This window comes from Saliphagus sp. GCM10025334 (assembly GCF_042663485.1).
Classification (GTDB): domain Archaea; phylum Halobacteriota; class Halobacteria; order Halobacteriales; family Natrialbaceae; genus Natronosalvus.
The window spans coordinates 1,020,103-1,076,018 of record NZ_JBHTAF010000001.1; the positions used below are offsets into that span (position 1 = coordinate 1,020,103).

Below are 55,916 nucleotides of genomic sequence, written 5' to 3' on the forward strand. Positions count from 1 at the left end.
GCTAATGACAGTTTTTCAGGGCCGTTTGGTGAGGAATCTTACGAACCATCAACCTGGTGTAGAAAAGTTTTAATCTCTTTGGAAGAACTGGCTACATCAGGAAGGGAGGCCACTGTTTTGGCACATCCAGCATGCATGTTGCTCGCCGATTCGTTCACTATCTTCGAACAATTATGTGAACATCTAAGATTAGATGGACATGAATCATCCTTCCTGTCCGACATTGAACCAACAATCTGAAAATGAATTTTAATGTTATTTATTATGTGCCGACAATTCCTGATGTATGGAGCACAGACAGATACCAGCACGCTTTGGCATTAATCGAACGAGCTGACAACTCATTACTTATTGGAAACAATCCACCACCATCTGTATTACAGACTAAAGCATCAAAAACAGTAATCCTTGATTCAAGCGGCGTACTCGCGAAAGCCAGTCAAGCGGCCGATATTGTTCGCAAAGAGATTAGGCCAGATGGGATATACGTGACTTCATATCATTACGAAGCAGCGCTGAGTGGCTTGTTAGCGCATTATAGAGGTATAACCTGGGTTCCAGATGTTTACGAGACACCAGCCCAATACCGACTAAACAATCCAAGATCCTATCATCAAGTTACTTCTCGGGGGCTCGAGGCAATGCTAAATAGAGCAGAGCGTACTATTCATTCGTTCCATCCGAAAACGCCATATCAATATGGATCAGATCGGCATTTTCTCACGAATGGTGCCCCTGTGTCGCAAATTGATCCATCGTACTTGATCAGTGACAGCCTATCAATAGTTTGGGTCGGAAGTCCTCGAATAGACCGCGGTGGCGAAATTCTGGTTAAGGCAGTTTCTCAACTTAATAGTGAATTCGAAGTAGAGGTCTATGGTAAAATAGATCAGCGGCTCATATCATTGGCAAAACAATATGGGGTTCAAAAGCAAATTCATCAGCACGGTTGGGTAACTCATAACGAGGCGCTTCAAGCGATCAATAGAGCAGATGTCGGCTTCGCAGTCTTGCCGCCCAGAACTGACTGGCTGTACGCCCCAGCAATCAAAATCGGTGAATATCTTGCGTGTGGAACAATTCCACTTGTTTCTGACTTTCCAGGCAGCCGATACATTGCTGGAAATGCCGGAGTATACGTAGAGCCATCAGGTGACTCTGTCGCAAAAGCCTTAATTGAACTTGATAAGTTATCGACTGATGAACGTCTCGACCGAATGCGACGGGCTCGCCACCGTGGAGAAACCATTTCGTGGGAATCAATCCGATCCTCGTTCGCTAATCACATCGGTCTTAACGGCACCAATAGTTAGATAGTCCGAGAAGCAGAAAATCAGAAAAGGTATTTTCGATTAGTATTTATAGTATTAGGATTTAAGATTCCAATATCACAAATAAATACCAAAAGGATATTAGATCATAATTTTCTTATTTAAAATAACACTCTTTACTAGGTGAAATTCGAATCGAATAGCATAACCGGCAACAATCTGAAGGTAGGGATATAGATTTCGATGGGGTCTGATACCGATCAAGCAGTCCGAAATATTTTTAAAGGGGCAGGGTTAGTCTACTCCGGTCTTGTTTTGGAGATGTTGTTTGCATTTGTAGCACAAGTACTAGCTGCGAGATACCTTTCAGTCGGCGGCTTTGGGGGCATTACCACAGGCACCGCGATACTCAATATCGGTGCAATTTTTGGTAGCGTCGGACTAGGGAGAGGACTCACTAGATATCTTCCCCGCCAGAATGACGTGGATAGACGCTCATCTGCCCAGGTAGCGCTTTTTATAACTGCTCCAGTATCGATTATATTGGGACTTCTGGTGGCATTCAACGCGGAAGTGATCGCGACCCAGATATTCGGTGATCCAACGGTAATAGTGAGTGTGCAAATTTTTGGTGCGACGATCCCGTTTGCGGCATTGTTGACGGTCGGAATTGGTGGAATTCGAGGGCAACAACGTGCCCGAGAGCATGTCTACATCGAAAACATCCTTCGTCCGACACTCCGATTCGGATTGATCATCGCTGCCGTCCTATATGGACTCGGACAAGCAGCCTTTGCAAGCGCATATGCGATTCCGTATGCCATCGGTGCAGTGGTTGCACTCTACTATTTCCTCACTGCAGTCCCCGGTAGCTTGTCGACGTTTATCATTAATCGCGGTCAAGCAGAAGAACTCCTCAGGTTTTCGCTTCCATTTACGATTACAAGCGCTACGTCGTTCATCTACCGGAGTTCAGATATATTCCTCGTGTTATATTTTCTTAACAGTACCGCTGTCGGGATTTACGGGGTTGCGTATGCCGCTGCCCAACTTGTGTCGATTGTATCGACAGCATTTAATTACCTCGGAGAACCGGTAGCCAGTAAAGTCGAATCAAATAGTGGACTAACAGATATGTTCAGAGTCCATCAATCTATTCTTAGATGGTCACTGATTGCGAGCGTCCCTATTATTGTCCCCTTTGTTTTCTTCCCAGTAGAGTTTATTAGTACCGTCTACCGGGCAGAGTATGCATCGGGGGCATCCACATTATTGATATTAACAATAGGATTTGGGATACATAATGTCCTTAGTACGAAAGCGAACATCCTGAGTGCGCTCGGAAAATCGACCGAACTCGCGGTAAATAATACGTTAGCGGCAGTTACCAATATCGGGCTCAACATTCTATTGATCCCGTCATGGGGTATCGTCGGCGCTGCTGTGGCGACAGTTGTTGCCTATCTCCTTCGTGATCTAATGATGATCCTCGAAGTTTGGTATCATACCGGCCAAACCGGGTTCTCAAGAGCAACGATCACACCGGGTTTGATTGCGCTCCCATTATTTGGGATTGCAGCACTCATCTCGCCAATAATTCCAAAAACAGTGCCCTGGATTATCGCCTTTACGGCGCTTTTCAGCGTCAGTTATCTGGTTGCAGTGGTGGTTGGTAGTGGACTGACAGCAGAAGACGTGATGCTCATTCGCTCTTTGCAAGAACAGTACGGCCTCGAATCCCAACGATTAGATGCGGTGTTGGATCAATACTCTCGAGATTAATAGCGAATTTGGCACCGATACCTCTATCAATATATCTACTGAATTCTAGCCAATGAGTATTCGCATCCCGTTGAGACAGCATTTGAGGGACACTAGACAAGAACTGTCTAACTTTTATTCGAGTCCGGCATGGTGGTGGAACCAGACCAAAAAATCAGTATTATTCCCGATCCATCGTGTCGCAACACGAACGGGCCAGTACACTCGCGTCGTAGAGGAAGACTGGGATATCTTACTTATTTTAGACGGATGTCGTGAAGATCTCTTTCGAGAAGTGGCCGATATTGAACAGTTCGACGAATACAGAGCAATAAATAGCGGGGCAAGCGCGACAAAGGAGTGGGTTGTTAGGCAATTCTATAAAGGAGCCTTTACTGACACGATATATCTCACTGGTAACGCCGTCGTTTCGGAATATATTCAGGCCGCGTTCTACCAATTCGAAGATGTCTGGCGAGATGCATACGATGACGAACGACGACTTATTCCACCGGAGCCTTTAGCTGAGCGAGCACGTATCGTCCGAAAAGAGTATCCTCGGAAACGGCTCATCGTGCATTTCAGCCAACCCCATTATCCATTTATCAACTATCCCGAATTGCAATATCACAGTAAGGCAGATGGACCGAGCAATGTATGGCACGCACTTCGACGCGGCTACGTTAACGAACAAACTGTCTGGAACGCCTATGCCGACAATTTGAGAACTGTTTTAAATGTTGCCGAAGCGCTTGCAGAGGACCTCGGCGGTCGCGTTGTTATGACTTCAGATCACGGTAATCTCTTTGGGGAACGCATTTTCCCGTTTCCTCTTCGGGAATGGGGACATCCACCTGGACTCGCTCATCCAAACCTCCGAACTGTTCCGTGGGCGGTTCTTAGTGGGGAGTCAACGTCTACGATTGATAACCGAGATATAACTGAGCAGCTTGAAGCATTGGGATATCTGTAGCATTAATAATTAATTCAAATGTTTTTTATTATTAGTGAATCTACATGAGATCATTGGCGAGAGGAGTCATCTACAATTATAACATTCCATGAAAGCATATACTCAGTGAAGTACGTTCGCGGGCAAATCGTTACGCTGTATCATAAATGGAAGTTGCGATTATAGTGCATTGACGCCTGCAGTATCTTCACATCTCATCGGAGGATATAGAGCGGACGACTGTCATCTTCTGGAGTTCCAATTCGTTCGAACTCACTTAGACATGAATATTCGATCAGAAACTCAGCGAATTCGTCCTCTGCCAACTGCTTGTAGGCGCTCTCCATTTGCGGCGACCCTCTTGCGTGAGACTGGAAAACTAGCTCATCCATTTTTAGGTTTGCGAGTAAGTCCAACAGTTCATTGTATGTGTCCTCTGTTTTCAGAAAATGATGGAAAATATTCAGTGCAAGAACGACGGTAAAGTCCCTGCCCACTTCGTAATCGAAAATTGATTCTTCTGCCACTTCAAATTCATATCCGTTGGCATTCCTGATATTCCGTAGGAAGTATGCTCGTGTTGGGATATGCTCAACCGCAATGCAGTCGAATCCTAAGTCTTCAAATCGGTGAGCAAAATACCCGCCGACGTTTGCGCCGATATCGAGCATTGTCCCATCATCTGATTTTAAATTATTCTGGATCATCTCAAAGCGCGCTCCCGAGTCGTGTGAATGGGGGATATCATGAAGATCAGGATGAAGAAGCTCATTGTAGCTTTTCCCATTCATCTCCCTTTTTAGGTACTCAAGCAGTTCGTTTCGGAATCGAACCCATTGGTTGTGCCGGACCAGAATTCGAACGGGTACACTATCCAGTGAAAGAATTTTGGCGATAGATAGACGATGTCGTCCGTTGTTGAATAGAAGTCGGCCGTCGTGACCGACGTTTACCGTTATCTCGTCATACTGTCTCTGACTTTCCGAGACATTCATATCAAGAGGATGAGTGTGGTTGTTTGCTATAAGATTTTGCTGGGATTTAAAACCCTCATCTCGAATCCGGTTGAAGAGATCGTCAATTTGTTTACATCGTGCAATCCACTCCTCTCTTGTTTCACAGCCCCTGTTTGGGTTTCCTGATTCAATTTCCTTGACCACTCGCTGAAACCACGGAGTCTCTTCCCAGTCGTATCCATCTACATACCGTTGCTCAAATGATTGGTACACATCAGTTTGCTTGAATGGTCGGCGGTACGTATCCCAGTCCCCTCCAACGACTTTGCCATCATCGCTCCACGGATCAAACGGATTCCCTTTCGGAAAGCCCATGTGCTCAATACGGGCTGGATCAACCTCAACAATCTTGAGAGGGTCGATAGATTCATCGAGAGAATTGAACCGTGCCGCTGTCTTGAATTTATAAAGTCGTATCTGTCGATAGACCTTCCGAATATCAGACTCTGCCCTCGGCGAGAGCCTCATAATTGGCTTGACGATTAGCTTAATCGGAGCTAGGAGGTCGGCCATAGTGGCTATTGGCCCCGTCACGTTCAAAAAAGTTTTCGAGTTTTTTAAAAAAGCCGTCCAAATGGTAAACCAACCAGCAATTCATCTCGTTCTGGATGGCTATCCGGCCAGAGCATAGATACGGACCATTAGAAAAACATCGATAAATTACATCGCCGTTTTCGCGACCTGAGTTTGGATTTATTAAACTAAAGACATTCCAATCGAGCCCCTGAACAATAAATTCGATAGATAATCAACTCGAGGAACAGCCCAATGTAGATGACACTCGCACCTTTGACCACGTCTCGAATTGCTTGGTCACTATCGCTCATCTGGTCACCTGATCACCTGTCGAAGAGAGCGTTCATATCGATCGTACAACTCGTCCCAGGAGAACCCTTTCTCGACGACCGTTCGACCGTTCTCACCGAGGCGCTCACGCTCGCGTTTGGCCGTCGCGAGGCGATCAATCGCCGTCGCCAGTTGATCCGGTCGGTGGGGATCACAGAGCAACCCTGTCTCGTCATCCTGAACGATTTCCGGGATCCCGCCAACTCGAGTGGCCACGACCGGCGTTGCCGTCGCCTGTGCCTCGAGTATTACTCGCGGAAGCCCCTCAGTATGGGAAGGAAGAACGAACGCGTCGAACTCGTGATACAGCGAAGGGATCTGCTCGTATGGCACCGACCCGAGAAACGTGGCCGTTTCTCCGAAAATCTGCTCGAGGTGTGTTCGTTCCGGGCCGTCGCCGGCAACGATCAGTTCGCAGTCGGTATCGGTCAACTCGAGGGCGGCGGCGAGATCAGCGAGGCCTTTGTACGGCTGGAGCCCACCGACGTAACCTAAACGGAAGCCGCTTTCGGATTCGCCAATCCGACGTTCGAATCGGCTGGAAAGCGGTACTGGCACTGGTTCAGGGTTGAATCTGTCCACGTCGACTGCGTTACGTACATTGAAGATACGGCCTCCGTTGACACCGTACGATTGGAGTTGGGAACCGATGTAGTCACAGACCACGAAGTATCCATCGTGAGGCGCACGAAGCCGCATTTTGAAAGACGCTAAATCCATCCGCCCGAAGAGGCTCTCCACCGGCGGATCGAGGCTTGAGCCGACGTGGACGACGTGAGGCACGCCGAGACTCCGTGCCGTGAGCAGTCCCGGAAGGTACGTTTTTCGAGTCTTCGAGATGACGATGTCGATGGCATGCCTCCGTCCGATTCGAATCGCTCGAATGAGCGTTCTGAGAGGCCCTTCGACGAATCGGGACCGGGGATCGACCGAAACCTGAAACGAACGTTCCGGTTCGGAGTTCCAGTCGAGAAGATAAACGTCGTGTCCTCGCTTTCGAAGTCCTGAAACGACATTTCGGACGTGTATCGCACCACCTCGTACCATCGCATTGGAGAAAGAGATAGGCTCCTCGGTGAGGTAGAGGATACGCATTGTTTGAATATGCTGAAGACTCGGCTAAATATCTCGCGGTCCAGTGTCTTCGGCTATGGTTTGCAATCGTTCAGGCAGATGGTCGTGACTCGAGGCTCTCGTACCTCCAGATCAAATCGAAATACCGCTTCATTCCCGCGACGAACGAGCCGTTCTCCGTGATTGCGGCCTGCCGCTGATGGTTCGGAACGTCGGTCTCTTCAACCAGGAAGATCGCCTTCCCGGAGTCGTAATCCATGCTCGGGTCGATAAACGTTCCGCGCCAGGGCAGTACCTCCTCACTGAACTGGTATCGGATGGCAGAGTGTTCAGCGGCGATTCGCTCGACGATATCCGCCTGTACCGCTGCTTTCTCCGGCGGAAGCTTACGGGGATCGAGGAACAACACCGAGACCTCGAGTCCTCGCTCGAGCGTGGTTTCGACCGTCGTTTCGATGTCCTCGAAGTAGGCGAAGCTGTTCGTAATCACGTAGACGGTTTCGGCCGCGTTCTGGTAGAGCTGACGCGTCTCCGTCTCGCTCGGATCGCCGACGTCAACGACGTGGAAGAGTTCCGACGTCGGTGTCACGTCCTCGTTCGCTTGCTCGTACAGGGGCCCGAACGTCTCCAGAAACGTCGACTCGATGGAATCGATCTCGGTGCAGTAGTCCTCGTACTCCTGGCGTCGATTCTCCTTCGCTCGCTCGAGAACGGTTTCCGGAGATTTCGGTTGATACTGCTTCGGCCGACCGGGAATCACCTTGATGAAGCCGTAGTTTGCGAGCGACTCGAGAACGCCGTACACGCGAGCCTTGGGGATGCCCGTCGCCTTGGCGATGTCCGGTGCGGTCGTCCGTCCGGCGCTCAAGAGATGCTCGAGTGCCGTTGCCTCGTATTCCTTTAATTCTAGTTCCTGCAGTAAGTCGGTTGGCTCGGTCCCCATAGCAGATACTCCACGGTTGGGCTGTGAAACCGTAAAACCGAGTATTTATCCTCAGCAATTCAGGTATAGGATCGACAATTCAACTCTCTGCTCGCTGCAGGAGTTCTCGAACCGATTCTTCGATCGTGTGTCGTGGTGACCATCCCAGCTGTTCGTCTGCCCTCGACGTGTCGACGGTGAAGCTTTCGACCATCGTTTCAGCGCTTCGAGGATTTTCGACGAGTTCGACGTCGACGTCGTTGCCGAGTTCCTCTCGGGCGATCGCCTGGACGGTTTCCGCGACCGTCATCACGGAGGGATCCTCGGTGCCGGCTATCTCGTAAATCTCGGTGCCGGTATCGCCTGCCTCGAGTTGCTCGAGCAGCCGTTCACAGCTGTGAATATACGCTCTGGCGACGTCTTTGACGTGAACGAAGTTTCTCGACTGGGTGCCCGGTTCGTACACCGTCAACGGCTCGTTCGACGTGGCCCGGTTAACGAAGAAGTTGATCACCGTCGGTTTCGAGACGACCGTGCCGTCGACCACGTGGTCGCCGTAGAGGTTCGACTTGAGGAACAGATGAGCCGGAAACGCGCCGTCGGCCAGCGTGTCGATCGCGCGTTCGCCGAGGAGCTTGGTTCGGCCGTACCAGTTGAGCGGGTCCCGCGGATCGTCCGCCGTAATCGGGAACGTGTCTGGGTCTCCGAGAACGGCCATGCTGAACGGGAAGACGAGCGCGGCACCCGTTTTTCGACAGAACCACGCGACGTTGTTCGTTCCGGTGACGTTGACGTCGTAGGCGAGGTCGCGGTTGGTATCGCAGTCGTCGACCCCGCTGACTGCTGCCAGGTGCAGTACAACATCCGCTCCGTCGAGCGCCGATTCCAGCCGGTGACGATCCCGAATGTCGACGTGTTCGATGTCGACCGAACCGACTGCGGAAACCTGACCCCGGTACTGGTTATCGATCGCGCGAACGGACCACTCGGGGTGCGTTTGTTCCAGCAGGTGAAGGACGCGGCTGCCGATGAATCCGGCCGCACCGGTAACGGCAATTGTCGGCGGTTCGTTCGTATCGTCTTGCATCGATGATCGTTGATTCGTCATAGTATCATTGCCTCGGCTGTGATCGTTGTAGCTGGTCCGCCAGATCCGCGATCCCCTCTCGGACGGTCCATTCCGGCTCGAAGCCGGTTTCCGATAACCGGTCGAAGCTCACGTGATACGACGGTCCCGGGTGCTCGTCCTCGAGGTACGTGATATCGAGTTCCCGGTCGAGTTCGTCTCGAACGAGTTCCGCGATGGTAGCGATCTGGTAGTTCTGGTCGTTCGCCCCCACGTTGTAGACCAATTGTGGCCACGAGTTCGGGTTCAGCGCGGCGTGTGCGTAGGCTCTCGCGGCGTCTTTCACGTGAATGAACGGTCGCCAGTTACTCCCGTCACCGTAGACGGTAAGCGGTCGATCGGTGAGCGCTCGGAACACGAAGTGGTTGACGACCAGGTTGAAACGAACACCCGGCGACCAGCCGTAGTTCGTGCTCATCCGGAGTGCCGACCCATCGAACCCGTACTCGTCGATCGCCTTGCGAAGCAACGCCTCGGATTCGACCTTGGACTCCGCGTACGGATTGAGCGGGTCCTGGTCGGTCGTCTCGTCGATGTCGGTGCTCGCGGTACGCCCGTAGTTGTTACACGACGAGGCGAAGACGACGTGTTCGACGTCGAACTTGCCGGCGGCAGTGAGCACGTTCTCCGTCCCGTGATAGTTGACCGAGAACGTCTCCTCGCGGCGGTCGTGCGTTGACGCTGCACCGGTAATCGCGGCGAGATGGATCACTCGATCGACGTTGCGCATCGCGTTCTCGACGTCACCGTACTCGCGGACGTCACCGCGTCGAAACTGAACGTCATCGATGCGTCCGGCGAGGTTCGACGGGGAGCCAGTCGTCAACGAATCGAGGACGCTGACGGTCCCGACGGCTTCCTCCTCGAGAAGGAGCGAAACGAGTTCGCTCCCGATGTACCCACAGCCGCCCGTCACGAGGACATGCAGATCAGTCATCAGACGTCAGGACGCCGGGGAGGAACCGATCTTCGTGGGCCGTGACCGTCCGTTCGTGATCGACCAGCGTTCCGAGAATCTGTCTGACGCCGTCCTCGAACGTCGTCGACTGGCCGTCGATCAGGTCCGCGTAGCGGTCGTGTTCGATCTCCATCTTGTGCGTCTCGTCCTCCTCGCGTGGGTTTTCGAAGTGTTCGACGTCGACATCGAGATCGAACTCGTGGGCGACGGAGGCGATGGTTTCTGCGATTTCGACGATACTGATCGCTCGAGTGACCTGATTGTAGACGCCGAGGCCATCGTGGTCGGTCTCTTCGAGGGCGAGACGCGCCAGTCCTTCGACCGCGTCCTCGAGGGCGATGAACGGCTTTCGCTGTTCGCCTTTGCCGTAAACAGTCATCGGATAGCCGGCGATGGCTTGTGCACAGAATCGGTGGGTAACGACCCCGAAGTAGTAATCGAAGTCGAACCGGGTCGCCAGGTCGGGGTGTGCTGCGGTCTCTTCGGTTTCGGTACCGTACGTGATCGCCGTTCGCACGTCCGAGATTGGAATGTCGAACTGCTTGTGTGCCAGGCGCATATTGGCTGCGTCGTGCGATTTCGTCAGGTGGTACCAGCTACCGGCCATCGCCGGGAACGGGACCTCGTCCCGCTCGCCCTGGTTTTCCATCGTCGCCCCGCCCTCCGGGATCGGGAACGTGGGCGCCCCGTAGACACCGGTCGTCGTCGTTTCGATGAAGTGGGTGTCCGAAAGCCCGGCTTCGTGCAGCCCCCAAAGCAGATTCCGCGTCGCCTGCATATTGTTGTGCTGCGTGTAGTTTGCCCGCTCACCGTTGATCTGCGAATATGGTGCGGACGGTTGTGCAGCGGTATGGACGATCGTCTCGGGTTCGTGAACCGAGAGCAGCTGGTCGACGAATGCTCTGTCGGTCAAATCACCCTCGACGAAGGAGAGGTTCTCGAGACCGAGCGCTTCTTCGGCCGCCTCCAGTCGCGCATCGATATCCGCGATCGGTACCGCTGTCGTCGACCCGACGGACTCTACCCACTCTCTCCTCGCGAAGTTATCGACCAGGACCACGCGGTCGTCGGTTCGCGATGCGATGCGCAGTGCGGTGGGCCAGCCGAGATATCCGTCGCCACCCGTAACCAGTATCGACATAGTTACTCATAATTTGAGTATCTACCATATAATGCTTCTGCCATCACCTGCGAGACCGAGGGAAAGTACTAAGACCTCATGGATAATTGAGTTACTCAGAAACTGAGTACCATGACCTCTACAAACGATGAACCCCTGGCCGAGGATGAGCGAGACGATCGACACTTAGAGGACATTGCTGATGGGTGCGGGTGTACCGAAGTGTGGGAGCATCTGGCGCAAAAGCGAGAATCCGACTGACGGATCAGCTATAAAAGCGCCGAAGAATAGAGGAAACAACCGGATTACGACGCTTACAGTCCCAATTTAATCCGCAAACAACATGGCTCCCGAGGCGAGAACTGAGCGCACGCTTCAGCGGGAACCAAACAGAACTGAGACCTCCAGATGCGGAGTATTCGGCCGAAAGGTTGCAGGGACAGAGTCGACGGGAGTCATTAGTAACGAACTTTGAAGCGCCCGAACATGTTTACCATCGCTGCTAGTTAGTGTATGACAGAGGCCACGCTCGATGACGCTCGAGCGCTCGAGAAGCGAAACGTACCTGAAATCTTACCGACCTAGCTTCTCCCGTCCGATCCGAATCCCCGTGGGTGTAATGATGAGCTGGTCGTCACCCTTCTGGACGATGTCCCCGTCGACCTCGCGGGCGACCTGTCGGAGTTCGTCGACGATGTGTTCGGTCGTGCTGTCTTTGGTGCGCAGGCGGGTGATGTCGGCGATGACGATGTCGCCGTCATAGACGGCGTCTTTGATGTCGATGGCGTCGACTTGCCCCCCGATTTCGGCGATGTGGACGGACATTCCGGCGTCCCCGGTCGACGGCGTGACGTCGTCGAGGTCGAGTTCGACGTACTCGTCGGCGGTGCGCGTCTGCCCGCTGCCGAGGATCTTGCTCATTAATCCCATAGCGTCAATGGTCCCGCGCTGGAGTATAGTTCTTACGTCAGACGCTGTCTCGCGACCTCACGGTCCTCCCCGATTTAGTAACAGCAATACCAGCTTGTTGCAATCCACCTAACTGTTACTCCTCTATCAATTAGAGTTCATTTTTCGAAGTATCATAAGAACGTTTATATGGTAAAGTATAGTGAGTGTAGTCGTGGTTGATAATACCATGTCACGGGAACACATCTCACGACGAACGCTGCTGCACGGAGTCGGAGCTGGAGTCGCCGCGACGGCACTGGCCGGACAGGCGTCAGGGCAGGGCGACGAGTACATCGTCGGACTGCGAGCCAACAGCGGATTCGAGGTCGCCAGCGAGCGAGCCAACAGTGTTCGGCTCGAACTCGAGTTCGGCGACGTCGGCAAAGCGCTCTCGGGACGGTTCTCCGACCAGGCGATCGAAGCGCTCGAGAACAATCCGAACGTTCGCTACGTCGAGCAAAACGGCCGGATGCACGCCCTCGAGCAGACGACGCCGTACGGCATCGACCTGGTAGACGCCGACGTGGCGATCGACAACGGCGAAACCGGCGCCGGCGCGAACATCGCGATCATCGACACGGGGATCGACGCCCAGCACGAGACGCTCTCGGAGAACCTCAGCGACGGCTGGGCCGCGGGCGACGCGGAGTGTGACACCGGGTGCGGCGGCGGTCCCTTCGGCGGCGGCAACGACATCAGCGAGTGTCTCGAGGTCTGGGACGACGACAACGATCACGGGAGCCACTGTGCAGGAACGGCCGCCGCGGCCGACAACGGTCTGGGCGTCCTCGGCGTTGCGCCAGAAGCGACGCTCCACGCGGTAAAAGTGCTGGACTGCTCCGGCGGCGGTTCCTACGACAGCATCGCGGCGGGCATCGAGTGGGCCGCCGACCACAGCCAGATCGACGTGTTGAGCATGAGCCTCGGCGGCGACGACTCGAGCGTCGTCCGCGACGCCTGCCAGTACGCTGACCAGCAGGGGAAGGTCATCGTCGCGGCGGCCGGAAACGACGGCCCCTGTTCCGACTGCGTGGGCTACCCCGCTGCGTACGACGAGGTCATCGCCGTCTCCGCGACCGATTCCAACGACGACCTCGCGGACTTCTCCTCGACCGGACCGGAGGTCGAGATCGCTGCCCCCGGCGTCGACGTGCTCTCGTCGATTCCGCGCAGCGACTACGCAGAATTCTCAGGGACTTCGATGGCCTGCCCGCACGTCGCCGGCGCGGCCGCGAGCCTGATCGGCGCCGGCGAAGATCCCGCCAACGTCCGCCAGTTGCTGAAAGACGGCGCCGAGGACGTTGGCCTGGCCAGCAACGAACAGGGCGCGGGTCGGCTGAACGTGGCGAACTCGCTGGGGCTCGACGGCGGTGACGATGACGACGGCGGCGACGGCGGCGACGGCGGCGACGGCGACACCGCACCCGCCATCGACCAGTTCGACGTCTCCACCAAATCGAACGGCCCCTGGTCGCGCGCGAGCGTCACCTGGTCCGTCTCGGACGCCGACGGCGACCTCGCGAGCGTCACGACGGAACTCCTCTCGGGAACCAGCGTGCTCGACAGTCAAACCACGAGCGTCAGCGGCTCGAGCGCCTCAGGCGAGGACGACCTGCGAACCCGCGACAGTCCCGACAGCGTCCGGGTGACTGTGACCGACGCCGCAGGCAACGAAACGAGCGACAGTCAGACGTACTGAGCCAGCGAGCCAGTTCGACCGACCCTCGAGCGCTCCCAGGCTGCCGGGAGACACCCCTTTTTGCCGGCGGAGTACGTGCCCCCGGATGACATGACGTTCAGCATCTGCGTCCACGAGACGTACGAGAACGACGACGGCGAGGAACACGACCGGTTCGGCGTCGCCGTGACCACCCGGCTCCCGGGCGTCGGCACCCTCTGCCCGTTCGTCAGCGAGAACGGAGCCGTCGCCACCCAGAGCCTGGTGAACGTCGACCTCGGTCGACGAGGAATCCAGTACGTCGACGACGGACTCGCCGTCGAAGACGCCCTCGAGGCCCTGCTCAACGCGGACGAGGGGGCCTCGAACCGCCAGCTCCACGGCGTCGACCGCGAGGGGACCTTCACGTTCTCGGGGGAAGACTGCAAGGACTGGTACGGACACACGGGCGGCGACGGCTACACGGTCGCCGGCAACCTCCTGACCGGGGAGTCCGTGATCGAGGCGACCGCAGCGGCCTACGCCGACTCGAGGGACGACGAGGCGCCGCTCGCCGAACGCCTGATCGACGCCCTCGCCGCCGGTCACGCCGAAGGGGGCGACAAGCGCGAGGAACTGCGCGTCCAGAGCGCGGCCGTCCGCGTCGCGACGACCGAAGAGCGCGAACTCGAGCCGTTCTACGACGATCTCCGGGTCGACGCGACCCTCGAACCTATCGCGGACCTCCAGGAGACCTTCGACCTGGCTCGAGAGGGGTACGAAACGACGCTCGAGAAGTACGGCGACGCCTACGAGGAAGACGACATCGACGCGGGCGAGGAGTGAGTCGTCGCTCGAGAGGTAGTGCAGTCGCTCGAGGGTTTAGACTACCATCACTCGAGGATTGGGAGTACGTAAGCAGCCCGCAAACGCGAATAGACCGAGCGCTACCCGGAAAACGAGTAGAGGTCGTCGCCAACGTGGTGTAGCGAGTCGACGACCTTCCCCTCCTCGCCGACCATCTCCGTCCCCGAGACGCGAGCGCGCCCGATCGCCAGCACCTTGCCGTGGGACTCCTCGGCGATCAACACGAGGTCCCCCTCAGAGATTTCGGCGTCGGCTTCGGTGATCCCCGGGCGCATCACGTCTGCGCCGTCGGAGACGAACGAGACCGCGCCCGCGTCGACGGTCACGATCCGGTAGTCGGGGTCGTAGGCGTTCGCCCCGCGGACGGTGAGAAACGGCTCGTCGTCGAAGTAGGCGATTTCGGGAGCGCCATCGACCAGGACGACCTCCCAGTCACTGTCCTCGAACTCGACGCGCTCGTAGGCGTCGCCCGCGAGCGTGACGCCGAGCCGGTTGGACACGGCCGTCTCGATCTCGGAGATGGCGTCACTGCGGAGGTGGTGTCGCGATTTGACCTGCATACGCGCCACCACGGTCACGTCAGCTATAAAACGCCCGTCTCGAGGCCAGTTCGATCACGAGGTTTCGTGTTCTCGGTCGCCAATCGTGACCGTCACACGCACCGTGAGAATTGCTAAGTAGGCGCACGGTGATAGCCGACGTATGTGGCTCTCCCGGTGGCGAACGGAGACCGTAACCTGCATCGCCTGCGGCGAGACGGTCCCGCGATCCGAGGCCCGCGAGTACGACAAGTACGGCAATCGCTGGGAACGCGAGGGAAAAACGTTCGAGTACTTCTGTAAACCCTGCGACGGCGACCTCTGTCGGTACGGCCGCGACGGCCTCGAGGCCCAGCTCACCGACCTCGAGGCCGGCGAACACTCCCAGGAGGCGTTTTTGCGGCGGTATCTGTGTTCGCTCGAGGAGCGCCGGCGGGTCGAGGAGCGGTGATCACGGACCGCGCCGACGGTCGCAAGTCGGTGCGCGTCGACCTGAGGTCGGTGCACGTCGAACGCTAGAGGTCCGTCCGGTCGAACTGCAGATACCCCGCCAGCGGTGCGAGTATCACCCACGCGAGCAAGACCGCCACGCCGAACGCCGACGGCGCATCCTCACCGGCCCGGTCGAACACGTAGGCGTCGAGCACCCGTTCGTAGGCCACGCTCGGGGAGAGGGTCGCCACGTAGGGGCGCCACCACGGGAGTTCGTCGGGGAACTCGAGTCCCGAAATCAGGTAGACGACGCCGTCGGGGACCACCCGCCAGACGAAGACGAACAGCATGAACACGCCGAAGGCACAGACGGCGGCCCAGGAGGGCGATCGGAGCAAGCCGGAGAGACCGATGCCGATGGCGACGTAGGCCAGTCCCAGACCGGCGGTGGCGAGCGTAAATCCGGCCAGCGCCGTTAGCGGAATCGTCGCGCCGAACCCGAGGAGGATCGCGACCGCGACGACGACGCCGAGGAGTAGCGGTGTGAGGAACACCAGGTACCGCCCGACCAGCGACCCGATCACGACGTCGCGTCGGTCGTGGGGCATTCCCAGCACGAGCGTAAGCTGGCCGCCGTCGCGTCGCTTGACGATGGCCTCGTACGAGAGCATCAGCCCGGTGGCCGGGATCAGCACGATACAGAGCAGCGAGAGCATCGTGACGAACTCGACCGGTTCGGGCGCCGAGAGGTACTCGTGAACGCGAGCCTGCCGAACGTTCCGCACGTGAATGTAGCCGAACACGCCGAAGACGAGCCCGAAGAGCGCCGCCATCGCGTACAGCTGATAGTTGCGGATCGCGTCGCCGAACTCCTTGCTCGCGAGCAGTCGCCAGTTCATTGCTCGCCCTCCGTGTAGGAGATGAATAGTTCCTCGAGCGACGTCTCCGTGGTCGTAAAGTCGGTAATCGTCGCTCCCTGGTCGCGAATCGTATCCAGCACGTCGAGTTTCGCCTCCATCGCGCAGGCGACCACGAGCGCGTCACCGTCTCGACGCACCGAGGAGACGCCTGCGAGGCATTCGACGGCCGTGACGACTGGTTCAAGGGTGACGCCGGCTTCGATTCCGGATATGCCCTCTCCGGCGGCCAGTTTCTCGTCCGTTTCGGCCGTCTCGAGTTCGACGACGAGTTCGCCGTCGTTCTCGTTGGCCGTCCGGAGCCCATCGATAGTGTCGACGGCGATCAGCGAACCCTGCCGGAGGATACCGACCCGGTCGGCGACGGCCTCGACCTGCTCTAAGATGTGACTCGAGAAGAAGACCGTCGCGCCCCGGTCGCGCTCCTCACGGACGATCTGACGCATCAGTCGGACGCCGTGAGGGTCGAGCCCCGTCGACGGTTCGTCGAGGATCAGGAGTTCGGGTTCGCCGACGAGGGCCATCGCCAGCCCCAGGCGCTGGGTCATCCCCTTCGAGTAGCCAATGGCCTTCCGGTCGGCCGCGTGGGCCACGTCCACGCGCTCGAGCAGGACGTCGGGGTCGTCGTCGGCGTCGTTGGCCGCGATGGCGTACTCGAGGTGCTGACGGCCGGTCATCGTCTCGAAGGGAGCGTACCCCTCCGGGAGAATGCCGGTCCGCTCTCGCACCGAGACCGGGTCACTCGTCACGTCGTGACCCAGGACTTCGACCCGCCCGCTCGTGGGGTGGGTGTAGCGCATGAGGATGTCGATAGTCGTCGACTTGCCGGCCCCGTTCGGACCCAGGAAGCCGAAGACTTCGCCGGCGTCGACCTCGAGGTCGATGCCGGCCAGTGCGGTGACGTCGCCGTAGCGTTTCGCGACGTCCTGGAGGGCAATCGTCGTCATCGCCGAATACTCTCTGCTGATAACATATAAATTCCAACGTGTTCTCCGTGAACTGGTCGATCGACTCGAGAGAGACGGAACGCGGTCGTTTTTGCGTGATCGTACATTACTATAAAAAGTGTGTTTAGGCGCAGAGGGTCGTAGTCGGTGCTCGAGCGTGGCAAGTACAGACAGTCAGTGAGGCGAACGGTTACTCGACGTGGCTCACGAGGGCCGGTTGATGTCGGCGAACTCCCCCGAAGGGAGCGACCCGGGCGAGGCCAGCGAATCCCCGATCGTTTTGACAAGTGAGATGAACTCGTGGGGGTCCACCGGTTTGACGAAGTACCCGTCCGCTCCAAGCTGATAGGTCTCCAGAACGTGGTCGTCTGACTGGGATCCCGAGAGAACGAGTATCGGCGTCGAACGAAAGTCGGGGTCGTCGGTAATCCGCTCGAGCACCGCGTTTCCGGTCAGTTTCGGCACGTTCAGATCCAACAGCACGAGGTCCGGCTTCGCCGCGGATTCGAAGCCGTTCCGTCGATAGAGGTAGTCGAGTGCTTCCGCCCCGTCGGTGACGACGGTCAGCGAACGGGAGACGTCGCTCTCGTCGAATCCGTTCTCGATGAGCCGGACGTCGCCCGGGTTGTCCTCGATTACCAGGATGTCGAACGGTTCCTCGGTCATTACTGAAACCCTGTGAGCCTGTGAATTTGGAACTACTGAGCCTGTAAACCTGTGAACGGACCTACGCCGCTGCGGGAAGAGTGAAGTAAAACGTCGTGCCGTCGCCCGGTTCCGAGTCGACCCAGATGTCACCGCCGTGGTGGTCGACGATCTTTCGACATAGCGAGAGCCCGATACCGGTCCCCTGGAACTCGTCGTTCGAGTGGAGTCGATTGAAGATGTCGAAGATCTGGTCGACGTACTCCGTCTCGATACCGATTCCGTCGTCGGCGACCGAGAAGACGCAGCGGTCACCCCGTTTCTCGCCGGTGATATCGATCCGGGGTGGCTCGTCGCCGCTGTACTTGATCGCGTTCGAGAGCAGGTTCGAGAACAGTTGCTCGAGCTGATGGACCTCGCCGTGAACCGCAGGTAACGACTCGACGTCAACTGCGGCATCGGTCTCGTCGATCTGCACCTGCAGATCGGTCAGCACGTCGTCGACGACGTCGTCGCACTCGACTCGCTCGAAGTCCGCCTCGTCCATGTCGATTCGCGAGTACGCGAGCAACCCGTTGACCATCTCCCGCATCCGGTCGGAGCCGTCCACGGCGAAGTCGATGTACTCCCGGGCCTCCTCGTCCAGGTCGTCCGCGTAGCGGGAATCGAGCAACTGGAGATAGCTCGAGATCATCCGCAGCGGCTCCTGTAAGTCGTGCGACGCGACGTAGGCAAACCGCCTGAGTCGCTCGTTGGACTCCTCGAGTTCCGCGACTGTCTCGTTGAGTTCGGACCGCGCCCTGGCGCGGTCGACCAGCGTGTTCAGCATTCGCTCGACGTCGCGGGTGGGTTCGTCGGGTTCGAAGAACTCCTCCGGCGGCGTGTAGTAGAAGTTGTGACAGACGGTATCTTCGTACACCAGGTGTGGGTGCGTTCGGATAACGTCGACGAGCGTCTCGGGTGGGATGCGCTCACAATCGTAATGACAGAGGGCGATGCAGTCCTCGCCGCGGAAGAGGTCGTTGACACGACTCTCGTAGGCCATGAAGTCTTCGAGGGTCGCGTACTCGTCCAGGATGAAGTTCGTGTTCGCGGTCACGCGAAGCGCCGGGTACTCCTCCTTCGCTTCCTCGATCGCGTCGGCGTACACCTCAAGCATGTCGTCGGGGTCGAAGCGTCCGGACCGGAGGTAGGTCTCCTCGAGCGAGTGAAACGTCAGTTGACCCGATTCGAGTGCCGCGTCGACGTCGACGTCGCCGCCGCGGAGTTCCGCGAGGATTGCGGACTTCGGGAGGTCGTCGATGACGTACATGACCCGCTCGCCGCGCTCGATACCCTGTCGAATAAACGGGGTAACGGTGGCGAACCGTTCCTCGCGGGATCGGTAGAACAGCGCGATGTGCTCGCAGGTTTCGAGATCGTCGAGTCCGTCGAGCGGTTCGACCGTCCCGTGAAACGCCGGACTCGACCGAAGCGCCTCCAGTCCGCTTTCCAGGGTCAGCGAATCGGCAGTGACGGATTTCTCCGTCCGTAGTTCCTGCTGACGGCTCTGATCTGCCTTCTGACTCATCGTCACGAACCTCGGTGTCTATCGATAAGTAACCTTTGCCTGTTCCCCGTCTTCCCGTGAGAAAGCGGTAACGTACGGCACAATTACGGTTGACGCGAACCGCCGCGCACGCGTCCCGACACGACTTTGGCACTCCTGTTCGTAGCCGAGGGTATGAGCGACGACGCACAGGCCGCAGCCGGCACGGCCGAGGGGCAAGGTCCCGTCCAGATCTCCGAGGACCTGGCCCGCCACCTCGAGAACAAGCGCGAGGACCTCTTCGAGAAGTTCGAGATCCGCGACGAGTTCCCCGCGAGCGTCCTCGAAGAGGCCAAGGAGTTGACCGAGGATCCGCAAGCAGACATCGACGCGGAACTCGAGGATCGGCGCGACCTCCGCGAGATGACGACGTGGACGACCGACCCCATCGACGCCCAGGACTTCGACGACGCGCTCTCGATCGAAGAGCGCGAGGACGAGTACGTCCTCTGGGTCCACATCGCGGACGTGACCCACTACGTCCACCCCGAATCCGAGATGTGGAACGAGGCCGTCGAGCGCGGCAACACGGTCTATCTGCCCGCCTACACCATCCACATGCTGCCCCCGGTGCTGGCCGAGTCGGTCTGTTCGCTCGTACCCAACGAGGAGCGACTGGCCCACACCGTCGAGATGCACCTCGACAAGGAGACCCTGAGCTACGACTCCATCGACATCTACAAGTCCGTCATCGAATCCGACGAACGGCTCACCTACTCCCAGGCCGAGCAGCGCCTCGAGGACCCCGACGCGCCGCTGCACGAGGAGAACACGTTGGTCTACGAGGTTGCCAACGAGATGCACGAGATTCGCAAGGAGGACGGCTCGCTCGTCTTGAACCCCAGCCGCGACCGCGCCCACACCATCATCGAGGAGTGCATGCTCAAGGCTAACAAGGCCGTCACGCACGAACTCATGTGGAACCGGGGCGTCGAGGCGATGTACCGCGTCCACCCCCAGCCGACGCCCGACGAGTGGTCGAAGGCCCTCCAGGAGATCCAGGACCTCGACGGCGTCTCCATCCCCGGCGACACCTGGGACGAACCCCGCAAAGCAGTTAATGCGACCCTCGAGACCGCGCCGGGTCGCCAGCTCGACAAGATCCAGTGGGCGGTGATGAAGGTGATGCCCCGCGCGAAGTACATGAACGACCCGTTCGGCGGCCACCACGCGCTCAACTTCGAGATTTACGGCCACTTCACGAGCCCCATCCGTCGCCTCTCGGACCTGATCAACCACTGGATCGTCTACCAGAACGACGTACCGGAGAACCTCGTCGCCCTCTGTGACCGTGCTAGCGACAAACAGAAGGCCGCCGAGACTTGCGAGCGCGAGTACAAACAGTTCCTCCAGGAGGTCGGCCTCGATCCGATGGCAGTGAACAACCGCGGGCTCGAGATCGTCGAGGAGGACGAGGCAGACAAGACGCTCTAAATCGCGGAAAACGCGGTTACGAACTCACAGCGAGCGCTCGAGCAGCGACACACGATACGTCTTGCCCTCGAGTTCTTCGACAACCTCGGCGACGGATTCGTACCCCCTACTCTCGTAAAAGTCGAGCGCGCGCTCGTTCTTCGCGAACACCTCGAGACGAATCCGGTCGTAGCCGTCGTCCTCGAGCGCTCGTTCCCCGCGCTCACAGAGCGACGTTCCTAGCCCCCGTCCCCAGTGGCTCGAGTGAACGTAGAGCCGAGCGAGGTGGCCGACGGCGGGTTCGTCCGGCCACTGGCCGACGTGGACGAAGCCGGCGAGGTCGTCGGTTCGATCCGCTTCGTCGTCGTCGGATTCGGGGGCGACGAACAGGTGGCTGTCCCTCGACTGGATCGACTCGCGCAGACCCTCGAGGCCGTACCACTCGTCGGTCACCGTCTCGACGGTGTCGGAGCCGAGGAGGTCGTCGTACGCGGCATGCCAGCTCTCGCGGGCGACGGTCCGGATCGCACGGGCGTCTTCGAGGCGCGCGGGTCGGACGAAGTGAGTGGATCGGTGGCGGCTCGAGTCGGTCACGATGGCTTGTCAGAGGGCAAAGACGAAAAAGTGTGCGGCTAGTCACGTTCCGGGTGAACAGGTGGGTGAAACTGATAGCGTTCATCCGGTTTCAGGCATCGGTCGACGCCTGGAAGGGTGCTACTCGCTCGGACCGTCAAACGCTCGAGCCGTCCGCCGCGTACCGATACAACCAGAGCGTACACGCGAGCGCGACGGCGGCCGCAGCGGTCGCGATCACGAACGCCATCCGGTAGCCGGTCGCGGTGTAGACGCGCACGCCGGCCTCGAGTTCGCCCGTCCAGTAGGTGTCGAGAGCGAACCCCATCGCCGTCGGGAGCACGGCGGCCCCGAAGAAGGCCGCGCCGTTGATCACGCTGGTCGAGATGCCGCTCGCGCTCGCGTCGTGGCGGTCTTTCACCAGCGGATACCCGAGGACGAACGCGCCGAGCAGGACGCCCGCGACGAAGAAGACGACGCCGACGACGGCGATCGGCGGTCGCCCCAGCGCGGCGACGAGACCGAGTGAAGCAACGTAGAGGACGGCGCCGACGACCATCAGCTCGACGCGGCGCTCGAGGCGGTCGGACACCCAGCCGATCGACGGCGGGCCGACGATCATGCCGACGCCGCCGGCGAGGGTGTAGAGCGAGGCGTGGGTCACGGAGACGTCGTAGGTCTGGACGACGTACGGGACGCCCCAGAGGCCGAACAGCGTCAGGTTGAGTCCGGAGGTACAGAAGAGCATCAGGCTGGCGACCCAGGTGACCCGATCGGAGAGCACGGTGCGGACGTGGCGGACGACGGCGGCCGTCGAGAGCGTCGGCTGGCCGGGCACGCCCTCGATCGGGTCGAAGCCGGCCCGTTCGGGCGTGTCCCGAACGACCGCGTAGACGACGACGCTGAACGCGACGCCGAAGACCCCGAGCGCGCCGACGGTCGTCCGCCAGCCCGCCGATTCCGCGGCGATCGCGAGCGGCGTGGTCGCGAGGACGCCGCCGACGCCCGAAACCGCGAAGCTGAGGCCGCTGAGGGTGGCGAACTCGTCGGCCCGGAACCAGCTGGCACAGAACCGGAGGATGCAGACGAAGATCACGCTCGCCCCGAGGCCGACGAGTCCGCGGGCGACCAGCGCCCCCGCGTAACTGGTGGCCAGCGCGAACCAGATCGCGCCGACGTTCATCACGAGCCCGCCCGCAGCGGCCGTCCGACGGGGACCGATCCGGTCGGCCAGGATCCCCGTCGGCAACTGCATCAGCGCGTAAATCCAGAAGAAAATTGCGTGGAGCGTCCCGAGCTGGGCGCCCGTGGTCCGGAAGCCCGCCATCAACTCTTCGGCGAGGACGGCCGTCGAGAGCCGGTAGACGTTCACGAGCAAGAAGACGACGCCGAGGGTCCCCCAGAGGAACCACCGGCGAGTGAGCGGGTCGCGCCAGCCTCGCATGACTGTCCTCTCTCGACTCGAGTGACCTAACGATTCAGGTTCCGGAAGCGTTCATCGCGAACGGGGTTCGAGAGAGATCCGCGGCACCACTGACACGCACCGGTACCGTTCGACCGTGATCGCTCGTGTTCAACCGCGATCGCTCGCGTTCGTCTCACTCGAGTATATCCGGCTCACCCCGAACGATCGGATCCGTTTCGCTCGAGCGCGTTCCACGGACGCGCCGTGGCACACCACGCGAACACCTTTCCACGCCGCGCTCGAGCACGCAAGTATGTACACCCTCGACGGGCACGACGCCGGCGGCCAGTTCCTCCGGCGGGCGCTCACCCTCTCGGCGCTCACCGGCGAGCCCGTTCGCCTCGAGGGCGTCCGTGGCGATCGGCCGAATCCGGGGCTCGCCAATCAGCACCTGGCCGTCCTCGAGACGGTGGCAGCGATCACCGATGCCGAGGTATCGGGTGGCGAACTCGAGGCCGAGACGGTCGAGTTCGACCCTCATGCGAGATCGGGCAGCGACGGCGCAGTCGAAATTTCGGGCGGAGAATACGCCGTCAACGTCGGCACCGCCGGGAGCCTCACGCTCCTTTTCGACGCGGTCCTTCCCCTCGCCGCCCGCCTCGAGTCGCCGCTCACTCTGACCGCCACGGGCGGGACGGACGTCGCCTGGTCGCCGCCCGCGGACTACCTCCGGTACGTCAAGCTCCCACTCCTCCGACGACACGGCCTGCAGGCCACCCTCGAGGTCGACCGTCGCGGCTTCTATCCCGCGGGCGGCGGTCGGTTGCGGCTATACCTCGCACCCTCGCGATTCCGCCCGCTGGAGTTCGAGACCCGGGGCGACCTCACGGGCGTGCGCGTCTACTCGACGGAAGCCGCCGCGCTGGCCGACGCCGACGTCGCAAAACGGCAGGCAGAGGGTGCCCTCGAGCGGTTGCGAACCCGAATCGGTACGGATGGTGCGAATTTCGAGATCCGCGAGCGCGATGAGACGACGGCCGAGAGCGCCTGTCCTGGTTCGGTGATCGTGCTGGGCCTCGAGTTCGAGCACGAGTTCGCCGACGGCTCGTCGGAGACCACGTCGACGCCCCGTCTCCAGGCCGGATTCTCCGCCCTCGGCGAACCCGGTAAACCGGCCGAGCGCGTCGGGGAGGAGGCCGCCGACGCCGCCGTCGCGTTCCTCGAGGGGAACGGGAGCGTCGATGCCCACCTCGCCGATCAACTCCTCGACTTCCTCGTTCTCGGTGGCGGTCGCCTGCGGATTCCCGCCGTAACCGATCATGTCGAGACGAGTCTGCGACTGCTCGAGGCGTTTGGCTCCGACCTGGATCACGACCTGGATCTTGAACCCGAGCACCGAAAGAACGACGGCGGGTCGACCGTCCTAGTCGCCAAGACGAGTCTCGAGTGAGATTCCACAGGTCAGGGTCTCGAGTGAGAGTGAAAGTGAGATACCGCCACCAACGACACAACTTATAGCACGGCCCTCCGTTTTGCGACCCATGAGCCAGCGATTCACCATCACCACCGACCGACCGAACCGGGAGGGAGACGCGTGAGCGACCTCGTCACCTTCGGCGAGACGATGCTCCGCCTCTCGCCGCCCGGGCACGAACGCCTCGAGACCGCGAGCGAGTTCGAGGTTCGCGCGGCGGGCGCCGAAAGCAACGTGGCCGTCGCCGCCGAGCGACTCGGCGCCGTCTCCACCTGGACCTCGAAGCTCCCGGACTCTCCGCTGGGTCGGCGCGTCGTCGGCGAACTCCAGCAGTACGGCATCGACACCGACGTCGTCTGGAGCGACGAGGGTCGCCAGGGGACGTACTACCTCGAGCACGGAGGCAAGCCCCGCGGGACGAACGTCGTCTACGACCGGTCGAACGCCGCAATCACGACCGCCGAACCCCAGGAGTTCGACATCGACCTCATCCGGGACGCTCGGGTCTTCTTCACCTCGGGCATCACGCCCGCACTGTCGCCGACGCTCCGGGAGACCACGGCACAGCTCCTGAAGGCGGCGCGACAGAACGACACGACCACCGCCTTCGACCTCAACTACCGGCGAAAGCTCTGGTCGCCCGAGGAGGCGCGAGACACCCTGACGAAACTGTTCCCCGGAATCGACGTGCTCGTGATCGCGGCCCGCGACGCTCGTACCGTGCTCGGCTACGAGGGCGACCCCCGTCAGCTGGCGCACAAGCTCGGCTCCCAGTTCGACTTCCGGACGGTCGTCGTCACCCGCGGCGACCAGGGCGCGCTCGCCTGGCACGACAACGTCGTCCACGACCACGACGCCTACGAGACCGAGACACACGACCCCATCGGCACTGGCGACGCCTTCACGGGCGCGTTCATCGCCCGCCGGCTCTCCGGCGACGACGTCGGGCGAGCGCTCGAGTACGCCGCCGCGACGGCCGCGCTGAAGCGGACGATTCCGGGCGACGCTGCCCTCCTCACGAAGGCGGAAGTCGACGCGGTCGTCGCCGACAGCGGCGAGTCGATCTCGCGCTGAACCCTCTCTCCCGCCCGCACCGGTGACCGTCGTGAATCGAGGGTCGAGCGTCGTAAACGAGCCTCCTGGGCGCACTCGAGGTGATTTTCGGACCCGGTTCGATTGGACGGCTCTGTCAGAACCCCTTTTATAGTGCGGGCGAACTGATCAGATGAAATGAATCGAAATGCAGTCGTAACCGTCCTCCTTGCCGCGATGCTCGGCGTCAGTCTCGTCGCCGCGGCCGGGGCCGGTGCGAGTTCGGCCGAATCGAGCGCGACCACCCAGAGCGAAACGTACGCGGGGAGCCACCTCGAGTTCGAGACGTCGGGGAGCGCCCTGACGAACTACGCTGTCGGCGGCGAGACCGTGTTCTCATCGGTCGCCGTCGACTCCCGAAGCGACGCCAGTTCCGGTGCCGGCGCCGGTATCGACCTCGGGGCCGTCGTGAACCTCGAGGGTGCCGGGCTCTCGGTGAGCGCCGAGTCCCAGACGAAAACGCGAATCGAATCCGAGAGCGGCGCGACGCTGTCGGCACACGACAACGAGCGCGGGATTCTCGTCGTCCGGGCCGGCGGCGACGCCCAGGTCGTCGAAGCACAGCTCGGCGAGAACGTCCAGGCCAGCGCCGAAGGCGACGGCGAGCGCGTCGTCGTCGAGGGCGACGACCGCAACGGCATCTTCCTCGTGATCGGCGACGGCGACGTGACCGTCAACGAGGAGGGCAACGTCGCGGCCAGCCTCGAGGGCGAGTCGGCGCTCGTCTTCCGATCCTACGCGGATGGCGAGCGCACTGACGAGACGAAAGGGGAAGAACAACTCATCGCCGACGGCTCGGCCGCCGCCGAGGTCTACGTCGAGCAGCGAGACGGCGAGACCGTCGCCGACGCGGTCACCTACGGCGAGGACCTGACCCTCGAGGCCAAACAGGAGAGCGAACGCCGCGTCGACGTCACCGTCGACCGCGCCGTCGAGGAGGGGACGATCGTCATGACGACGGTCGAGGAAGAGACCGTTGGTACGCTCGAGGATCTCGAGGTTCGCGTCGACGGCGAGGCCGCTGCCCAGGCGTCCTCACACTCCGAACTCGAGAGCGCGATCGGCGGCGAGGAATCCGCGTACATGGTGCGCCAGCACGCCGAGGCGGACGCGACGGCGACCGTCTACGTCGCGTTCAACCACTTCTCGGAGCGAACCGCGTCGGTCGATGGCTCGGGTGCCGACGAGGGCAGTAACGACGATACCGGCTCGAGCGCCAAAAGCGACGGCCTCCCCGGATTCGGGGCTCTCGCTGCGCTCCTCGGACTCCTCGGGACGGGTGTCGTGTCCAGGCTTCGACGCTAGACCCGTCGTCGCGTTCGTCCTCGAAAACGCCTTTTCCTGTCGATCTTCCGTCGACGAACTCACCCCGAGTAAATGCTTGTGGTGGACGGACGCGTATCCCTCGACTCGCGCATCTCCCTCCCTCTCGCCAGTGAGTCGTCTCTCGCCAGTGAGTCGTCCGCGCACGACCGCACCAACGCCTATTGGGGAAGCCACCGTTTCGCCGATATGGACAGTCTTCACGTCGCGATTGTCGGCGCCTACGGGAGCGCGGGCGTCGCCGCCGCCGACGAGTTGCTCGAGCGCGCCGCGGAATCGGAAACCGACCTCGAACTGACGCTGATCGACGACGGCGAACCGGGCGGCGGCCTCTGTATTCTCCGGGGCTGCATGCCCTCGAAGGACGTCCTCTCGGCCGCCCAGCACCGCTACCAGGCGCGACACGACGGCCGGCTCGAGGGCACACCGGCGGTCGACCCCGAGGCGGTCGTCGCCCAGAAGGACGAGCACATTCACGGATTCGCCGAGCATCGACGGAATCACGTTCACGACCTCGCCGACCGCGACGGCGTCGAGTTCCTCCACGAGCGCGCCAGATTCGTCGATGACCGCACGCTCGCCGTCGGCGACCGCACGATCGAGCCCGACTACGTCGTTATCGCGACCGGCTCGACGCTCGACGTCCCCGACACGCCCGGCATCGAGGACGTCGACTACTGCTCGAGCACGGACGTCCTCGACACGACGTCGTTTCCCGACTCGGGAATCGTGATGGGCTTTGGCTACATCGGCCTCGAACTCGTCCCTTACCTCAGCGAGGTCGGCGGCGTCGACCTCACCGTGATCGAGCACGACGAGCGTCCGCTCGAGGAGTTCGAGGACGCCTACGGCGACACGATCCTCGACCTCTACCGTGACCAGTTCGACGTCGAGATTCTGACGAACACCGACGAGAAGCGCCTCGAATCGACTGCAGACGGTGGCGTCCGACTCACGGTCGACCGCGACGGTCGCGAGGAGGTGCTGGAGGCCGAACAGCTCTACGTCTTCACCGGCCGTCGTCCGAACGTCGACAAGATGGGGCTCGAGAACACACCCCTCGAACCGGAGCAGGGCTGGGTCGAGCCGACGATGCAAGCCGCAGACGACAAGTGTACGTTCGTCGTCGGAGACGCCAACGGCCGCGAACCGATCCTCCACGTCGCCAAGGAACAGGGCTTTGCCGCCGGAAAGAACGTCCTGCGCCACGCTCGAGGCGACGACCTCGAGCCCTACGCGAACGTCCCCCACCACGTCATCTTCTCCGGACTCGGTACCTATCCGGTAGCCCGCGTCGGCCACACCCCTGACACCGTCGCGGATTCGTCGATGGACGCGATTGTGGTCTCGCGAGAGGCGTCTGACGACGGCGTCTTCAAAAGCAAGAACCACTCGGAGGGCGTCGCCACGCTGGTCGTCAGCGCCCGCGACGGGACCGTGCTCGGCTACCAGGGCCTGCACCTCCACGCCGACGTGATGGCCAAGACGATGCAGGTGATCGTCGAGATGGGCCTCGACGTGCGCGAGATTCCGGACCGGGCGTACCACCCGACCACGCCCGAGATTCTGGACGGGTTGTTCCGGGAGGCAGCAGCAGAACTCGAGTAAGCGGTTTTCGGGCTCAAGGAGGTTGAAGAGCATTCATGCAGCGTCTGCGACGGCGATACTTCGAGCGTGGTCAGATTACCTATAGCATCATAGAGTGTATCACGTCCTATACCGACAACGAATCGAACTCTCCGGCAGCGATCTCGGCAGCGATCGCGTCGCTCTCGAGGTCCTCGGGCACAACTGACGGATATTTCCGCCGGAAGTACCCCACCAGATTCTCGAGGTCACGGTCGAGGAACTCACGGGCGTGTTCGTGATCGGTCGCCACCGCTTGCGGCCAGTCGAAAATCGTCACCCCCTCCTCGGCGACGAACACGTTGTACTCACTCATGTCCGCGTGGACGTACCCCTGCTCGTACGCGCGTGAGAGTTCTCGCAAGAGTAACTCGAGCACCCCCAGCACCTGGTTGTCCTCGAACCGGGTTCGCGAGAGCTCTACCCCCGGCATCTTCTCCATCACGATGGCGTGTCGGTTCTGGTCGATCGGTTGGGGTACCGAGACGTCGGGATACAGCGTCTCGAGGGCGTCGAACTCCCGTTCAGCGGCCTTTCGGGCGGTGTAGAGCCAGGAAACGTGCTGATTCTCCGAGGTGTAATCGCGCTCGCGGTTGACCTCCCGGAAGTTGGTATAGCCCTCCCGGTGGTACTTCAGGGCCAGCGGTTTGTAGGATTTGACCTCGTAGACGTCGCTCTCCTTGCCGACGCCCAGCGGGGCGCCGAACTCCGAGATCGTGTCTCGCTCGACGAGTGCACGAAGGGCAAGGGCGTCGTAGCCCTCGAACTGGAGGGTGTACCCCTCGTACTGGATCGTCTTTTTCTCTACCAGCCCTCGCTTGAGACAGCGCTCGAGGCGGTAGTCCACCTCCTCGGGGGTGAGCCCCGAGAAGTTCGACAGCTTCTCGCGCTGGACCCACTCCGAGAAGCGCATTCCCTGCTCGATTCCCGAGAGGAGATAGAAGTCCTCGGCCTCGAGTTCTGCCAACAGCTCGGCGACGTTCCGCACCATGGACGCCGTAGCCGCCGTGGACGTAAAAGTGCTCACAACCGCTCGAGCGGCCCGGGCGCCACGTGATAAACTGTATGTAGCTGTATGAAACCCCGTTTCACCCGGTAATCATGGCTCGTCGAGTGGCTCGCGGCGGAGCGCCCTGGTCACCGGATCTCGGCGCTCGAGAGCCGGTGTAGATCGAGAAGACCATGGTTCAGCGAGCAGGAGCGGAAATTCGACCGAACGGCTGATCACCGGAATTCGTCGCGGGAGAGAGGTTCCGTTGCGTGAGAGAGGTTTCGTCGCGAGAGAGGAACTCTCGTCGCGAAAGAAGGATTCGTCTCGAGAGCGGCGACGTCCGTTCAGCCCTGGTCGGCGTCGTCCACCGCCGGGAGTGTAAAGGTGAATGTCGTCCCGACGCCCGGTTCCGAATCGGCCCGTATCGTCCCGCCGTGACGCTCGACGATGCGTCGACAGAGTGCGAGTCCGATGCCCGTTCCGGCGTGTTCCTCCTGGCTGTGGAGGCGCTGGAAGACCTCGAAGATCCGGTCTGTGTCGTCGGGATCCATGCCGATTCCCTGGTCACGAACCGACACCTCCCAGACGTCACCGGCTCGCTCGGCGGTGACGTGCACACGCGGCTGTTCGTCGCCGCTGTACTCGATCGCGTTGCTCAGCAGGTTCTGGAACACCTGGCGCAACTGGGTCGGATCGCCCTCGACGCGAGGGAGGGAGTCCGCCGTGACGTTGGCCCCGCTCTCCTCGATTGGGAACCGGAGGTCGGCTCGCGTCTCCGAGAGAACCGTCTCGAGGTCGACGGGCTCGAACGCGTTCCCCTGGGTTTCCACCCGGGAGTACTCGAGGAGCCCATCGATCATCTCGCGCATGCGTTCGGCCCCGTCGACGGCGAATTCCAGGAACTCTTCGCCGTCTTCGTCGAGGTCGTCGCCGTATCGGCGCTCGATTAGCTGCAGGTAACTCGAGACCATCCGCAGGGGTTCCTGGAGGTCGTGGCTGGCGGCGTAGGCGAACTGCTCGAGGCGTTCGTTCGACGCCTCGAGTTGTCGCTCGTACGTTCGGCGCTCGGTGATGTCCTGGGACATTCCAAGGGCGGCGAAGACGTCCCCGCTCTCGTCGCGAATCGGGACCGTCTGGAGTTGGTAGACATGCTCGCCGAGTTCGATTTCGAACGAGCTGGACTCCCCCTCGAGCGCGGCCTCGTATCGCGGCACGAGTTCGTCCTCGAGCGGCGCGGGGAGGACGTCCTCGACCGGTGCTTCGAATCCGGACCCGACCGCGACGTCCGCCCCGTCGAGCGGCGTGCCACCAATCGTCTGGTAGCGGAGGTGCTCGTCAACGAGCGCGACGGCGCCGTTCGGGAAGTGTTCGACGAGCGTGCGGTAGCGCCGTTCGGACTCCTCGAGCTGGCGCTCGCGCTCTTTCCGTTCGGTGACGTCCCGGAAGTAGACCGAAAGGCCTGTCTCCGACGGATAGACGTGTATGTCTAGCCACGCGTCTAGTGGGTCGGGGTAGTGGAACTCGAACGAGGTCGGTTCCTGTGTCTCCATCGCCCGTTCGTACTCGTCGCGAAGACGCGTGTTCGTGACCCAGTCGAAGACCTCCCAGACGTGCTGGCCGACCAGTCCCTGATCCTCGAAGTCGATTAACTCTTCAGCGCGCTCGTTGACGTGCGTGAATCGCCACTCGTCGTCGAGCGCGTAGAACGCGTCGGTGATTCGACCGAGGATTTCGCTCAGTTCGGTCTCGAGTTCCGACTTCCGTCGTTCCAGCTGGTGTTCTCGATCCTTGAGGTCGGTGATGTCCTCGCCGGCGACGATGATTCGTTCGACGTTCCCATCGGGATCGAGCACCGGAGCGGCGTTCACGTGCAGGTGGATGCGATCGCCGTCAGGTATTTCGACGACGACTTCGTCGTTGCGGACCGGTTCGCCGGTCGCTGCAGCGCGCGCGGACGGCGTTTCGGTCGAGTCGAGGGGGTTCCCATCAGGATCGTAGAGTCTCCACTGACCGGCGCCGGCGGGATCGTCGAGGAATTCCTGTTCGGAAACGTCGAGGATTTCCTGGGCCCGCCGGTTCGCCATCACCGTCTCCCCGTCGGCGTTCCAGACGCCGATGGGGATCGGCACCGTCCGCAGGAGTTGCTCGGTCTGGTCGCGCTCGCGACGGAGTTGCTGTTCGCGTTCGTGCTGCTCGGTGACGTCCTCGACGGAGAAGACGACTCGGTCGTCGTCGCCGCCGTCGTGGATCGGTGCGGCGTTGATCGAGACCCACCGCCGACCGCGTGCCGGCGAATCGATCTGGCACTGGTAGCCAAAAACTGGCTCGCCGGTTTCGACGACCTGCATCAACGGCCAGTCCTCGAACGGGATCTGCTCGCCGGCGGCATCGTAGACGTCCCACGTCTCGCGGTCGTGGTCGTGGTCGGTGAACGACGACGCCTCGGCACCGAGCCAGTCCAAGACTCGCCTGTTCGCCCGGGTCAGGTCGCCGTCGGGCGTGCTCACGAGAATCCCGACCGGGACGGTCTCGAGCACCTGGGCGGTGAAGTCGCGTTCCCGGCGGAGTTGCTGTTCGTACTCTCGACGCTCGGTCATGTCGCGAGTGACCTTGGTGAATCCGCGAAGCGCCCCCTCGTCGTCGTGGAGTGCCGTAATGGTGACGTTGGCCCAGAAGAGAGAGCCGTCCTCACGAACGCGCCAGCCCTCGTCCTCGACGCGGCCCTCGGTGGTCGCCCGCTCGAGGTTTCGCTCGGGAACGCTGGCGGCAGTGTCGTCGTCGGTGTAGAACGCGGAGAAGTGCTCGCCGACGATATCGGCTTCGTCGTAGCCCTTGATCCGTTCCGCCCCGTCGTTCCAGCTGGCGACGGTGCCATCGGGGTCGAGCATGAAGATGGCGTAATCCTTAACGGCGGTGACGAAGGCGCTGAACTCCTCTCGATCCGTTCGCCCATCGGGACGCTCAGCGTCGCTCGAGCGCCACCAGACTCGAGTTGACTCGTCGATTCGCTTCGACCGGAGTGTGCCTCGTTCGACGAGTTCAGACAGGGTTCGACGGGCAGACTCCAGGGTGCACTCCAGCTCGTCGGCGACTTCGGCGGCCGAAATCGGCATCGAGGGGTCCTCGAGTCGCGAAAACACGCGTTGGACGTCCGCTCGAGTGCAGTTCGGAGCCGAACCTGGCGATTCCATTACGCCAAGACCTAGAGCCAGGTGTATAAACCTATAGTGGTCGAGCGACCGGGCGAAACTGCTCGAGGTGGCCCACCTGGGAGCGTTCCGGGTTCAGCGATCGAGTCGTCACTCGAGCGAGGCCCCGTCGCCGTCGATGGCGTCAACGTCCATCGCCGACTCCTCACGGTGGCTTCCGGCGAAGAGTTTACCGAGGCCGACGCACCCGACGTAGATGGCGACGGCGACCAGCACGACGACGCCACCGGCGGTCGCCTCGGCGTAGTACGCGACACCGATGCCGACGACGACGGCGAGTTCGGCGAGGACGACTGACGTCAGTAGCGCCTGCGAGAAGCTTCGCGCGACCTGCGAGGCGCCGGCGACGGGGACGACCAGCATCGCCGCCACGAGGATGACGCCCATGATCTGCATCGCGCCGACGACGACCAGCGCGGTGAGCATCACCATCACCCGATTGTACCAGCGCACGGGAATTCCCGCGACCTCGGCGGCCACCTCGTCGAAGGTGACGTACAGCAGTTGATTGCGGGTGAGTGCGACGGTGCCGACGACGACGGCGAACAGCACCAGCAGCAAGACCGCGTTTTCGGCCGACACCGTCGAGAGGTTCCCGAAGAGGTACTGGTCGATCGACACGGTGAGTCCGCCCGCGTTGAGGCTGATGAGCACCGTCCCGAGGGCGAACCCCGTCGAGAGGACGATCGCCATCGAGACGTCGTTGTAGGCGTCGGTGTACTCCGAGATGAGTTCGATGAGCAGCGCGGCGATCACCGCGACGACGATGGCCGTCAGGTACGGCGACACCGAGAACGACAGGGTCGCGTTGACGAATAGCCCCACCGCGACGCCCGCAAACGCGGTGTGTGCGAGGGCGTCGCCGATGAGCGCGAGCTGGCGGTGGACCAGGAAGGTGCCGATGAGCGGGGCCATCACGCCGATGCAGAGGCCGACCAGAATCGCCCGGTGCATGAACGCGTACTCGGGGTGGATCATCTCGAGCCCTGTCGCGTAGTACAGCTGGGACAGGAGCCAGTACCACGCCTCGAGCAGCCAGTACAGCGGTTCGAGGGCGACATCGACAGGTCCCGATTGCAGTGGGTCAAGGGCGACGTCTATGGGGCTCGACTGCAACGGGCCGACGGCCAATCGACTCATCGGCGGTCACCCACGATGGCAGCCGCCGCCCCGAACGCCCGGCCGAGCGCGTCGCTCTCGACGAACGCCTCCGCCGTCCCGTCGAAGTACACCTCGCGGTTGAGACAGACGATCCGGTCGGCGTGGGCGGTCACCGCGCCCAGGTCGTGTTCGATCAGGAGGACAGTGATCCCCGAGTCGTTGAGCGACTCGAGCAGGTCGTAGAACGCCTCGACCGATTCGGCGTCCACGCCGACGGTCGGTTCGTCCAGGACGAGCAGGTCCGCCTCGCCCGCGAGCGCCCGCGCGATGAACGCCCGTTGGCGCTGTCCCCCGGAGAGGTTCGTGATTCGCCGGTCGGCGAACGCGTCCATGCCGACCGTCTCGAGGGCCCGGTCGACGATTGCCCAGTCTGCCTCGTCGAGTCGGCCGAACCGAACGTGGGGAAACCGGCCCATCTTCACGACCTCGCGAACCGTGATCGGCATCTCCGTCGAGGCGCTCGCCCGCTGAGCGACGTATCCGACTCGAGCGCCGTCGTCGAAACGGTGAGCGGGTTCGTCGAACAACCGTGCGGTACCCTTGTCCGGTCGGAGCAAGCCGAGCGCGAGTCGCATGAGCGTCGATTTTCCGGAGCCGTTCGGGCCGACGACGGCGACGTACTCACCGGGGTCGACGCGGAGGCAGACGTCCTCGACGACCGGGGTGGACGTGTATCCGAAGTCGACGTCAGCGAGTTCGATGACGGGCGTCTCCGACTCGGTGGAGTCCGTAGACGGTTCCTGGGTGGGTGTCGTGTGCATGAATTTTACTCGAAGTTTCGCCACTCGTCGGCCCAGCCGTCCGGTCCGGCTTCGTCCGGCGATTCGTTGCCGAGGACCACACTGAACGTGGGCATGTTGATGTTGTACGCGATCTCCTCGTAGCCCCAGCCCGCGTCGACCCACTCCTCGTAGACGCCGGCGTACGGTGTCACGGGGAAGTAGGCCTCGACGGGCGTCTCCGCGAGCAACTGCTCGGCCGGTTTGCGCGTTTCGAAGACCGCGGCACCGATGTACTCGATGTCGTTCTCCTCGATGACCTCTTTGGCTGCCACGATGTCGCTCGGTGCCACGTTCCCGCTGGCAGCGAGGTTCGTGACCAGCGGGCGCATCTCGACGCCGTAGCGAACGCCGACGTACTGGAACGCGTTGTGAGCCGCGAGCTGGACCACGTCCCGCGAAGCCGTCTCGAAGATTCGTTCGTAGTCCGCGTCGATCCGGTCCAGGACGTCCGTCTTGTACGCCTCGGCGTTCTCCCGGAGCGTCTCCTCGTGGTCGGGGGCGACCTCGATCAGGCCGTCGGCGATGTTGTCGACCGAGCGCTTCGCGCGCCGTGGGTCGAGCCAGAAGTGCGGATCTTTGCCTCGTCCGTCGCCGACGCCCTCTTCTTCCGGGTCCAGGCTGGCCGCCAGCGAGACCAGTTCGACGCCCTCGCGGGCGTTGATCAACGCTGTGTCGACCTCGTCGTCCTCGAGCGTCTGGATCGCCCGGTCGGCCCAGGGCTGGAACTCCGGGCCGACGTGGATGAACGCGTCCGCCTCGATGATGTCGCGCGTGATGCTCGCGTCCGGTTCCCAGCCGTGGCCGTGGAGGCCCGTCGGAACCAGGTTCGTCACCTGGACGGGCGTGTTCTCGGCTACCTTGCGCCCGAAGTCGTAGAAGCTGAAAAACGACGCCGCGACGACCGGCGACCCGTCCTCACCCCTTGACGGACTCCCGCTGAGGCCCGCGAGACAGCCCGCGCTCCCGGCGACGAGGACACCAGCGGCGCTCGCGAGTGTCTGCCGGCGTGAAATCGTGCGTCCGTCCGACGACCGTAGTCGCTCGCTCATTGTCGAGACGTAGCACCTGCGAACTATAAAGTAGTTACTACCGAAGTCTATTTTTAGATAGATCTAAACCAGGTGGTCGAGTGGAGGTCCATCGACGGTCGACGGTCGACGGTGACAACACGTCGGAATCCATTTCTCGGTGGCCGACGAGCACACGGGTATGACCGACCTCGCCGACCGCGAGTGGCGCCTGATCAGGGACGACCCCAGGGACGGAGCGATCCAGATGTCCCTCGAGGAAATCGCCGCGCAGACGGCGCTCGAGGACGACCTGCGCACCGTTCGGGTCTACGACTGGGAACCGAGCACGCTCTCGCTGGGCTACCAACAGGATTCGGATACCGTCGACTGGAACTTCTGTGAGGACCGTGGAATCGACGTCACCCGACGCCAGACCGGCGGTGGCGGCATCTACCACGATTCCGTCGCCGACATCTCCTACACCATCGTCGCCCCGGCCGCGGAAGTCCCCGGCGACCTAATGGACTGTTACGCTATGTTCTGTGAGCCCATCCTGGAGGCGTTCTCGCGGATGGGCGTCGACGCCGACTTCGCGGGGGCGAAACAGGAGGCCATCTACCGTCCCTCGTGTTACCTCCGGGACATCCATCCGGCTCACGACGTGGTGGCCCCCGCAGGCGAAGCCGAGGCGAAGAAAATCAGCGGCAACGCCCAGTACCGCCAGCGCGACGTCGTCATCCAGCACGGCTCGCTGAGTTTCGACCTCGAGCCCGAAACCCACGTCGGCGTCTTCGCCGCGGATATCGAGCCGGAGACGTTTACTGACCGCGTCACGAGCATCCGCGAGCAGGCGGGAATCGACCGCGAGGAGGCCGTCGGCTGCCTCGCCAACGCACTCGGGGAGTGGTGTGACGCCGAGGAGGGCGAGTGGCGTGACGAGGAACTCGAGGCCGCGGCCGACCTCGCCGAGCGGAAGTTCGGCGCCGAAGGCTGGGTTCGCGACCGCGCGGTCGAGGCCTGAACTCACGCGCGAAGGGGAGGGTGAACGCAGGCGCCCGAGGTCGTCGAATTCGAATTCGGTATACGAGTTCCGGAGGAAGGGGAGACTCGAGGTTCGCACCACGAGCGGCAGGGCTGGCGCTCGAACCCAAGACTCGAGCGAACGGAAACGGTCGAAAAGTGCTACTGGAGACCGCTCAGTCGTCGCTCTCGTCGTCGACGATCACTTCGACAGGATCGATCGCTGACTCCGAGTCCGATTCCGACTCCGACGACGGCGACTGTTCCTGCCAGAGCAGTGCGCCCGCGATGAGGACGACGATCCACGAGCGCCAGTTGGCCAGGTTGAGCGTGTAGCCGACGCCGAAGGGCTTCTCGACGAGCATTCCCTCACCGGGTTGCCAGTACGACGAGAGCATTCGGCCGAAACTCGGTCGCTCGAAGTTGTACGGGACACCGAAAATCTCACCGGAGGTCGGTTTGTCTGCCATACCCGGGCGTACACCGTCCGGTAATAAGAGTATTATGTACGCTCTCTTACGGCGCCCCTCCGCAGCGCCGTTACCTGCTCGGGACCGTCGACAACAGGACCTCACTCGAGGTCGAGGTCGAGCGCCGGTTCGAGACCGATCGTCACGCGGACTTGAGTACCGACTCGAGGTCCTCGCGGTCGACGACGGGCGCCGACGGGAACTCGCCCCCGCCGTAGCCGCGTCCGGTCAGCACGCAGGCGACCGTCTCGTCCGGGTTGACGTCCCCGCGGTCGGCCAGTTGGCGAAGCCCTGCTACCGTGGTCGCGGAGGCGGGTTCGACGCGCACGCCAGCGTCGCGAGCCAGGCGGTCCTGGGCCTCGAGAATCGCGTCGTCCTCGACCGAGAGGACGGCACCATCGGTGTCCCGAACGGCCGCGAGGGCGCGGGTCCCGCTCGGCGGATCGGCGTTGGCGATAGAGTACGCGATGGTCTCTTTTACGTCCGCAGCGGGGTCGACGCGCTCTCGACCCGACCGGAACGCCGCGGCGATCGGATCGCAGGCCGCCGCCTGAGTCAGGTACAGTCGCGGCAGCGACTCGAGCAACCCGCCGGCGCGCAACTCGAGGAGGCCCTTCCAGACGGCACTCGCGTTGCCGCCGCTACTGACCGGGAGGACGATCGCGTCGAGCGAGGGAACGTGCTCGAGGAGATCGAACGCGAGCGTCTTCTGGCCGGCGACCCGGAGGGGAACGTCGGAGTTGAGGAACTGGATTCCGTGCCTGCGACCGAGTTCGAGGGCGTCGTAATACAATCGGCCGTAGTCCCCGCGGACGCGGACGATTCGCGGGTCGAACCGGGCGATGGCCCGAATCCGCTCCTCGGCGATGTCCGCGGGGACGAGGACGGTGCAGTCGATTCCAACGGCCGCCGCGTGCGCCGCCACGCTCCTCGCCATGTTGCCGTGGGAGACGGTCCCGACGCGATCGACCCCGGCCTCGAGGGCGGCCGCGACGCCGATGGCGCTTCCACGATCCTTGAAGCTCCCCGTCGGGTTTCGCCCCTCGTCGGCGAGCCAGACGCGCGCCCCTGCGTAACCTTCGAGCGTCTCGCTTCGCCAGACCGCCGCACCGCCGGCCTCGAGGTCGCCCGTCGGCTGACTCGCCGGGAGCACAGCGTCGTACCGCCAGATCGATCGCCCGCTCGAGCCAGCGTCCGAGGGACAGCTTTCGAGTGGCTCGATCGGCCGCCACAGCGGTTCGCCGCAGTCACACCGGGCTCGAGAGGACTCGAACGTTCGTTCGCAGGCGTAGCAGACGCGCATCGGAGGCATTATCGGCCGTTCGGCCCGGAGGATGAAGACTTCCCGGGGCGGTGCCATCGGCAGTCGGGCGAAATCGGCGCCCGTCGTCCTCGTCCGACACCCTCGTCGGCGCCTGACTCGCCGTCTGAGCGTCCACGAGTGCCTCGAGAGGTGAACCGGTGAGCGGAAGATGGAGCGCAGATATACGCTTAGTCGCTATATCAAATGCCCCACAACTGGTGCGGTTCACTCCTCGAGTGCCGTCTCGATGCCGACCTCGAGTCCGCGTCGCATCGTCTCGAGCGCCATGCTCGGCTGCGTGGTCTCGCGGGTGGCTGCCTGCTCGTGACTCAACGGGACGTGGACGAACCCCGACCGGGTCTCGAGGTCGTTCGTCTCGACGTACCGGCGCGTCGCGTACAGAATATCATTGCAGAGGTGGGTGCCCGCTGACGTCGACAACGTCGTCGGAACGCCCGCTTCGCGCATGGCCGTTTGTATCTCGCGAACCGGGAGCGTCGAGAAGTACGCGTCCGGGCCCTCGGCGTCGACCGGATCGTCCGTGACCGAGCGGTCGTCGTTGTCCGGCGTCCCCGCAGTGTCGCGGAGGTTGATCCCCACGCGCTCGAGCGAGAGCGCAGGTCTGCCGGCAGCCAGGCCGAGTGAGACGACCAGCGTCGGGTCGTGACGCTCGAGGTGTTCGACGAGCGCGGGACGCGCCCGGTCGAAGGCCACTGGGAGTTCGCGCCCGACGACGGACGCCCCTGCCACTCGAGTGCCGTCGAGCGCTGTGGCCAGTTGGTGCGCCGGATTCGTTTCGAACTCGCCGAACGGTTCGTAGCCCGTCACGAGAATCGTCGACATGCGCCACTCGTTCGGGCACGCGGTGATGAGTTCTCCGGTCGAGAGCGGGCGTCACGCTTTTTTCGCCGCGTCACGGACGCTCGAGCGTGCCAGGACGAACGATCACGAGCGGCGGGAAACGGCGGGCGCACGGTCGTTCTAAACGGGCGGGTGGCAGAGGTGGCCGATAACGTGGCCCCCGCCGACGAGTCGCACGAGGCGAACGTGTCAGACGAGGCGGCCGACAACACGAGTCCCGAATCGGAGACGGATGGCCGGAATCACCGCGACCGAATCGTCCGCTGGCTCGCCCTGATGTCCCTCGGCGTCGTTCCCTGGGTCGTCATCCAAACCAGCGGGACGACGCTGCTCTTTCCCTGGGGAACGGTCGTCCTCGAGACCGGGCACGTCACCCTCCTGCCGACGTTTCTCGATCAGCCGGGGCCGACGCCCTCGTTCCTCCGCTACTGGCCGCTCGGGAGTCTCGCCTACGCGCTCGCGCTCTGCTGGGCCGGCGCTCGAGCCGTCGGCTTTCCCGCCGACCGGCGAGTCACGGCCGGTCTAATCGCGCTCGCCGGTGTCGCCGCCGTCGGACTGGCCGCTGGGTTCGGAGTCGACCCCAATCGAACCGCCTACCCGCTCGCGACGGTCCACGCCCCGCTAATCGCTGGCTGGCTGTGGCTCTCGAGGACGCCGCGAGGAGACGAGTAGACACGTCCGGAGACGGTGGCCGGCTCGGGAGCCGCGACGCTCGTCGACTCGAAACACTCGAAATGGATGGATGACGGTGGACGGCGGCGTCGCGGCTTCCAGTGGACGAGACGGTATGAACGAGACAGTGGGGGCGACGGGCGCTACTCGACCGATCAGAGACTACTGCCCCCGCTCTCGCTCGCCGATCCCTGTTCCGCCTCGTCCAGCGACTCGAGGTCGCGCTCCGGGTTCGCCTCGGTTCGCCCGCCCGCCTCGCCGGTCAGCTGGCCGAAGATCGCCTCGCGGGCCTCCTCCGGCGTGTCGTAGGTCTCGCCGGCCAGCCGATCGAGAACGCTCCCCATCGTCTCGGTCTCGTTGGGCAGGTCGATCGGTTCGCTGCCGTACTCGGCCGCGATTTCCTCGCTCGAGACGGGATACTCGAGGTCGCCGAGGTGCGTTTCGACGGTCTCGAGGACGTCCTCGGTCGATTCGGCTCGGGACGACTGACGCTCTCGCGCGCGCTCCTGGACGCGTTCAGGGTCAGGATCACGCTGGCCGGAACCCGTACTCGAGTCGGCATCTGGTGGCTGGTCGCTCATGGTCCAGCCTACCACGAGCGGCGGAAAAAGCAGTTGGCTGGCGACTGCGGGGGTGGCCGTTTGGCATCGAATCGCGCGTCTCCGGAGACCGAAACGATCAGGTGATTACGGCAAACACGTTCGCGAGTGACAGCGTACGACGCGGTCATTTTCGACAGCGACGGCGTGCTCGTGAGCCCGCCGACTGACGACGTCCAGGCAGAGGCGACGACCGCCGCGTTCGAAGCGATGGGCGTCGAGACCGTCGACCGGGCGGTCGTCGACGAACTCTGCGACGGCGTCCCCGCCGAGCGAGTCCGGGAACTCTGTCGCCGGTACGGCCTCGAGCCGGAGCCGTTCTGGACGGCCTGGGAGGATCACGACGAACGATCCCAGTTTCGCCGGTTCAGGGACGGAACGCGCGGGCCGTACGAGGACATCGAGGCGGTCGAGACACTCGATCAACCCTGTGGAATCGTCAGCAACAACCACCACACTACGATCGAGTTCGTCCTCGAGTACTTCGACATCGAGCACCTGTTCGAGACGTATTACGGCCGGGAGAAGACCCTCGAGAGCCTGGCGTTGCAGAAGCCGAACGGACACTACCTCGAGCGGGCGCTGGCCGACCTCGATGTCGAGGCCAGCCGTGCGCTGTACGTGGGGGATAGCGAGAGCGACGTGCTCGCCGCCCACCGGGCGGGAATGGACTCGGTGTTCGTTCGACGAGACCACTGTCGGGACGTCGAACTTTCGGAGGGCGCGACCTACGAGGTGGCGGGGCTGGGCGAGATTCCGCAGATCGTCCGGTAGGCGGTCGAGTTCGGGGTTCGCCGGGCAACCCAGTGCGTCCGCTCGTGGTCACCCGTCGGGACTCGTCCTCGAGGTTGTGACACCCTCACCCTTACCCTCGCACTCGCCTTCGCTCTCACCGGAGCTATTTATCTCGAGACCGAACGGTCACGAAATGCCTAATTGGCCCAATCGGCCCTCCCGTCGCCACCTGCTCACCGCGACTGTGGCCGCGAGCGCCGCGCTCGCCGGTTGTTCGATGCCCGACAGCGACAGCGAATTACAACCGGACGGAGATGGAGGTGGGGAGCGAGAGCGCGATGGAGACGAAACCGTCGAAACCGGACCCTCGAACGATTCCGACGGTGAATCACCCGAATCACCGCTCGTGGCCGACGTCGACCCCACGCCGTTGCTCGTCGGCCTCGAGGTCCCCTGGGAGGTCGCGTTTACGCCCACCGGCGAGATCTTCGTCTCCGAACGCGCGGGACGATTGCTGCGCCTGGACGCGGAGACGCTGCTCGAGGCAGCCGACGATCCGATACGGGCAGGCGACGTTCCCGACGAGCGGCGTCAGGAGTGGCCGGGCGAGTCGATTCAGGGAATCGCCATCCACCCGTCGTATCCGGATCCCGCGTACGTCTACCTGTATTACAACGTGGGCGGAGCGAATCGGGTCGGGCGGTTCGACGCCAAATCGGACGATCCGGAGGCGACTCACGAGGTGCTCCTCGAGGGCATCGCCGGGGACCACACGATCGGCGGCGAGCTCGCGTTCGGGCCCGACGGAGCGCTCTGGATCACGGCCGGGACCGCCGACAAAACGCCCGCGCAGGACCCCGGGAGCCTCGGGGGAACGGTTCTCAGGCTCACCCCGGACGGCGAGCCCGTGCCGGACAATCCCGACATCGACGGCGCCGACCCCCGGGTGTTCTCCTACGGTCACCGCAATCCGCAGGGAATCGCCTGGCTCGCCGACGACACGCCCGTTTGCGTCGACCACGGGCCGGACGGCCGCGACGAGGTGACCGTCCTCCGACCCGGTGCGAACTACGGCTGGCCGGACGTCCAGGGCGGTCCCGACGACCCCGAGTACGAGTCCTACGACGCCCGCGAGGACGTCGCACCGCCGCTCGTCAACACCGGGCCGGACGACACCTGGGCCCCCAGCGCGTGTATTCGGTACACCGGCGAGGCCATCCCCGCCTGGCGCGATTGCCTCCTGGTCGGGACGCTGCAACGTCAATCCCTCGCCGTCCTCTCACTCCGGTCGTCCGACGCGGACCCTGAGGATTCGCCTCGGGACGACGCCGCACAGCGGTTCGACGCGTCGTGGCTCGACGACGCCTACACCGTAACCGCCCACCACCTCCTCGAGAACGAGTTCGGACGAATCCGCGCCGTCACGCAGGCTCCGGACGGCAGCGTCCTCCTCGGAACCTCGAACCGCGACGGGGCGGCCGACGAGCCGTTTCCCCTCGAGCGCGACGACGCGATCGTGCAGCTTCGGCCGTCCTGACCGTTCACAAGGGCTGAAATCCCCTATAACGTCGGTTTCATCGGTCTTTGAACCGACAATTCCGATTTCCTCTCTGCGATCGCCGATCCGCCGTCGAACGTCTCCGTCGAATCGGCGAGTATCCGATTACTGACGATTCACTAACAGATACTAATAAGAATCTGTCTGTAGTCTTCACCGGATAGCATGAGGGCGAGAAATGGAAGAAACCAATGACCGCTGGCGATAACTCAGCGGACAGAACGCGGATAGGCACGCCAGGTGGGAAGCGATCGGCCCAGAGGCAAAACTGGAATACGGCTCGGCCACTCTCGCCTCGCTCCAACTCGAGCACACCCTCCTCTGTCACATCGAACGACGAAAGAACAGTCCGGACGTATCACACCGATGAGTAGGAAACGACGGGCGTTCCTCGCCGCTGTGGGCTCCGTGGCGGTCGGGGGGTGCGTCAGAAACGGGAATGAGAACCCCGATTCGTCCGATCCTCCAACGGCGGCCAGAGGGAGGGATACGGCCGACAATACGAGTGCGGCGAATAATACGACCACGACCGACGATAACGACACGTCATCGACCGACAGTCGTGAGCCCCCCGAAACGACGATCGGGTTCGCTGGCGACACGATGGTCGGACGGAGCCTCAACCAGATCTACGGCCAGGAAGACGTCGACCCGGCAAGCATCTGGGGCGACTTCCGACCCAGGCTCCAGTCTCTCGACGGCGTTTTCTGTAACCTCGAGTGCTGCCTCTCACAGCGCGGTGAACGGTACCCCGGCCTGCCGTATTACTTTCGGGGCAATCCCGAGTGGGCCGTCCCTGCACTCAGCGTCGGAAACGTGCAGTTCACGGCATTGGCCAACAATCACGCGATGGATTTCGGAACCGTGGCCCTGATCGATACGATAGACGTGCTCGAGGAGGAAGGAATCGAGAACGCGGGTACCGGCGAGACGCCCGCAGCAGCGCACGAACCGGCCATATTTTCTGTCGGTGACGTCGACGTCGCTGCCATTTCGTTCTCGGATCAATATCAGGGGCACGCCGTTACCGACGACCGGCCCGGAATCGCCTGGGCGAAGACGGATGCCGATAATCCGGAAACGCAGCGAGTCGTCGGAAACGCGATCGAACGTGCACGATCAGCAGACCCGGACTTGGTCGTCGCGTCGATCCACTGGGGCGGAAATTGGGTCGAACACCCCAGTGATCAACTCGTCGCGTTCAGTCACTGGCTCGTCGATCAGGGTGTGGATATCGTTCACGGACACAGTGCACACGTCGTCCAGGCCGTCGAGCGGTACAACGACGGCGTCGTCCTCCACGATACCGGCGATCTCGTCGACGACTTCGGGATCAAGGGCGATCTGGGCAACGACAAGAGTTACCTCTTCGAGATTACGATCAAAGACGACGACCTCGAGGAGATACGGCTCACTCCGTTCCACATAGACGACGGCGTTTCTCGAGCCAGCGAGGACGAGGCGGCCTGGCTCCGGGAGACGATGCGGGAACGCTCAGACCCGTTCGAGACGACGTACGAACGGGATGGTGACGGCCTCGTCGTTCAACTTTGAATCGGTCGCGAGTCAGTGACGGCTCAGCACTGTCTGCGATCTGCCGACTCTCCGTGGCGGTGAGCGCGGTCCCGACCATCGCCGAACACACGCCCGAAGCGGTCGGTGACGTGGGCTCGCAGTGGAACCAGGTGGAGTCGATCTCGAGGCCCCAGTCGCTCACTGCCAAAGGGACCACCTCCCGTTTTCACACTACTATCGCAGGAAGTGACCGGAGCCGCGACGGATGTAAGTTCCACTCCACGTTTTCGCCTGATTGCGAGATAACTAATCCGGAAGCAGGTGCGCTGTGGTTCGCGTAAACGGCAGAGCCGTACTGACTACGAAACGACCGGAAGGAAGGTCCGCTCTCCCCGATTTGAACGGGGGGCAAGTCGATCTACAGTCGACTGCTCTACCAGGCTGAGCTAAGAGCGGTCACTCATACGTAGCAGACGAAGGCGGTATAAGGGTTATTATTCGCACCGTGTGTTACACCCGTCGGACGCGTGGGAAGTTTCATATAGGATGAGTTATAATATGGTCGGTAACTGAATCGACCATGGGCAAGATCACGTTCCGCGCAGACGACGACCTCGTCGCCGAACTCGAGGCCTTCGATGCCTCGAAGAGCGAGGTCATGCGCGAGGCACTCCGAGCGTACCTGGACGAGCAGCCGACAGACGGTGTCGACGCCCGTCCGACCGACGACGCTCGCGCCGACGCTCCGGACGACAGCCTCGACGCCTTACTCGAGGAACGGATCGACTCCCTGCTCGAGCAGCGATTGTCCGCTCGTCACTCATCGAGCGGCCAGGATGTCAACGTCTCCATCGCGCTCGAGGGTGTCGAAGCGGCGCGCGCACGCGAGACCGAATCCACTGCCACTCCGGCTGACGAAACGCGCGCGGCCGACCACTCGAGCGCCTCAAACGGTTCGACGCGAGACCATCCGGCGCGTTCGGTCGATGACCGTTCCGCTCGAGGCGCACACGCCTGTGGCCAGTGTGGAACGGGACTCGAGTCCGAACACGTCTTCTGTCCCAACTGCGGCGAGAAGGCGACCCACCGCGTCTTCTGTGACTGTGGGGACGAGGTACGATCGGACTGGGCGTTCTGCCCGAGCTGCGGGCGTCGAACGCCCGCAGCGGACGTGCTCGAGTCGAATCAGTCGTGACTGTCATACAAACGATTCCGTCGTAAGACACAGACGGTCACGGACGCCGATAGTTTTAATACCTACCAGCCTGTTGGCTACAGTCGCGTAAGACGGTTGTCTTACAGCGGGTGGATGCCACCCGGGAATCGGCCGCAGTCGGTCGATTCGACGTGTAAGACACGCCGCGTCTGACAGGGGCGCGCACCGTCTTACCCAATACGGGGAATACAATAATGGAGCGTGTGACACTGCGAATACCGAAACAGCAGATCGAAGAAGTCGAACAGCTGGTCGAAACGGGGGAGTTTCCAAACCGGAGTGAAGCTATCCGTTCGGCCGTACGAGAGATGATCAACGACCAGTACGAGGGTCGCCACGAACAGCCGGGTAAACGCGGCTGGGCGAAGGTGTAACGATGCAGGACATCGTGCAAGACGCCCTCGAGAACGCCGAAGAAGAGGCCAAGAACATGGACGGCTCCCTCGATGACGACGAGTTCGGGGAGCCCCGAATCGTCATCATCGGGTGCGGTGGAGCCGGCAACAACACGATCAACCGGCTGTACAACATCGGTGTCGAAGGCGCGGAGACGATCGCGATCAACACCGACAAGCAGCACCTGAAGATGATCGAAGCCGACACCAAGATCCTCGTGGGCAAGTCGCTCACGAACGGACTGGGCGCCGGCGGCGACCCCTCGATGGGCGAGCGTGCCACCGAGATGGCCCAGGGCACGATCAAGGAGGTCCTCGGAGACGCGGACCTCGTCTTCGTCACGGCCGGCATGGGTGGCGGTACCGGCACCGGTGCCGCCCCCGTCGCCTCGAAGATCGCCAAAGAGCAAGGCGCCATCGTCGTCGGGATGGTCTCGACGCCGTTCAACGTCGAACGCGCCCGCACGGTCAAAGCCGAGGAAGGCCTCGAGAAGCTGCGCGAGCAGGCCGACTCGATCATCGTGCTGGACAACAACCGGCTGCTCGACTACGTCCCGAATCTGCCGATCGGTAAGGCGTTCTCGGTGATGGACCAGATCATCGCCGAGACCGTCAAGGGCATCTCCGAGACGATCACCCAGCCGAGCCTGATCAACCTGGACTACGCGGACATGTCTACGATCATGAACCAGGGCGGCGTCGCGGTGATGCTCGTGGGGGAGACCCAGGACAAGAACAAGACCGAGGAGGTCGTCCGCGACGCGATGAACCATCCGCTGTTGGACGTCGACTACCGCGGCGCCTCCGGCGGACTGGTCCACATCACCGGCGGCCCCGACCTCACGCTGAAGGAGGCCGAAGGGATCGCCGACAACATCACCGAGCGCCTCGAGGCCTCGGCGAACGTGATCTGGGGCGCCCGGATCCAGGAGAGCTACAAGGGCAAGGTGCGGGTCATGGCGATCATGACCGGCGTCCAGAGCGCGCAGGTGCTCGGCCCGAGTACGCAGAAACAGGCCGACAAATCCCGCGCCAGCCTCGAGGGCGTGACCGAGGCGGACTTCGACGCGAGCCAGAACGTCTCGCAGTCCCAGCACGGTCGCGGCCAGAGTCAGCAACCGAGCGGACGTAACTCGGGCTTCGGCGCCCAGAGCGACGGCGGGCGCGACCAGCTCGAGCGGAACAACGGCGTCGACGTCATCCGGTAACGCGGCGTCCGGTTGTTGGACTGTTCGCCTCGAACAGGCGAAACGACATTGCAATCACGACGACACACCATCGGTCGGCCGCCTGCGGCGGCCCTGACACACCGCCGCCGCAGGACACCACACCAGACACACCACTTTGGCCGACCGACGCTTTCACGCCCTCGAGTGACGACGCTCGACGTGACACTGTCTAACGGCAGGCGACCCGCGAGCACCGCTGGCCGCTCTCGAGCCGTTTCGAACGATAGTAGAACAGCAATCTCGACAACGTAATACGCCGAAAGTTTGCTCGAGAGAACTCAAACGGCGTGGATCGATTCGAGCAGCGAGCACTTCCGACAGACCTCCCGTGTCGTCGTCGACCCGCACTCGGTACACGCCTGAAGGTCGGCGTCGTCGCCGTCTTCGTCATAGCGATCCGCGACGATGCCGGCGAGTTCCTCGTAGCCCGAGAGGATGGAGTGGCGCGTTCCGGGGTGATTTTCCTCGAGGCCGTAGAGGAGTTGCTGGATCTCGCCGCGGTAGGCCTCGCTCGAGTGGGGACACTCGGTGATGTGGGCGGGCAGGTCCCGGAGGTGGGCGTAGAGAGCGACTTCCTTCTCGGGGACGTCCCGAAGTGGTTTGGCCCGGGGGACGAAGTTGTCCTGGTCCCGGCGTTCGTCGAGCGGGCCGAGGCTCGCGTCGAAGTGCTTGGCGATCTGGGAGACGTCGCCCTCGAGGAAGTTCATCAGGGCCGTCTGGGCCTCGTCGTCGAGGTTGTGGCCGGTGAGCATCAGGTCAGCACCGAAGCGGTCGGCGTACTTCTCGAGGAGGTCGCGCCGGAAGACGCCGCAGTAGGCGCAGGCAGCCATGTTCTCGGGATCGTCCTCGACGACGCGATCCATTCGGACGTCGAACTCCTCTTCGTAACTCACCACCTCGTGACGGATGTCGAGGTCCTCGGTCAACTCGAGGCAGGCCGCCAAGCTCTCGTCGCGGTAGCCCTCGATGCCCTCGTGGATCGTGAGACAGACGAGTTCGATCCGGGGGTCCTCGGCGAAGGTCTCCGAGAGGATCTGGGTCAGGACGACGCTGTCCTTCCCGCCTGAGAGGCCGATTACCCACGTCTGGGGGTTCTCGGGACTGGCGTCTCGCGGGACCAGGTCGTCGCGACGAATCCGTCGCCGGACCCGCTTGTCGACGGACTCGAGGAAGTGGTCTTCACAGAGGTGCGCCCCCGAGTAGGCGGCGTGCATCACCGCCTCGGCGTCACACCGGTTGCAGTTCATCGACTCGAGGTAGCGGGTTCGGGGGGAAACGCGTTTCGCTCCGCACTGGCGGCGGGTGATCGCTCCTCGCCGGCTATAACCGGTCGCTTCTCGACAGTTGCAACGTCTAGTTGGTCGCGTCGACGGCGTCGGCCTTGTCATCGGCGCCAGCACCGGAATCGCCACCAGCGTCGGCGTCGACGGCGTCGCCACGGTCGTCCGACGCCTCGAGCGTGTAGATCCCGTGGGCCGCTTCGATCGCGTCGGCCCCACCCTCGAGCGCGGTCAGCAGGAGGCCGACGTACTGGTCGCGGACGCTCGAGGAGAACAGTTCGTGGCCACCGTCGTAGAGGACCACGTGTTCGGGCGGTACCCGCTCGCCGATGGGCTGGTGGTCGATGATGGGATCTTTGAGCGAACAGAAGACGACGGCGTCGTGGTCGATCGCCAGTAAGTCCCCCTGAGCGCGGCGCGTCTCCCGGACGAACGACGGCGAGACCCACTTCGGGCTGGTCGCGAGCTGGTGGTCCGTCGCGAGGTCGCCGATGGCCGACCGGTCGGTCTCGCCGCGCGGAAGGAACGGCGCGCTCGTCGGAATCTGGGAAAGGAGGTCGAGGACCGGGTTGGGAACCCGCTCGTTGTACCCCCACCACGGACTCAGGTAGACGTGGTTGTCCGCGCCGTCGAGCGCCTGGGCGACGAGCGAGCCCGCGCTGTGAGCCAACAGTTGATAGTCCTCGAGGTCGACGACGTACTCGGCGACGGGCTCGAGCCAGTCGGCTTTGAAGTCGTCGATGTTCGTCGGGAGTTCGAACGCGTGGACGCGGTAGCCGGCGTTGGCGAGCGTCCCGACGAGCCAGCTGACGTTCTCGTGAGTCCAGCGATTCCCGAAGCCCATAACGAAGACGAGGTCCTCCTCGCCCTCGTCGTTGAAGATTCGATGGCGCATCTCGGCTGTCCATTCGTCGGGAAGTGACAAAAGCATACGCTGTCCGTCGCTGGACTCGGGGTGGAAGCCAGCCGTCCACACGCCAGGATCGAAGCCGCTACGTCGCCCCTTCGAGATGGACGACGTACGCAATGCCCGAATCCCTTCGGACGAAACTCGCGCGCTATCGCTTCAACCTCTTTCCGGCCTACCGACTCGCCGGCGGCCGGGTTCGATACATCGCGAGTGACTGGCAAGAGGTTCGCGTCTCGATCCCGCGTAGTTGGCGGACGAAGAACGTCTTCGGGACGACCTTCGGCGGGAGCATCTACGCTGCCATCGATCCGATTTACGCGATGATGCTCATCCAGGCACTCGAGGACTCCTACGTCGTCTGGGACAAAGGCGCGACGATCGAGTTCGAGAAGCCGGCCAAAGAGACGCTGTACGCCAGGTTTCGGCTCTCGGACGCGGAACTCGAGGAAATCGAGTCGATCCTCGAGACCGAGTCCTCCACGACCCGGACCTACGCGGTCGACATCGTTGCCGCGGACGGCACCCGCCACGCGAGAGCCGAGAAGGAGGTATACGTCGGGACTGACGAGTCGAAGCGTGCGTAAACCGGCGTTTGCGGAGGCGATCGAGCGAGTTCGCTGATCGGCACAGGTCGAGGAAAACCGTTTTGCCCGACTCGCCCCAACCTCGAGCCATGAGCGGATTCAGCCGGGACGACGCCGTCGACAGGGTGGAGGCGATCCTCGAGACCGTCGACTCGGAACCACTGCCGGTCCCCGTCCGCGAGGTGTGGGTCTACGGCGACCTCGCGCTCGGGCTCGACCCCGTCGACCGCCTGGACGTCTACCTGACGAAGGACATCCTGATGCGCGACGAACCCGAGGCGGAAGCCGAGTTCGAGGAGAGCCACGGCGTCAAGGGCGTCGGCAAGTCGGTTCGAGCCGAGTGGGCCCGCGCCCATCCCGAGTACCTCCGGGCCAACGCGAACGGCCACGCGGCCCCCGAGAAGTGCCTCGCCGCGCAGTTGCTCGCCGACGACGAACCGGTCCACCTCGAGGTCTGCAACGCCCGGTTCGAGGACAACGTGACCCAGCGCCTGCGCGGCGCGCGTTTGCGCGAGGACTACACGCAGTTACTCGACCCGCGGGGCGTCTGTCTCTGGTCCGACGGAGTTCGCAGTGACGACGCCCTCGAGAAGGTGCGAAACAGTGAACTGGCGTTTCCCACGCTGTCGGGCGCGCTCGAGATGCTCGGGATGGACGACGCTGAGGCCCAGGAGGCCGCGGAGGCGGTCCACGCCTGGCGCGACGAACAGGCGGGGGCAACAGTTCGCGGCGACGTGTTGTAAGGGTGAATTTATCGACCCACTGGTTTCGATTTTCTATTTGTAGCTGATAACCAGTAGCACTTGCACAAGATGCCTACAACTGGCCCTAATCGAGCTAAAACAGGTAATAAAAGGAGAGTGCCAGAGTAGCCAAAAGAAGCACTAGCAGAACAAGCCACCACCCGTTTCCACCTGATGTCGGCCGAGCAACATCGACCTCTGTCGGGTCCTGATAAGGCGATATCGTGGAAGCGTTACACTCATCACAGGTGAACGGCTTTCGATCGTGAACGTGACCGCATTTTGTGCAATACCACTGTCCGCTCATCGACTTTTTCGTATTACTAGAAGCGAGAGACTCCGTAGACGAAGGCCGATGTTGGATTAAAACTGTGTGTTCACAGCCCTCACACTTTTCAGGATTTGAGTTATGTATCCGTCCACAACTTTCACATCGCCATTTTACTTTGCCACTCCCCAGCCTGTCAAGGAGCCCCATCTCGAAACTGAACTTATCATCTATCGATTGTAAGTATACCGGTGGTGTTCCATGCGAGTTACCTCTCCGCTACTGACCAGCGGGGTCAAACCCTCTGGACTCGAAAAACGAACCCGCATCGGTGACAACGCGTTTTTGCCCCTCGAGGCCAAACGAGAGCTATGACCCTCGACCTCGAGGCAAAACGCGCGGCCGCCGTCGACGAACTCGAAACCCACGACGGCGTCCTCGTCGCCTTCTCCGGCGGCGTCGACTCGAGTACGGTCGCGGCCCTCGCTCACGAGGCCCTCGGCGAGGACGCGGTCGCCTGTACGGCAAAGAGCGAGACCCTCCCCGAATCGGAACTCGAGGACGCGAAACGCGTCGCCGACGAAATCGGTATCCGCCACGAGGTCGTCGAGTTCTCCGAACTCGACAGTGACGCCTTCGTCGCGAACGACGAGGACCGGTGTTACCACTGTCGAACGATGCGCCTGGGGAAGATGCTCGAGAAGGCCCGCGAACTCGGCATCGAGACGGTCTGTGACGGAACCAACGCGGACGACCCCGGCGCTGGCCACCGACCCGGCCTGCGTGCCGTCGAGGAACTCGAAGTACACTCGCCGTTGCTCGCGCACGACCTCTCGAAGTCGGCGGTCAGGGAACTGGCCGACGCCTACGGCCTCTCCGTGGCCGACAAGCCGTCGATGGCCTGTCTCTCCTCGCGAATCCCGACGGGGCTGTCAGTCACCGAGGACCGCCTCTCGCGCATCGAGCGCGCCGAGGCGCTGGTCCGCCAGTGGGGATTCGAGGGCTTTCGCGTGCGCGACCACGACGGCCTCGCCCGCATCGAAATCGATCCGGACGAACTCGAGGACGCCCTCGACTCGGCGTTCGTCGAGTCGATCCGCGACCCGCTGCTCGAGCTCGGGTTCGATCACGTCACCCTCGACCTCCACGGCTACCGGACGGGGAGTGTGAGTCCTGCCGCGGACAGACCGGCGGAACCCGACGCCGCGGCGAACGCCGCCGACGGCGAACCGCTGGTGGAGGACGTGTTCGCGGCGGAGTATCCGCGGGCGAACGACCGATAGTCCAAACCGACACGTTACTCCCGGACAGACGTACACAAATTTCACCGTTTACGCCAGTAGTACCAGACATACGTCGGAATATAGGACGTTAGTCCGGTAATATTGCTCGAGTCGATACGGACGTGGTAGTTCCCGTCGTTTCAGTGGACGATGACCGAACAGGAACTCGAGGACCCGCCAGTGGGCTGGCGCGTCGAGACCCACAGACGGTACACGGCAGCGACGAGCGACCGCGAGATGGCCTACGTCACGTACCGCCACGAATCGGGAGACCTGCGGGTCCGAGTCGCTCCCGCCTCGATCGACGGGGACGACCGGCCGGGGTACGCGATCACCACGACCACCTATCCGGAACTCGAGTCAACCGACGATCCCGCCGACGCGGGCCTCGAGTCCACCTCGCGGACGATTCGTTACGTCTTTCGCTTCCCCCGGTGTGACGAACTCGCCCGTCGGTTCATGTCGCTCTTCGAGACGGCGTACGATGGTCCGACGACGTTCGAACGCGCGCTCGCGTACGCCACCGATCGAGTGCGGGCGTCCGAGGCTCACGACGCGCCCGTCGACGTGGACGGGAGGGGAACCCAGAACTGACTCGACGGCGAATGGCCGGTCAGACTGGAGACGAGAGAGCGCACTCCGGTTTTCTTTAGCTTCAACTATCTCAAGCGTTCAACCGCCAGATACCGTAGTTCAGGAGGGCAGCGAACGTCACCCAGGCGAGGTACGGAACCAGCAACGCGGCCGCTCGCCGGTTGACCCGTCGGAACGCAGCGATGGTCGCGACGAGGAGAACCCAGAGGGCGACGATGACGACGAGTGCTGCCGCGACCTCCTCGAGCCGGAAGAACACCGGCGTCCAGGCGACGTTGAACGCCAGCTGGACGGCGAACAGTCCGAGAGCCAGCCGTCGGCCGTCCCTCGAGGACCGCCACACCAGCCACAGGGCGAGCCCCATCAGGGTGAAGAGGAGCGTCCAGACGACCGGGAACGCGATTTCGGGCGGGTAGTAGGCGGGTTTCTCAAGGCTACGGAACCAGGCGCTGTCGGGGCCGCCGAGAACCGCGGGGAGCCCGCCGAGGACGTTGACGCCGATCACGAACGCCAGGGCCTCGAGGACGTCGCCCCGCGAGAGCGATCGGAGGGAGATTCCGCTGCGATGGGTGCCCTCCATCGTTCCCGTTTCATCCATACCTGATCACACGCCCGCCAGACAGTTAGAAGAGGTGCGTCGATAAAGAGCGAGTCAGGAATCTCCTCGTTCACTTTCACCGCGGTACGAGAACCCTTAACCGATCCCGCCTCGAATTCGCGTCAATGGCCGCGACGGACGAGGGAACGCCCTCCATCGACCACCCGCTGCTCGAGTCGGACTTCCTCGAGCGGCGTCTCTATCAGCTGAAACTCGCCGGCACTGCGGCGAACGATCACACGCTCGTCTGTCTCCCGACGGGGCTGGGGAAGACGACGGTGAGCCTGCTGGTGACCGCCCGACGTCTCGACGAGGTCGGTGGCAAGTCCCTGATGCTCGCGCCGACGAAACCCCTCGTCCAGCAACACGCCGACTTCTATCGCGAGGCCCTTCAGATCCCCGACGAGGAAATCGTCGTCTTCACCGGCGACGTGAGCCCGGACGACCGTGCGGCGCTGTGGGACGACTCGACCGTGATCATGGCGACGCCGCAGGTGATCGAGAACGACCTCGTGGGCTCTCGCATCTCCCTCGCGGACGTGACGCACTGCACCTTCGACGAGTGTCACCGCGCCACCGGCGACTACGCCTACAACTACATCGCCGAGCGCTACCACGCCGACGCCACGGACCCGCTCGTCACGGGAATGAGCGCCTCCCCCGGCGGCGACGAAGAGGCCATCCTCGAGGTGTGTGCAAACCTCGGGCTTCGGGAGGTCGAAGTGATGACCGAGGACGACGCCGACGTCGCGGAGTTTACCCACGACACCGAGGTCGAGTGGGAGCGCATCCAGCTGCCCGACGACGTCATCGAGATCAGGGACGCCCTGAACGAGGTGATCACGGAACGCCTCGAGAAGCTCAAAGAACTGGGGGTCGCCAGGTCGACCCAGCCCGATCAGTCCCAGAAGGACCTCAACCGGATGCGCGCGGAGTTACAGAAACTGATCAACAACGACCAGTCGGAGGGGTTCAAGGGCATGTCCGTCCACGCGGAGGTGATGAAACTCCGCCAGGCCGTCACCCTCGTCGAGACCCAGAGCGTCGAGGCGCTGCGGCGATACTTCGAGCGCCAGCGCAACCAGGCCCGCAGTTCGGGAGCCTCGAAGGCGAGCCAGCGGCTGGTGAGCGATCCCCGAGTCCGGGAAGCGATGCGCCGGGCGGAGTCCTTCGACGAACTCCACCCCAAATACCGCAAGACGCGGATGCTCCTGGCCGAAACGCTGGGGCTCGAGGGCGGCGAGCGCGTCATCGTCTTCACCGAATCCAGGGACACGGCCGAGGCGCTGACCGAGTTCCTGAACACGAGTTTCGACGCGAAGCGCTTCGTCGGCCAGGGCGACCGCGAGGGCAGCGACGGAATGACCCAGAAGCAACAACAGGAGGTCCTGGACGACTTCCGGGCAGGCGAGTTCGAGGTTCTCGTCTCGACGTCGGTCGCCGAGGAGGGACTGGACGTCCCCGAGGTCGACCTCGTGCTCTTTTACGAACCCGTCCCGACCGCAATCAGGTCGATTCAGCGCAAGGGTCGAACCGGGCGCCAGGCGGAGGGACGCGTCGTCGTCCTGATGGCCGAGGACACCCGCGACGAGGCGTACTTCTGGATCTCGAGGCGTCGCGAGAAGGAGATGGAGAGCGAACTCCGCGAACTCAAGGGGATGGCCAGCGACCTCGAGGCCGAACTCGACGACGCCCAGCAGTCACTCGAGGCGTTCGAGAGCGGGGCGTCCGTGGGCTCGAGCGGGGGAAAACCCACATCGGAGAGCGGTACCTCGGGTAGAGGTCAGGAAAGGAGCAGCCAGCCCGGACTGCAGGATTTCGTCGGCGACGTAGGCGACTCGAGCGACGGGAGCAACGAGGGCGACGAGGGCGAAACGGAGGACGAAGACAGCACCGGCGAGACTGACGCGACCGACGAGGAAGCCGCAACGGTCGAAACCCACGAACCCAGTGCCGAGGGCGATGCGGTCGAAATCGTCGCCGACCAGCGCGAGATGGACGCCAACATCGCCCGCGAACTCTCGAGGCGCGAGGAGATCGAAATCCGTCTGGAGACGCTCGAAGTCGGCGACTACGTCTGCTCGGATCGCGTGGTGGTCGAGCGCAAGTCGGTCGCGGACTTCGTCGACTCGCTGGTCGGCGGCGACCGCTCGGTGTTCGAGCAGGTGGGCGCGATGGCCCGCCACTACTCCCGGCCCGTCGTGATCGTCGAGGGCGAGGGCCTGTACGAACAGCGCGACGTCCACCCGAACGCGATCCGCGGGGCGCTCTCGAGCCTGGCGGTCGACTTCGGCGCGAGCATACTCCGGAGCGAGAGCGAGGACGATACGACGGAGTTGCTCGCGACGATCGCCAAGCGCGAACAACAACTCTCGAACCGCGAGGTGTCCGTCCACGGGGAGAAGGGCGCAAAGACCCTGAGCGAGCAACAGGAG

The 55,916-nt window shown here is 62.4% G+C and carries 53 protein-coding genes, 1 tRNA gene and 1 pseudogene (2 of these 55 only partly in view); 27 read left to right on the forward strand and 28 right to left on the reverse strand.

Features of this window, described 5'->3' with window-relative positions:
• The 4 genes from ACFQO4_RS04745 to ACFQO4_RS04760 all read left to right on the forward strand — a co-directional run.
• Window positions 1–240, forward strand: the 3' portion of a protein-coding gene (locus tag ACFQO4_RS04745) for a polysaccharide deacetylase family protein (protein ID WP_500259816.1). The gene continues 522 nt to the left of window position 1, outside the view; the window shows 240 of its 762 coding nt (coding positions 523–762); its start codon lies beyond the left edge, outside the window; its stop codon occupies window positions 238–240.
• A gap of 2 nt (window positions 241–242) precedes the next feature.
• Window positions 243–1,313, forward strand: a complete 1,071-nt coding sequence (locus ACFQO4_RS04750) for a glycosyltransferase (protein ID WP_500259817.1) — start codon at window positions 243–245, stop codon at window positions 1,311–1,313.
• Window positions 1,314–1,514: 201 nt separating this feature from the next.
• Window positions 1,515–3,053 (forward strand): oligosaccharide flippase family protein, encoded by a 1,539-nt coding sequence (locus ACFQO4_RS04755; RefSeq protein WP_500259818.1) that lies wholly within the window; start codon window positions 1,515–1,517, stop codon window positions 3,051–3,053.
• A gap of 52 nt (window positions 3,054–3,105) precedes the next feature.
• Window positions 3,106–4,005: a hypothetical protein gene (locus tag ACFQO4_RS04760; RefSeq protein ID WP_500259819.1), complete on the forward strand. Its 900-nt coding sequence runs from the start codon at window positions 3,106–3,108 to the stop codon at window positions 4,003–4,005.
• Window positions 4,006–4,199: 194 nt separating this feature from the next.
• On the opposite strand, the gene ACFQO4_RS04765 is transcribed toward ACFQO4_RS04760, so the two are convergent.
• The 6 genes from ACFQO4_RS04765 to ACFQO4_RS04790 form a co-directional block, all read right to left on the reverse strand.
• Complete coding sequence (locus ACFQO4_RS04765; protein ID WP_500259820.1) at window positions 4,200–5,513, reverse strand: class I SAM-dependent methyltransferase; 1,314 nt, start codon at window positions 5,511–5,513, stop codon at window positions 4,200–4,202.
• A 318-nt stretch (window positions 5,514–5,831) separates the two neighbouring features.
• Complete coding sequence (locus ACFQO4_RS04770; RefSeq protein ID WP_500259821.1) at window positions 5,832–6,941, reverse strand: glycosyltransferase family 4 protein; 1,110 nt, start codon at window positions 6,939–6,941, stop codon at window positions 5,832–5,834.
• Window positions 6,942–7,011: 70 nt separating this feature from the next.
• A complete protein-coding gene (locus ACFQO4_RS04775) occupies window positions 7,012–7,863 on the reverse strand; it encodes a TrmB family transcriptional regulator (protein ID WP_500259822.1) in 852 nt (283 codons plus the stop codon).
• A gap of 79 nt (window positions 7,864–7,942) precedes the next feature.
• Complete coding sequence (locus tag ACFQO4_RS04780) at window positions 7,943–8,929, reverse strand: NAD-dependent epimerase/dehydratase family protein (protein ID WP_500259823.1); 987 nt, start codon at window positions 8,927–8,929, stop codon at window positions 7,943–7,945.
• A 25-nt stretch (window positions 8,930–8,954) separates the two neighbouring features.
• Window positions 8,955–9,905 (reverse strand): NAD-dependent epimerase/dehydratase family protein, encoded by a 951-nt coding sequence (locus ACFQO4_RS04785; protein ID WP_500259824.1) that lies wholly within the window; start codon window positions 9,903–9,905, stop codon window positions 8,955–8,957.
• Entirely contained in the window at window positions 9,898–11,067 is a 1,170-nt protein-coding gene (locus ACFQO4_RS04790) for an NAD-dependent epimerase/dehydratase family protein (protein ID WP_500259825.1), read from the reverse strand. The genes ACFQO4_RS04785 and ACFQO4_RS04790 overlap by 8 nt, the downstream gene beginning before the upstream one ends.
• A 111-nt stretch (window positions 11,068–11,178) precedes the next feature.
• Between ACFQO4_RS04790 and ACFQO4_RS04795 the strand changes: the two genes are divergently transcribed.
• A complete protein-coding gene (locus ACFQO4_RS04795) occupies window positions 11,179–11,307 on the forward strand; it encodes a DUF8595 family protein (RefSeq protein ID WP_500259826.1) in 129 nt (42 codons plus the stop codon).
• 312 nt (window positions 11,308–11,619) lie between these two features.
• On the opposite strand, the gene ACFQO4_RS04800 is transcribed toward ACFQO4_RS04795, so the two are convergent.
• Window positions 11,620–11,976 carry a cell division protein SepF gene (locus ACFQO4_RS04800; protein ID WP_253433197.1) on the reverse strand — a complete coding sequence of 119 codons (357 nt, stop codon included), beginning with the start codon at window positions 11,974–11,976 and terminating at the stop codon, window positions 11,620–11,622.
• 193 nt (window positions 11,977–12,169) lie between these two features.
• Between ACFQO4_RS04800 and ACFQO4_RS04805 the strand changes: the two genes are divergently transcribed.
• The gene (locus ACFQO4_RS04805; RefSeq protein WP_500259827.1) at window positions 12,170–13,696 is read left to right on the forward strand and encodes a S8 family peptidase; all 1,527 of its coding nucleotides are present in this window, start codon (window positions 12,170–12,172) and stop codon (window positions 13,694–13,696) included.
• Between the two features lie 90 nt (window positions 13,697–13,786).
• Window positions 13,787–14,500 (forward strand): DUF1028 domain-containing protein, encoded by a 714-nt coding sequence (locus ACFQO4_RS04810; protein WP_500259828.1) that lies wholly within the window; start codon window positions 13,787–13,789, stop codon window positions 14,498–14,500.
• A gap of 101 nt (window positions 14,501–14,601) precedes the next feature.
• On the opposite strand, the gene ACFQO4_RS04815 is transcribed toward ACFQO4_RS04810, so the two are convergent.
• Entirely contained in the window at window positions 14,602–15,081 is a 480-nt protein-coding gene (locus tag ACFQO4_RS04815; RefSeq protein WP_500259829.1) for an RNA-binding protein, read from the reverse strand.
• Between the two features lie 142 nt (window positions 15,082–15,223).
• On the opposite strand from ACFQO4_RS04815, the gene ACFQO4_RS04820 reads away from it, so the two are divergent.
• A complete protein-coding gene (locus ACFQO4_RS04820) occupies window positions 15,224–15,511 on the forward strand; it encodes a DUF7562 family protein (protein WP_497902777.1) in 288 nt (95 codons plus the stop codon).
• Between the two features lie 64 nt (window positions 15,512–15,575).
• On the opposite strand, the gene ACFQO4_RS04825 is transcribed toward ACFQO4_RS04820, so the two are convergent.
• The 4 genes from ACFQO4_RS04825 to ACFQO4_RS04840 all read right to left on the reverse strand — a co-directional run bounded on the left by ACFQO4_RS04825 (window position 15,576) and on the right by ACFQO4_RS04840 (window position 19,571).
• A complete protein-coding gene (locus tag ACFQO4_RS04825; RefSeq protein WP_500259830.1) occupies window positions 15,576–16,391 on the reverse strand; it encodes an ABC transporter permease subunit in 816 nt (271 codons plus the stop codon).
• A complete protein-coding gene (locus tag ACFQO4_RS04830) occupies window positions 16,388–17,356 on the reverse strand; it encodes an ABC transporter ATP-binding protein (RefSeq protein WP_500259831.1) in 969 nt (322 codons plus the stop codon). The genes ACFQO4_RS04825 and ACFQO4_RS04830 overlap by 4 nt, the downstream gene beginning before the upstream one ends.
• 204 nt (window positions 17,357–17,560) lie before the next feature.
• Entirely contained in the window at window positions 17,561–18,022 is a 462-nt protein-coding gene (locus tag ACFQO4_RS04835; RefSeq protein WP_500259832.1) for a response regulator, read from the reverse strand.
• A 61-nt stretch (window positions 18,023–18,083) separates the two neighbouring features.
• Window positions 18,084–19,571 (reverse strand): sensor histidine kinase, encoded by a 1,488-nt coding sequence (locus ACFQO4_RS04840; protein ID WP_500259833.1) that lies wholly within the window; start codon window positions 19,569–19,571, stop codon window positions 18,084–18,086.
• 153 nt (window positions 19,572–19,724) lie between these two features.
• Here ACFQO4_RS04840 and ACFQO4_RS04845 point away from each other — a divergent pair, with 153 nt between their 5' ends.
• Window positions 19,725–21,023, forward strand: a complete 1,299-nt coding sequence (locus ACFQO4_RS04845) for an RNB domain-containing ribonuclease (protein WP_500259834.1) — start codon at window positions 19,725–19,727, stop codon at window positions 21,021–21,023.
• Between the two features lie 24 nt (window positions 21,024–21,047).
• Here the strand turns inward: ACFQO4_RS04845 and ACFQO4_RS04850 are convergent, their stop codons facing one another.
• Window positions 21,048–21,596, reverse strand: a complete 549-nt coding sequence (locus ACFQO4_RS04850; RefSeq protein ID WP_500259835.1) for a GNAT family N-acetyltransferase — start codon at window positions 21,594–21,596, stop codon at window positions 21,048–21,050.
• Between the two features lie 136 nt (window positions 21,597–21,732).
• On the reverse strand, window positions 21,733–23,019 hold the full coding sequence (locus tag ACFQO4_RS04855; protein ID WP_500259836.1) for an MFS transporter: 1,287 nt from the start codon (window positions 23,017–23,019) through the stop codon (window positions 21,733–21,735).
• Between the two features lie 274 nt (window positions 23,020–23,293).
• On the opposite strand from ACFQO4_RS04855, the gene rtcA reads away from it, so the two are divergent.
• The 4 genes from rtcA to ACFQO4_RS04875 all read left to right on the forward strand — a co-directional run bounded on the left by rtcA (window position 23,294) and on the right by ACFQO4_RS04875 (window position 28,477).
• Window positions 23,294–24,430: an RNA 3'-terminal phosphate cyclase gene (gene rtcA / locus ACFQO4_RS04860; RefSeq protein WP_500259837.1), complete on the forward strand. Its 1,137-nt coding sequence runs from the start codon at window positions 23,294–23,296 to the stop codon at window positions 24,428–24,430.
• Between the two features lie 144 nt (window positions 24,431–24,574).
• Entirely contained in the window at window positions 24,575–25,528 is a 954-nt protein-coding gene (gene kdgK1, locus ACFQO4_RS04865; protein WP_500259838.1) for a bifunctional 2-dehydro-3-deoxygluconokinase/2-dehydro-3-deoxygalactonokinase, read from the forward strand.
• Between the two features lie 156 nt (window positions 25,529–25,684).
• On the forward strand, window positions 25,685–26,851 hold the full coding sequence (locus ACFQO4_RS04870) for a hypothetical protein (protein ID WP_500259839.1): 1,167 nt from the start codon (window positions 25,685–25,687) through the stop codon (window positions 26,849–26,851).
• A 207-nt stretch (window positions 26,852–27,058) separates the two neighbouring features.
• Window positions 27,059–28,477 carry a dihydrolipoyl dehydrogenase family protein gene (locus ACFQO4_RS04875; RefSeq protein ID WP_500259840.1) on the forward strand — a complete coding sequence of 473 codons (1,419 nt, stop codon included), beginning with the start codon at window positions 27,059–27,061 and terminating at the stop codon, window positions 28,475–28,477.
• A gap of 106 nt (window positions 28,478–28,583) precedes the next feature.
• Here ACFQO4_RS04875 and ACFQO4_RS04880 read toward each other — a convergent pair whose 3' ends face one another.
• The 5 genes from ACFQO4_RS04880 to ACFQO4_RS04900 all read right to left on the reverse strand — a co-directional run bounded on the left by ACFQO4_RS04880 (window position 28,584) and on the right by ACFQO4_RS04900 (window position 35,687).
• Entirely contained in the window at window positions 28,584–29,486 is a 903-nt protein-coding gene (locus ACFQO4_RS04880; RefSeq protein WP_500259841.1) for a serine/threonine-protein kinase RIO2, read from the reverse strand.
• Between the two features lie 344 nt (window positions 29,487–29,830).
• A complete protein-coding gene (locus ACFQO4_RS04885) occupies window positions 29,831–32,677 on the reverse strand; it encodes a PAS domain-containing protein (protein ID WP_500259842.1) in 2,847 nt (948 codons plus the stop codon).
• A gap of 108 nt (window positions 32,678–32,785) precedes the next feature.
• Entirely contained in the window at window positions 32,786–33,835 is a 1,050-nt protein-coding gene (locus ACFQO4_RS04890; protein ID WP_500259843.1) for a metal ABC transporter permease, read from the reverse strand.
• A complete protein-coding gene (locus ACFQO4_RS04895; RefSeq protein ID WP_500259844.1) occupies window positions 33,832–34,617 on the reverse strand; it encodes a metal ABC transporter ATP-binding protein in 786 nt (261 codons plus the stop codon). Before ACFQO4_RS04895 ends, ACFQO4_RS04890 begins: the two co-directional genes overlap by 4 nt.
• A 5-nt stretch (window positions 34,618–34,622) precedes the next feature.
• Window positions 34,623–35,687, reverse strand: a complete 1,065-nt coding sequence (locus ACFQO4_RS04900) for a metal ABC transporter substrate-binding protein (protein WP_500259845.1) — start codon at window positions 35,685–35,687, stop codon at window positions 34,623–34,625.
• A gap of 160 nt (window positions 35,688–35,847) precedes the next feature.
• On the opposite strand from ACFQO4_RS04900, the gene ACFQO4_RS04905 reads away from it, so the two are divergent.
• Window positions 35,848–36,669 carry a lipoate--protein ligase family protein gene (locus tag ACFQO4_RS04905; protein WP_500259846.1) on the forward strand — a complete coding sequence of 274 codons (822 nt, stop codon included), beginning with the start codon at window positions 35,848–35,850 and terminating at the stop codon, window positions 36,667–36,669.
• A gap of 175 nt (window positions 36,670–36,844) precedes the next feature.
• Here the strand turns inward: ACFQO4_RS04905 and ACFQO4_RS04910 are convergent, their stop codons facing one another.
• The 3 genes from ACFQO4_RS04910 to pcp all read right to left on the reverse strand — a co-directional run bounded on the left by ACFQO4_RS04910 (window position 36,845) and on the right by pcp (window position 39,284).
• Complete coding sequence (locus ACFQO4_RS04910) at window positions 36,845–37,138, reverse strand: DUF5808 domain-containing protein (RefSeq protein WP_500259847.1); 294 nt, start codon at window positions 37,136–37,138, stop codon at window positions 36,845–36,847.
• 142 nt (window positions 37,139–37,280) lie between these two features.
• Window positions 37,281–38,450 carry a threonine synthase gene (gene thrC, locus ACFQO4_RS04915; RefSeq protein WP_500260459.1) on the reverse strand — a complete coding sequence of 390 codons (1,170 nt, stop codon included), beginning with the start codon at window positions 38,448–38,450 and terminating at the stop codon, window positions 37,281–37,283.
• Window positions 38,451–38,666: 216 nt separating this feature from the next.
• On the reverse strand, window positions 38,667–39,284 hold the full coding sequence (gene pcp, locus ACFQO4_RS04920; protein WP_500259848.1) for a pyroglutamyl-peptidase I: 618 nt from the start codon (window positions 39,282–39,284) through the stop codon (window positions 38,667–38,669).
• Between pcp and ACFQO4_RS04925 the strand changes: the two genes are divergently transcribed.
• Both ACFQO4_RS04925 and ACFQO4_RS04930 read left to right on the forward strand, forming a co-directional pair.
• Window positions 39,283–39,426, forward strand: coding sequence for a hypothetical protein (locus tag ACFQO4_RS04925; RefSeq protein WP_500259849.1), 144 nt, complete (start codon window positions 39,283–39,285; stop codon window positions 39,424–39,426). The genes pcp and ACFQO4_RS04925 overlap by 2 nt on opposite strands.
• A 17-nt stretch (window positions 39,427–39,443) precedes the next feature.
• Entirely contained in the window at window positions 39,444–39,974 is a 531-nt protein-coding gene (locus ACFQO4_RS04930) for a DUF8050 family protein (RefSeq protein ID WP_500259850.1), read from the forward strand.
• 155 nt (window positions 39,975–40,129) lie between these two features.
• On the opposite strand, the gene ACFQO4_RS04935 is transcribed toward ACFQO4_RS04930, so the two are convergent.
• Entirely contained in the window at window positions 40,130–40,555 is a 426-nt protein-coding gene (locus tag ACFQO4_RS04935) for a DUF5789 family protein (protein WP_500259851.1), read from the reverse strand.
• Window positions 40,556–40,681: 126 nt separating this feature from the next.
• Between ACFQO4_RS04935 and ACFQO4_RS04940 the strand changes: the two genes are divergently transcribed.
• The 3 genes from ACFQO4_RS04940 (at window position 40,682) to ACFQO4_RS04950 (ending at window position 44,420) form a co-directional block, all read left to right on the forward strand.
• Window positions 40,682–41,347 carry an HAD family hydrolase gene (locus tag ACFQO4_RS04940; protein ID WP_500259852.1) on the forward strand — a complete coding sequence of 222 codons (666 nt, stop codon included), beginning with the start codon at window positions 40,682–40,684 and terminating at the stop codon, window positions 41,345–41,347.
• 154 nt (window positions 41,348–41,501) lie between these two features.
• Entirely contained in the window at window positions 41,502–42,845 is a 1,344-nt protein-coding gene (locus ACFQO4_RS04945) for a PQQ-dependent sugar dehydrogenase (RefSeq protein WP_500259853.1), read from the forward strand.
• A 387-nt stretch (window positions 42,846–43,232) separates the two neighbouring features.
• Entirely contained in the window at window positions 43,233–44,420 is a 1,188-nt protein-coding gene (locus ACFQO4_RS04950) for a CapA family protein (RefSeq protein WP_500259854.1), read from the forward strand.
• A 47-nt stretch (window positions 44,421–44,467) separates the two neighbouring features.
• Here ACFQO4_RS04950 and ACFQO4_RS04955 read toward each other — a convergent pair.
• Window positions 44,468–44,589: pseudogene (locus tag ACFQO4_RS04955) on the reverse strand (DUF7563 family protein); the annotation flags it as partial.
• 174 nt (window positions 44,590–44,763) lie between these two features.
• Window positions 44,764–44,837: transfer RNA gene (locus ACFQO4_RS04960), tRNA-Tyr, on the reverse strand.
• Window positions 44,838–44,961: 124 nt separating this feature from the next.
• Between ACFQO4_RS04960 and ACFQO4_RS04965 the strand changes: the two genes are divergently transcribed.
• From ACFQO4_RS04965 to ftsZ, 3 genes are all read left to right on the forward strand, one after another.
• Complete coding sequence (locus tag ACFQO4_RS04965; protein WP_500259855.1) at window positions 44,962–45,576, forward strand: double zinc ribbon domain-containing protein; 615 nt, start codon at window positions 44,962–44,964, stop codon at window positions 45,574–45,576.
• Between the two features lie 215 nt (window positions 45,577–45,791).
• Complete coding sequence (gene cdrS, locus ACFQO4_RS04970; RefSeq protein WP_253433115.1) at window positions 45,792–45,971, forward strand: transcriptional regulator CdrS; 180 nt, start codon at window positions 45,792–45,794, stop codon at window positions 45,969–45,971.
• 2 nt (window positions 45,972–45,973) lie between these two features.
• On the forward strand, window positions 45,974–47,200 hold the full coding sequence (gene ftsZ, locus ACFQO4_RS04975; RefSeq protein ID WP_500259856.1) for a cell division protein FtsZ: 1,227 nt from the start codon (window positions 45,974–45,976) through the stop codon (window positions 47,198–47,200).
• Between the two features lie 299 nt (window positions 47,201–47,499).
• On the opposite strand, the gene ncsA is transcribed toward ftsZ, so the two are convergent.
• Window positions 47,500–48,468 carry a tRNA 2-thiolation protein NcsA gene (gene ncsA / locus ACFQO4_RS04980; RefSeq protein ID WP_500259857.1) on the reverse strand — a complete coding sequence of 323 codons (969 nt, stop codon included), beginning with the start codon at window positions 48,466–48,468 and terminating at the stop codon, window positions 47,500–47,502.
• A 106-nt stretch (window positions 48,469–48,574) separates the two neighbouring features.
• Window positions 48,575–49,396, reverse strand: a complete 822-nt coding sequence (locus ACFQO4_RS04985; RefSeq protein ID WP_500259858.1) for an alpha/beta fold hydrolase — start codon at window positions 49,394–49,396, stop codon at window positions 48,575–48,577.
• Window positions 49,397–49,527: 131 nt separating this feature from the next.
• Between ACFQO4_RS04985 and ACFQO4_RS04990 the strand changes: the two genes are divergently transcribed.
• From ACFQO4_RS04990 to ACFQO4_RS05005, 4 genes are all read left to right on the forward strand, one after another.
• Entirely contained in the window at window positions 49,528–49,995 is a 468-nt protein-coding gene (locus tag ACFQO4_RS04990) for a DUF4442 domain-containing protein (RefSeq protein WP_500259859.1), read from the forward strand.
• 89 nt (window positions 49,996–50,084) lie between these two features.
• Entirely contained in the window at window positions 50,085–50,738 is a 654-nt protein-coding gene (locus ACFQO4_RS04995; RefSeq protein ID WP_500259860.1) for a DUF7095 family protein, read from the forward strand.
• Window positions 50,739–51,377: 639 nt separating this feature from the next.
• Complete coding sequence (gene larE, locus ACFQO4_RS05000) at window positions 51,378–52,289, forward strand: ATP-dependent sacrificial sulfur transferase LarE (protein WP_500259861.1); 912 nt, start codon at window positions 51,378–51,380, stop codon at window positions 52,287–52,289.
• Window positions 52,290–52,439: 150 nt separating this feature from the next.
• On the forward strand, window positions 52,440–52,883 hold the full coding sequence (locus ACFQO4_RS05005; RefSeq protein WP_500259862.1) for a hypothetical protein: 444 nt from the start codon (window positions 52,440–52,442) through the stop codon (window positions 52,881–52,883).
• Between the two features lie 70 nt (window positions 52,884–52,953).
• Here ACFQO4_RS05005 and ACFQO4_RS05010 read toward each other — a convergent pair whose 3' ends face one another.
• Window positions 52,954–53,463: a TspO/MBR family protein gene (locus ACFQO4_RS05010; RefSeq protein ID WP_500260460.1), complete on the reverse strand. Its 510-nt coding sequence runs from the start codon at window positions 53,461–53,463 to the stop codon at window positions 52,954–52,956.
• 143 nt (window positions 53,464–53,606) lie between these two features.
• On the opposite strand from ACFQO4_RS05010, the gene ACFQO4_RS05015 reads away from it, so the two are divergent.
• Window positions 53,607–55,916, forward strand: the 5' portion of a protein-coding gene (locus ACFQO4_RS05015; protein WP_500259863.1) for a DEAD/DEAH box helicase. 213 nt of this gene lie beyond the right edge of the window; only the first 2,310 of its 2,523 coding nucleotides appear in the window; its start codon is at window positions 53,607–53,609; its stop codon lies off the right edge, out of view.

Coding starts and splice junctions, on each gene's coding strand:
- ACFQO4_RS04750 (WP_500259817.1), top strand. CDS start 243: ATGAATTTTAATGTTATTTATTATGTGCCGACAATTCCTGATGTATGG.
- ACFQO4_RS04755 (WP_500259818.1), top strand. CDS start 1,515: ATGGGGTCTGATACCGATCAAGCAGTCCGAAATATTTTTAAAGGGGCA.
- ACFQO4_RS04760 (WP_500259819.1), top strand. CDS start 3,106: ATGAGTATTCGCATCCCGTTGAGACAGCATTTGAGGGACACTAGACAA.
- ACFQO4_RS04765 (WP_500259820.1), bottom strand. CDS start 5,513: ATGGCCGACCTCCTAGCTCCGATTAAGCTAATCGTCAAGCCAATTATG.
- ACFQO4_RS04770 (WP_500259821.1), bottom strand. CDS start 6,941: ATGCGTATCCTCTACCTCACCGAGGAGCCTATCTCTTTCTCCAATGCG.
- ACFQO4_RS04775 (WP_500259822.1), bottom strand. CDS start 7,863: ATGGGGACCGAGCCAACCGACTTACTGCAGGAACTAGAATTAAAGGAA.
- ACFQO4_RS04780 (WP_500259823.1), bottom strand. CDS start 8,929: ATGCAAGACGATACGAACGAACCGCCGACAATTGCCGTTACCGGTGCG.
- ACFQO4_RS04785 (WP_500259824.1), bottom strand. CDS start 9,905: ATGACTGATCTGCATGTCCTCGTGACGGGCGGCTGTGGGTACATCGGG.
- ACFQO4_RS04790 (WP_500259825.1), bottom strand. CDS start 11,067: ATGTCGATACTGGTTACGGGTGGCGACGGATATCTCGGCTGGCCCACC.
- ACFQO4_RS04795 (WP_500259826.1), top strand. CDS start 11,179: ATGACCTCTACAAACGATGAACCCCTGGCCGAGGATGAGCGAGACGAT.
- ACFQO4_RS04800 (WP_253433197.1), bottom strand. CDS start 11,976: ATGGGATTAATGAGCAAGATCCTCGGCAGCGGGCAGACGCGCACCGCC.
- ACFQO4_RS04810 (WP_500259828.1), top strand. CDS start 13,787: ATGACGTTCAGCATCTGCGTCCACGAGACGTACGAGAACGACGACGGC.
- ACFQO4_RS04815 (WP_500259829.1), bottom strand. CDS start 15,081: ATGCAGGTCAAATCGCGACACCACCTCCGCAGTGACGCCATCTCCGAG.
- ACFQO4_RS04820 (WP_497902777.1), top strand. CDS start 15,224: ATGTGGCTCTCCCGGTGGCGAACGGAGACCGTAACCTGCATCGCCTGC.
- ACFQO4_RS04825 (WP_500259830.1), bottom strand. CDS start 16,391: ATGAACTGGCGACTGCTCGCGAGCAAGGAGTTCGGCGACGCGATCCGC.
- ACFQO4_RS04830 (WP_500259831.1), bottom strand. CDS start 17,356: ATGACGACGATTGCCCTCCAGGACGTCGCGAAACGCTACGGCGACGTC.
- ACFQO4_RS04835 (WP_500259832.1), bottom strand. CDS start 18,022: ATGACCGAGGAACCGTTCGACATCCTGGTAATCGAGGACAACCCGGGC.
- ACFQO4_RS04840 (WP_500259833.1), bottom strand. CDS start 19,571: ATGAGTCAGAAGGCAGATCAGAGCCGTCAGCAGGAACTACGGACGGAG.
- ACFQO4_RS04845 (WP_500259834.1), top strand. CDS start 19,725: ATGAGCGACGACGCACAGGCCGCAGCCGGCACGGCCGAGGGGCAAGGT.
- ACFQO4_RS04855 (WP_500259836.1), bottom strand. CDS start 23,019: ATGCGAGGCTGGCGCGACCCGCTCACTCGCCGGTGGTTCCTCTGGGGG.
- rtcA (WP_500259837.1), top strand. CDS start 23,294: ATGTACACCCTCGACGGGCACGACGCCGGCGGCCAGTTCCTCCGGCGG.
- ACFQO4_RS04870 (WP_500259839.1), top strand. CDS start 25,685: ATGAATCGAAATGCAGTCGTAACCGTCCTCCTTGCCGCGATGCTCGGC.
- ACFQO4_RS04875 (WP_500259840.1), top strand. CDS start 27,059: ATGGACAGTCTTCACGTCGCGATTGTCGGCGCCTACGGGAGCGCGGGC.
- ACFQO4_RS04880 (WP_500259841.1), bottom strand. CDS start 29,486: ATGGTGCGGAACGTCGCCGAGCTGTTGGCAGAACTCGAGGCCGAGGAC.
- ACFQO4_RS04885 (WP_500259842.1), bottom strand. CDS start 32,677: ATGGAATCGCCAGGTTCGGCTCCGAACTGCACTCGAGCGGACGTCCAA.
- ACFQO4_RS04890 (WP_500259843.1), bottom strand. CDS start 33,835: ATGAGTCGATTGGCCGTCGGCCCGTTGCAGTCGAGCCCCATAGACGTC.
- ACFQO4_RS04895 (WP_500259844.1), bottom strand. CDS start 34,617: ATGCACACGACACCCACCCAGGAACCGTCTACGGACTCCACCGAGTCG.
- ACFQO4_RS04900 (WP_500259845.1), bottom strand. CDS start 35,687: ATGAGCGAGCGACTACGGTCGTCGGACGGACGCACGATTTCACGCCGG.
- ACFQO4_RS04905 (WP_500259846.1), top strand. CDS start 35,848: ATGACCGACCTCGCCGACCGCGAGTGGCGCCTGATCAGGGACGACCCC.
- ACFQO4_RS04910 (WP_500259847.1), bottom strand. CDS start 37,138: ATGGCAGACAAACCGACCTCCGGTGAGATTTTCGGTGTCCCGTACAAC.
- thrC (WP_500260459.1), bottom strand. CDS start 38,450: ATGCCTCCGATGCGCGTCTGCTACGCCTGCGAACGAACGTTCGAGTCC.
- ACFQO4_RS04925 (WP_500259849.1), top strand. CDS start 39,283: ATGCGCCACTCGTTCGGGCACGCGGTGATGAGTTCTCCGGTCGAGAGC.
- pcp (WP_500259848.1), bottom strand. CDS start 39,284: ATGTCGACGATTCTCGTGACGGGCTACGAACCGTTCGGCGAGTTCGAA.
- ACFQO4_RS04935 (WP_500259851.1), bottom strand. CDS start 40,555: ATGAGCGACCAGCCACCAGATGCCGACTCGAGTACGGGTTCCGGCCAG.
- ACFQO4_RS04945 (WP_500259853.1), top strand. CDS start 41,502: ATGCCTAATTGGCCCAATCGGCCCTCCCGTCGCCACCTGCTCACCGCG.
- ACFQO4_RS04950 (WP_500259854.1), top strand. CDS start 43,233: ATGAGTAGGAAACGACGGGCGTTCCTCGCCGCTGTGGGCTCCGTGGCG.
- ACFQO4_RS04965 (WP_500259855.1), top strand. CDS start 44,962: ATGGGCAAGATCACGTTCCGCGCAGACGACGACCTCGTCGCCGAACTC.
- cdrS (WP_253433115.1), top strand. CDS start 45,792: ATGGAGCGTGTGACACTGCGAATACCGAAACAGCAGATCGAAGAAGTC.
- ftsZ (WP_500259856.1), top strand. CDS start 45,974: ATGCAGGACATCGTGCAAGACGCCCTCGAGAACGCCGAAGAAGAGGCC.
- ncsA (WP_500259857.1), bottom strand. CDS start 48,468: ATGAACTGCAACCGGTGTGACGCCGAGGCGGTGATGCACGCCGCCTAC.
- ACFQO4_RS04985 (WP_500259858.1), bottom strand. CDS start 49,396: ATGCGCCATCGAATCTTCAACGACGAGGGCGAGGAGGACCTCGTCTTC.
- ACFQO4_RS04990 (WP_500259859.1), top strand. CDS start 49,528: ATGCCCGAATCCCTTCGGACGAAACTCGCGCGCTATCGCTTCAACCTC.
- ACFQO4_RS04995 (WP_500259860.1), top strand. CDS start 50,085: ATGAGCGGATTCAGCCGGGACGACGCCGTCGACAGGGTGGAGGCGATC.
- larE (WP_500259861.1), top strand. CDS start 51,378: ATGACCCTCGACCTCGAGGCAAAACGCGCGGCCGCCGTCGACGAACTC.
- ACFQO4_RS05005 (WP_500259862.1), top strand. CDS start 52,440: ATGACCGAACAGGAACTCGAGGACCCGCCAGTGGGCTGGCGCGTCGAG.
- ACFQO4_RS05010 (WP_500260460.1), bottom strand. CDS start 53,463: ATGGAGGGCACCCATCGCAGCGGAATCTCCCTCCGATCGCTCTCGCGG.